Below are 56389 nucleotides of genomic sequence, written 5' to 3'. Positions count from 1 at the left end.
GCGCGGCGACCGTGGGGTTCACCGCGGAGACGACCGCGCGGTAGGCCTCCTGCGCGGTCTTGATCAGGGTGCCGGAGACACCGAGGAGCTCGGCACCCTTCTGGACGACGTCGATGATCTTCGTCAGCTGGCCGAGGGAGTCGTTGATCTTCTTCAGCGCCGACTCGCTCGCCGCCCCCGACCAGATCTTGCCGAGCTGGTCGGCGGCCTTGGTCAGCTCGTTGTACATGCTGAGGAACTGCTCGGCCTTGCGGACCAGGTCCACCACGTGCTTCGCGATCTGCTCGGGCTGACCGGTGACGATCTGCGGCAGGATGGTGATCGGCCCGCCCGAAGACGCGGTCGCGTCCATCGCGCTGGAGTTCGGGAAAGTCAGCATCGATCCTCACATCAAGTTCGAGGGGCGGACGATCAGACGACGGAGGCGGGCCGGTAGACGCTGACCCTGGCCAGCCCACCGGTGCGGGCGTCGAGCAGCCCGTGGTTGTAGAGGCGGCCGCCGTCGCCGGCGACGCCGATGACCGGATGGCGGTCGGAGAACAGCAGCGGCTCCACGACCACGACATCGCCGCTGTGCACCCCGCCGGGCACGTCGGAGAACGTGCGCGCGGTGCCCGCGTAGACCTCGATCAGCCCGACCCGCGCCTGGTTGTCGGCGTCGCCGGCCAGCCAGTCGTTGAAGTCGGCGACACCGTGGAAGCGCGTGTCGGTGATCGGGTGGTCGCCGAGCCGGCCGAGCCGCGCGTCCCCCAGGTAGCGCAGCACGTTCCCGACCGACGACGGCTCGCCGTGGGCGCCCGCGCTGTCGTTGATGGCCAGGGTCGCGAGCTCGGAAGCGTGGGAACTGCCCCAGATCGAGGACGCGCCGCCCGCCGGCGCGTGCCCGCCGCCGTAGCCGGAGGCGACGTCCTGGTCGGCCGCCTGGTAGGCGTCGGCGCTGGCCTTGACGAGCCCGTTGACCTGCTGCAGCAGCTGCAGCAGGGTGCGGACGGCGGTGATCTGGCCGGAGTGCAGGGCCGCGTTCGCGGCGGCGACCGCGCTGCCGAACGTCGCGAACGACATCGGCTGCACGACGAGCCGCTCGAGGTCGGCCACGGCGTTGATGCCGTGGGCGATGATGCCCCCGACGTTGCCCACGGCGGAGCGCATCGCCTCGGGCTCAGCCCGGTACTCGCCGGCCATGGGTCTCCTTCCGGGTGGCTTGCTCGGCTGAGCGTAAGTTCGGCCCCGGAAGCGGGCGGACGGCAAAAGTACCCACCGCGACGGGGCGGCGAGTGGCCAAAATACCGGTCAGACCGCCCCCGGACTGGAGCAACCTGTTCAGATGAGCCTGCCGCCCGACCGACCGAGCGAAATCGTGCTGCAGTCCCCGCCGATGCTCCCGAAGAGCTCGTCCGGCGGCATGGTGCAGCTGATGATGTTCCTGCCGATGATGCTCGGCATGGGCGCGATGTCGTTCGTCTACATCGGACGCGACGGCGGCGTGATGACCTGGATCTTCGGTGCGTTGTTCGTCTGCGCCATGGGCGGCATGGTCGTGATGTCGCTGGGCCGCGGCGGAATGGCGAAGAAGGCGCAGATCAACGACGAGCGCCGGGACTACCAGCGCTACCTCTCCGGGCTGCGCGCCCAGGTCCGCGACATCGCCGACGGCCAGCGCGCGGCCATGATCGCCGTCCAGCCCGACCCGGCCGACCTGTGGGCCTACGTCGAAACCGGGAAGCTGTGGGACCGGCGGCGCGGCGACCCCCAGTTCGCGCAGGTGCGCGCGGGCACCGGGCCGCAGCGGCTCGCGACGCCGTTGAAGGCACCGCAGACCGTGCCGCTGGAAGACCTGGACCCGGTGTCCTCCACCAGCCTCAAGCACTTCATCCGCACCTACTCGACGGTGGACGGCCTGCCGGTCGCGCTGTCGCTGCGGTCGTTCGCCGCGGTCACCGTGGCCGGGCGGCGGCCCGACGTGCTCGGCCTGGTGCGGGCGCTGGTGTGCCAGCTCGTCACCTTCCACTCCCCCGCGGAGCTGCGGGTCGCGGTCTGCGTCTCGCCGGACCGGCAGCACGACTGGGAATGGGCGAAGTGGCTGCCGCACGCGACGGCGGCCGGCGCGGCCGACGCCGTCGGCTCCCGGCGCCTGGCCGCCGACACCGCGGCCGGGCTGGCCGGGCTCCTGGGCGCCGACCTGGGCGAACGTCCCGCGTTCAGCCGGGGCGCGGCCGCCGGGCTCGACCTGCCCCACCTCGTGGTCGTCGTCGACGGCGGCACCGCGCAGGGCGAGCCCCGGCTGATCGGCGAGGACGGCAGGCTCGGCGTCACGGTGCTCGAGGTGGGGCAGGAGCACCCGCGGGCGTCCTCGACCGAGAAGCTGCTGAGCCTGCACACCGCACCGGGGTCACTCGGCATGGTCGTCGGCGAAGGCGGCGAGCAGCGGCTCGGCTTCCTCGGCCGCCCGGACGTCCTCGACCGCGGCGCCGCGGAGGCGCTGGCCAGGATGCTGACGCCGCTGCACACGCCGGCCGCGGTCGTCGGCGAGAAACCGATGTCCACGACGTTCGGGCTGGCCGGGCTGCTCGGCATCGGCGACCCGCGCGACACCGACACCGCCGTCACCTGGGCCCCGCGGGCGGCGCGCGACCGGCTGCGGATCCCGCTGGGCGTCAACCCCGAAGGCCGTCCGGTCGAGCTGGACCTCAAGGAGTCGGCCGAAGGCGGGATGGGCCCGCACGGCCTCGTCATCGGTGCGACCGGGTCCGGTAAGAGCGAACTGCTGCGGACGCTGGTGACGGCGCTGGCCGTGATGCACAGCTCGGAGACGCTCAACCTGGCGCTCATCGACTTCAAGGGCGGCGCGACCTTCGCCGGGATGACCGGGCTGCCGCACACGTGCGCCGTCATCACCAACCTCTCCGACGACCTCGCGCTGGTCGACCGCATGGCCGACGCGCTCAACGGCGAACTGCTGCGGCGGCAGGAACTGCTGCACGCGGCCGGGAACTACGCGTCGGTGCGGGACTACGAGAAGGCCCGCGCGGACGGCGCGCCGCTGGACCCGCTGCCGTCGCTGCTGGTGATCATCGACGAGTTCAGCGAGCTGCTGTCCTCCCGCCCGGAGTTCATCGACCTGTTCGTCGCGATCGGCAGGCTCGGGCGCTCGCTGGGTATTCATTTGCTGCTGGCCTCGCAGCGGCTGGAAGAGGGCCGGCTGCGCGGCCTCGACTCGCACCTGTCGTACCGGATCGGGCTGCGGACGTTCTCCGCGGCGGAAAGCCGCGCGGTGCTGGGGGTCGCCGACGCCTACCACCTGCCGCCGGTGCCGGGCTCGGCGTACCTGAAGTCCGACACCGAGACCCTGATCCGGCTCAAGGCCGCCTACGTCTCCGGAGAGCTTCCGCCGCGGAGCACCGTCGTGCGCGAGGACGGCCAGGAACTGGGCGTACTGCCGTTTTCCCTGGCCCCGGTGGAAATCCCGGTGACGACGGAGGTCTCGCCGGCGTCGTCGGAGGAGGGTACCGGCGAGACGATCATCGGGGCGATGCTGGCGCGCCTGGAGGGCCGCGGGCCGGCCGCGCACCAGATCTGGCTGCCGCCGCTGACCGAACCGCCGACCCTGGACCAGCTGCTGCCGCCGCTCGGCGAGGACGCGGCCCGCGGCCTGTGCCCGCTCGGCTGGGGTGGCAACGGGAAGCTCACGATCCCGGTGGCGCTGGTGGACAAGCCGTTCGAGCAGCGCCGCGACCTGCTGTGGGCCGACTTCTCCGGCGCGGCCGGGCACGCGCTGATCGTCGGCGCGCCGCAGAGCGGGAAGTCGACGCTCATGAAGGACATCGCGGGCATGCTGGCGCTGACCCACACGCCGGCCGAGGTCCAGCTGTTCGTGCTGGACATGGGCGGTGGCGCGCTGGCACCGATCGCCGGGCTGCCGCACGTGTCGGGGTATGCGACCCGGCGTGACGCGCAGCGCTGCCGCCGGGTCGTCGCCGAGCTGACGACGTTGCTGGAGCAGCGCGAGGAGTTCTTCGCCGCGCAGGGGATCGAGTCGATGGCGGCGTTCCGCGCCCGCCGCGCGGAGTTCACCGAAAGCACGGACGACCGCGAATTCGGCGACGTGTTCCTCCTGGTGGACAACTGGACGACCATCCGCCAGGAGTACGAGCAGCTGGAGGAGCAGATCACCGGCCTGGCGGCGCGCGGCCTCGGTTTCGGCATCCACGTGATCGTCTCCCTCAACCAGTGGATCGGCGTCCGCGCCCAGCTGCGCGACGCGATCGGCACGCGTTTCGAGCTCCGCCTGGGCGACCCGATGGACTCGTCGATCGACCGCAAGGTGGCGGCCAACGTCCCGGCCGACCGCCCGGGCCGCGGCATCACGGCGGAGAAACTCCACTTCCTGGCGGCGCTCCCCCGCATCGACAGCGACCAGCGCCCGGAAACGGTGGGAACGGGCGGCGTCGACCTGGTGCGCCGCATTTCGGAGGCGTGGAAGGGCCCGCGCGCCCCGCAGGTCCGCCTCCTGCCGCCGGAGGTACCGCTGGACACGCTGCCTGCTGCTCCCTCGCGGCAAGTCACGTTGGGCATCGCGGAATCGACGTTGCGCCCGGTGTACCTGGACTTCGCGGCGGACCCGCACTTCGTGGCCTTCGGCGATGTGGAGTCGGGCAAGAGTTCGCTGCTGCGGGCCATCGCTTCGGGCATCACGTCGGCTTACACCCCGGAGGAAGCAGCGATCATCGTGGCGGACTACCGGCGCGGTCTGCTCGGCGCGGTCCCGGAGCCGCACTTGCTGGGGTACGCGGGCGCCGAGGGCAAGCTCACGGACTTGATCGCGGAGTGCGCGCAGGCGATGCGCAACCGCCTGCCGGGCCCATCGGTGACGCCGGAGCAGCTGCGCAACCGGTCGTGGTGGCGCGGTCCGGAGCTGTTCGTCCTGGTGGACGACTACGAGCTGGTGGCAACGGTGGGACGCAACCCGTTGCAGCCGTTGCTGGAGTTCCTCCCGCAGGCCCGGGACATCGGCCTCCACGTGATCATCGTCCGCGGCTCCGGAGGCGCCGGCCGGGCGTTGTTCGAGCCGGTCCTGCAGCGGCTGCGGGAGCTGGGCTCGCCGGGGTTGATCATGTCGGGGACGAAGGACGAAGGGGCGTTGCTGGCGGACGTGAAGCCGTCACAGCAACCGCCGGGCCGGGGAACGCTGGTGTCGCGGCGGCATGGGACTGGGCTGGTCCAGGTGGCGTGGACGAAACCGGCGGAGTCGTAAGCCCAGGACGCGCAGTTCTCCGAAGCTCACCCAAGAACTCGCGGACACCTCGGCCGTCTACGGCAGCGGCGGGTACCGGGCCGCGATCGTCAGGGGCACACCGCCGACCTTCTTCGCGTAGCGCCCGAAACGGGTCCGGGCATCGTCGACACCGCCGTTGACCGCTCCCCGGACGAAAGCCGGGGAGCCGCCGAGCTGCGCATAGCCGTCGGTCGTGACCAGCAGCGCCGCCGAGAAGTCCGGCAGCGCCACTGCGAAATCCACCTCTCGCCAGGTGGCCCACCGCCATCCTCACATCGACCGCGTCGGCACCGACGCGGAGCACCGCGGCGAGTGTGCGGGCGAGGCGAGAGAAACCACGATCCCGTCGAGCAGGACGGCGGACAGCTCGCCGGCGGTGCCCGGCACGACTCGATCCGTCACCAGAGCACACCCTTGTTCACGATCTCCAGGAACTGGTCGACCGTCCTCGAGGAGGAAGAACACCTCATTCGACCCCCGTGCCAGCAGGTATCCGCACCCGCTCGCGCAGAACGCCTAGGCCCGGAATTCACCGAGCCAGGACCAGTCCCCGGGCCGTGCCGCCAGCCGTTCGAGGACCTCCGTCAGACCCGAACCCAAGTCAGCCAACTCGGCACGGATTCCGCCCTGATCGCCCAGTCCCACGCCGGACAGGAGCACGGTCCAGGTCTCACCCTGTTCGGCCATCCGTTCGTCATCGGCTTTGACGAGCGTCGTGACACCAGCTCGCGCGAGCCTGGTCATCAGGGCTTCGATGTCCACAGAGGTCCTCTCGGCATTCACGTAGGGCAGCCGGCATGAGCAGGTCGGTGGGGAACCCTTTCCGGCGAAATGCTCGGCCGACGGGCACGGGACCCGGCCGGTTCACTCGCCTCACCCTCGGGCGAGGACAGTCCACTCCTGCTCTGAAGTGACGTACGCGTCGTCCGACAAGGCCCGTGGGTGCGACCGGACGGTGTAGCTCATACAACCCACCAGCCCATCTGATCCGCTCGACCTGAGCACCAACGCGACGATCTCCGGTGCGCGTTCCACGTCGAGCCCCGCCACCTCGAGGATCTCCCGCACCTGGTCGCCGTACGCATGGGCGATCTCCAACCGCGGGTACACCGTCTTCAGCTTCAGCCCCAGCACTCCGTAGAAGGTGATCTGGATGAAATCGTCGGCCGAGGCGGGACCGAAGCTGCGGAGGCTGAGCTCCGAATGACTCAGCTGGTATCGCCACGGCCGGAACTTCCGGTCGAAGGCCATGGGGAGTTGATCAGTCGGCGACATGTCCACATCATTCGAGGGGGGCAGGAGCACCGTCGTTGTACCACTCGGCCCGCGGCCACGGCTCCGGGTGCTCACGAACGAAGTTCGGTTCCCACCCGGTCACGTGACCGTCCTCGGTCGGCCGACCACGGGGTATTCCGCCTCGATCGCGGACAGGGCGTCGAGGATTTCGGGCAGGTCGGATTGGTCGAAGTCACCGACGCGGAAGGACAGCTTGTTCCCCGCCCCGTGCCCGTCAATGGTCAGGCCATCGACTTTCACCTCCCCGGATCCGGTCACCGTGACGATCAGGTCGAGCCAGTCCTCCATGGAGTTCAGCCGCGCGACGCCACCGAACTCGTCGTGGGCCTTCGCCAGCTCCTCCCGGAAGGCGCGCAGTTCCTCGGCCCGCAAGCCGGCGGGCACCCGGGCGGTGAACCCGCCCGCCGCGACCTCGAGCGGGCTGAACAGCCAGTTACCCGGTCACCCGTCTTCGACCCGATGGTCACCGATGACTTCTCTGCATCGTCGTCGAACTCACTCATTGCAAGATCACCACCACCACATCAACCCTGTCGTCGACGATGACCTCAACGACGCCGCGGCACCGAGGTGGGCGATTTCGCCTCGACGACGTTACCGACTTCGGTAGGTTCCGAAAATCCTTCACGGCTCTTACGTTGAGCTGGTCGTCCCGTTCGGGACGGATATCCGGATCACCTGGGCCGAAGGGCATTTTCATGCGAATGTCGAGGGCTGTAGCCGCGGTGGGAGCTGCCGCCGCGGCGCTGAGTCTGGTCTCAGCGGGGGTTGCGGACGCCCAGCAGGACATCATCGGCGGGAGCACGGTCTCCTCCGCGCCGTGGGGCGCCCAGATCTACTGGAACAACGTGACGACGTACGGCGGTTTCGAGTGCTCGGGGACGATCATCGCCCCGCAGTGGGTGCTCACCGCCCGGCACTGCCTGAACTCGCCGGGCATGCACGTCAAGGTCGGCAACGTGACGCTCCAGCAGGGCACGAACGCGAACGTCGACCAGCAGAAGGCGTCCCCGAACGGGGACATCGCGCTGCTGCACCTGACGACCGCGGTCACCACGACGTACATGAAGCTCGGCACGGGCAACCCGCCGACCGGGTCGACCAACCAGATCTACGGCTGGGGCCGCACGCAGGGCAGCAGCCCGCCGTCGAGCACCCTCAAGACCGCCAACGTGCGCGTGACCGGCCTGAGCTCGGACGCCTACGGCGGCACGGCGATCGCCAGCCAGGGCATCAACGGCTCGGCGTGGCACGGCGACTCGGGCGGCCCGCAGCTCTACAACGGCGCCCAGGTCGGGGTGTGCTCCACGGGCAGCAACTCCGGTTCGAACCCGCAGGGCACGCAGAACTACGCGAGCATCGCTTCGAGCCGCAGCTGGATCCGCACCACCGCCGGCGTCTGAGCGGTCGTGTGCCGCGTGCCGGCTTCCCTGCGCGGGGAGCCGGCACGCGGCATACTCGCGGCATGGAGTTCCGCACCCGGGTCCTGCTCGGCGGCAAGACCGCGACCGGCCTGCCGGTGCCCGCCGACGTCGTCGAGGCGCTCGGCGCCGGCAAGAAGCCGGCGGTCACCGTGACGCTCGGCGGCCACACCTACCGCACGACGGTCGCGAGCCGCGGCGGGCAGTTCCTGGTCCCGCTCAGCGCGGAGAACCGGGCGCGGGCCGGGGTCGCCGCCGGCGACGACGTCGAGGTCGGGATCGCTCTCGACACCGCGCCCCGCGAACTCGAGATCCCCGCCGACCTCGCGGAAGCGCTGGCCGCCGACGACACCGCCCGGGCGCGGTTCGAGACGCTTTCCTACAGCGCGAAGCAGCGGTTCGTGCTGCCGATCGGCCAGGCGAAAACCGCGGAGACGCGGCAACGGCGCGTCGCCAAGGTGATCACCGACCTCCGCGCCGGGAAGTAGCTAGTCCACAACAGACGCCCGCAGCGCCGCCTTGTCCGGCTTTCCCGAGGAGGCGACCGGGACCGACGAGACGAGGCTGAACCGCGCCGGCACCGCCGCCTCCCCCAGCTCGGCCGCCACCGCCTTGCGCACCTCGTCGAGGTCCGGCGACCGTCCCGGTACCGGAACCACGAACGCGTGCGCCGCCTCGCCGGTTCGCTCGTCGGGCACCGCCACGACGTACGCCTGGTCGACGTCCGGGCACGAGGCGATCGCCCGCTCGATCGGGCCGGTGTAGTGGATGATGGCGTTCACGATCACCACGTCGCGGGCGCGGCCGGACAGGTGCAGGTAGCCTTCGGCGTCCACGGAACCGAGGTCCTGCGTGCGCACCCAGCCGTCGTGCAGCACCTCGGCGGACGCGGCGGGATCACGCCAGTAGCCCGCGAACGCCGACGGCGTGCGCACCCAGACCTCGCCGTGCCGCACCGAAATTTCCACCGTGTCGCACGCCTTTCCGACCGAGCCGGCGCCTTCGCCGGCCCGGCAGATCGTCAGCATCCCCGTCTCGGTCTGGCCGTACGCGTGATGCATCGCCGGCCCGATCCGCTCGGCCGCCTCGGCGAGCGTGTGCGGCGGCACCGGCGACCCGGCCACGATCAGCCTCCGCAACGAGCTCAGGTCGACGTCCGAGCCGCGCAGGACGTCCAGCATCCGGTGCAGCCGCGGAACCGTCGTCAGCGCCGCCGTGATCCCGAGCCGCGGCAGCACCCCCGGGAAGTCCGGCGGCTCCTCGGGGATCACCGCCGTGCCGCCCGCGAACAGGCACACACCCAGCTGCTCGACCATCACCGCGCTGGCCAGCGTCCCGAACAGCAGGTACCGCCCGAAGCCCGCGCCCAGCCGCTCGTGGGCCGAGCCCGGCACCGGCGGCCGCCACACCCGGCCTTCGGTCAGCCCGCGGTAGCTGTAGGCCACGCCCTTCGGGACGCCGGTGCTGCCGCTGGTGAACACGACCGTCGCGATGTCGTCGAGGCTTCCCTGCGGCACCGGCTCGGCGTACGGCGCCGACAGCAGCCGCTCCACCGGGAGCACCGGCACCGGGGATTCCCCCGGCTCGTCGGCGATCAGCGCCGCGACGTCGCCGAGGATGTGCCGCAGCTGGGCGTCCGGCAGCCCGGGCCGCACCGCGACCGCGCGGGCGCCGAGCACGTGCACCGCGATCAGCGCGGCGAACCCCTCCGGCGTGACGGCGGTGGCGAGCCCGACGCCGTCGCCCGGTCCCAGCCCGGCCGCCCGCAGGCCGGCGGTGCACCGGCCGATCAGGTCCCGCAGCTCGCCGCGGGTGGTGACCCGCGAGCCGTGTTCGAAGGCGGGGACCTCCGGCGTGCGCTCCAGCTCGTCCAGCAGTGCCTGCGGGTGGACCATTTCGACGCACCTTTCGCCCGGGACGTCCCGGTCTACCGGGCGGATCTCAGAATTTCGGCAGAAACGACCCGCTCCCGGGGCAGCGACCGGAGCGACCGCAGTGACAGCGTGGCGGCGACGGCGACCGCGGCGGCCAGCCCGGCGGCGGCGAAGAGGGTCCAGAAGTCCGGGTGCACGATGGACTGACCGCGTTCGGCCTGCCAGGTCAGCAGCGCGATGAGCCCCGCGTAACCGGCGCCCGCGGTCCGGACCAGCCGGCGGCGGACGACGTCGGACCCGAGCAGCGGGTACCGGCGGGCCAGCAGGAGCAGCCCGAACGCCACCAGCGGCAACGCCTGCAAGCCGTGGATGCCCACGAAGTGCGGGATCCGCAGGTCCCCGCCGACCGTGCTCCAGCCGACCACCGGCAGCCCGGGGCCGCCGTCCTCGACGCCGACGGAGTGCGCGCCGAACGTCGAGAGCTTGCCGCCGGAGTCCAGGACCGCCTGCTGAGCGGGCGACGGCGAGAACATCATCGTCGCGACGTACATCCCGGCGACCGCCAGGGCGCCGCCCCAGCGCAGCGCCGAGTTCAGGGCGCGGTCCGGCAGGCGCTGGAACAGCAGCAGGACGACGACGGCGGCGGTCGTCAGCCACGCCGTGTACGCCCCGCCGGCGACCAGGTTGTTGATCGTGTCGTCGGCCGGGGTCGCTTGGTTGAAGTGCAGGGTGCGGCCGCGCACGATCAGCTGCCACAGGAGCAGGGCGAAGTCCATCCCGATCCCCGCGGCGAAGGCCGTGCCGAACCACCAGCCGGCGCGCCGGCCGCGGCGCACGTGCGTCAGCAGCCACGCCAGCGTCAGCGCGTACATCCCGAACGAAACCGAGAACTTGAACGGCTTGAGCCAGATCGGCGCGTTGACCAGCGTGCGATCATCGGTGAGGAGCCCGAGCAGCGAGACCGCGCACAGCACCCCCATCGCCCCGGCGAGCACCACCAGTGGACGGTGCCACGTGCGGACCGTGACCAGCGGATTTCCCTTGTCTGCCATGCTTTGAAGCCTGGCGTGGCGGCCGGGCGGGGTCACTGGAGCGCGCCGCCGTCCCGGGGTGGGGTGCGCCCTACCGCCACCGGCGTGGGTAATAGTGCCGTCAGTGCGACCGGCAGTTGTGCCGTTTGACCACACTGGCCTCTTTCCTAGCGTGACTTTCACACCGCGCGGACCACCCGCGCCAGGGGAATTCGCTTCAGGAAGGAGGTGGCCCGTCGATGTCCAGTCCGGGATTCCAGGCAGATTCCGCTGCTATGACGCGCGCCGTCCAGGGTTTCGAGGAAACCGCCACGAACGCCAAGTCCACGATGGCCAGCTTGGAGTCCGAGCTGACCGAGGCCCTGCGCAACTACAAGGGTGACCAGGCCGTGGCCTTCTGGGACCTCCAGCGGCGGCTGCAGGAGAAGATGACCGCGGCGGTGAAGGAGCTCGACACGATGTCGCAGCTCGTGCACACCAGCCACGCGAACTACGGCCGCGGCGACGCCGACGTCCACCAGAGCTTCCAGGGGGTCGGCAACACCCTCGAGGGCTCGGGCGTGCTCCCCCGCCTCAACCCCTGACCCGAGAGGACGCCCACCATGGCCGACGTCGTCGAAATCAACTTCGCCGCGCTCCAGCACAGCTCCGCATCCCTGGCCGCCAAGGCCAAGGCGCTCACCTCGCAGCTGGAGCAGCTGCACCAGAACCTGCAGCCGATCACCGCGACCTGGTACGCCTCCGGCAGCTCCGCCGGTGACGCCGCCCGCCAGGCCGAGACGCGCCTGCGCCAGGCCACCGCGGACATCGTCGCGATCATCGCGCAGTTCGGCGGCAAGGTCGGCGAGGCGCACGACCTCCAGCAGTCGCTGGAGAACCGCAACCAGGGACTGTTCGCGGGCTGACCCGCCCCCCAGACGTCGGTCGGCCGGTGCGGGAAACCCCCCGCTCGCACCGGCCGACCGGCTTTCCCCTTCCGCGTCCGTGCGACAAGAGAGCCGGGACCCGATGCACGACCAGTCGTACTACGTCCACCTGGAATCGCTGAAGGACTTCGTGCGGGAGCTGGAGACCCAGATCCACGCGATGGCCAAACCGAACGACTTCCTGCTGACCCTGGGCGAAGAGCCGCTGCTGTTCGGCGAGTTCGGCGAGGCCGGGTCGCTGGCCGACGCCCACCGCGCCGCCGTCTCGGAAATGCAGGGCCTGCTCGACCAGGTCCGCAGCGCGATCGGGTTCGCCCAGGACGTCACCACCACGGTCGCCGACGGCTACTCCAGCGCCGACCAGTCGGTGGCCGGGGACCTGCACGCTTCGGGGGCCGTCACCGGCCTGCTCGACCCGGTGCTGGGGCTGCTGGGCGGCGGGAACACGGACGGGAGCCGCAAGGGATGACGAACACCGCGCACACGAACTTCGCCGCGTACAGCCACCAGCAGCTGTACGCGATGCTGCAGGCCGGCGACCCGAACAGCGCGCGGCACGCCGCCGACAAGTGGAAGTCCGCCGCGCTGCACCTGCACGAGCAGGCCCACAACCTCGACTCCGAGCTCACCGAATTCAAGGACCAGTGGACCGGTGGCGCGGCCGAGCAGTACCAGCGGATGATCATCGACCTCGCGAACGGCATCTCGAAGGTGGCGCAGACCGCGGAGGCGATGAACGTGATGCTCGGCGACGCCGCCGACGCGCTGGTGAAGGCCAAGAAGGAGATGCCGCCGCCGGTCGCGGTGCCGGACGTCGCCCCCGCCGACGTCGCACTCGCGGTGAACCCACCGCTGCTGCCGCCGGACGCCTCGCCCGCCGTCGTGCAGGCCGCGGCGCAGCAGCGGCAGCAGGCCATCGCGAACGTCGAAGCGCAGCAGGCCGCCGCGAACGCCGCCGGGTCCGCGCACGGCCGCGCGATCGTCGTCATGACGCAGCTCGCCGGGGAGTACACCGCCGCCGAAGAGTCGATCCCCGCCTCGCCGAACGCGGTTCAGACGCCGCCCACCCCGCCGCCGGGCGGGGGTGCGGGCAGCGCCGGTTCGCCCGGGCTGGTCGGCAACGGCGTGAGCGGCCCCGGCGTCGTCGTCACCCCCACCGACGGGCACCCGCTGCCCGGTGGCGGGACGACGCCGCAGCCGGGGACGACCGTGCCGACGTCGAACCCGCTGTTCGGCGACATGTTCACCGCCGGGCTCGCCGCGGCCTCGGCCGCCGCGTTCGGCCGCTTCGGCTCGATCATGCCGAAGGTGCCGTCGTGGGCGACGGGCAAGGATCCCAAGGACAAGAAGGACGAAGCGCCGGGGACGAAACTCGGCGGCGGTGGCGCCGGTGTCGAGGGCGGGTCCGGGGGCGGCATCCCGATCGGCGGGGGTGACGCGCCGTCGCTGGGTGGCGGCGGGGGTGTCCCGGTCGGCGGCGGGCTGACCGGGCCCGGCGAAATCCCGGCGGCGCATTCCGGGCTGGCCGGCGACGGCGGCGCGGGCAACGCGCTCAGCGGGCTCGCCGGCGGCGCGGCCGGAGCGGCGGGCGCGGCGGCGGCCAAGGGCGCGATGCCGATGATGCCCATGATGCCGATGGGCATGGGCGGGGGCGGCGACATGGGGTCCGGACGGCGGATCCCGGCGTGGCTGGTGGAGACGGAGAACGTCTGGGGCCAGTCGGCCCCGGTCGCGCCGCCGGTCATCGGCGAAGACGGCTCCTGAGAGGGGTGACCCGGTGACCGCAGCCGGCTATCGCGTGGCCCCGGCCCGCCTCGACGCGGTGGCCGGCGAGTCCGGCTCCCGGGCCGGGGCTCTGGCCACGGCGCAGTCCGCGGTGGCGGGCGAGAAGGTGCCCGCCGCCGCGTTCGGGCAGGTGAGCGAGTCCGCCGCCGCGGCGAAGACGTTCGAGAAGACCATGACGGAGCTGGGCGGGAAGCTCGGCTCGCACGTGACCCGGCTGCGGACGATCCAAAATGGACTCACTGCGTCGGCCGCCGGGTACCGGCGGGCGGACGCCCAGGTCGCGGCGATGTACCGGGCGCTGCTGCCCGAGGATCCGTTGCCCCGCGCGGGAAATCCCGCCGGCATCGGCGGCTCGGCCGACACCGGTGCGTGGGCGCACGCGATCGCGGGCAACCGCGTGAAGGTCGCCGACGCGTTGACGGCCGAGCGTTCGCGGCTGGCCGCGTTGACCGACACCGGCGAGATCGCGCGGGCGCAGGCGCGGATCAAGCTGTACGAGGACATCCTGGCGAACGACCGGCAGATCCTCCGGTTCGACCCCTCGGGCCACGGCCGGATCGCCGAGCTCGTCGGGCACATCGAGCCGGGGACGCGGAACGTCGGGTTGTTCGTCCCCGGCGTCAACACGCAGATGTCGAACTTCGACGCCTACGCCGGCCTCGGGCGCAGCCTGGTGGCCGCGGACCCGGCCGGGCGCACGGCGGTCGTCGTCTGGGCCGACGGGGTGTTCCCGCAGGGCCCGGTGGCGCAGGGGCCGGACGCGGGCTACGCGCAGGTGATGGCGCCGGACCTCAAGCACTTCGCCGACGACCTGCGCGGCGAGATCGCGAGCCACGCGGGCTCCGACGTCACGCTGACGGCGATCGGGCACAGCTACGGCGGGGCGACGGTCGGGCTGGCCGAGGCGCACGGCCTCGACGTCGACCGCGTCCTGCACGTCGAGTCGGCCGGCATGGGCCACGGCGTGTGGTCGCCGGCCGACCTGCCGCCGAGCCAGGCGGGCGTCCAGCGGTTCTCGATGACGGCCCCGCTGGACCCGATCGTGCTCGCGCAGGGCAACGCGTGGGGCCTGGAGTGGACCGGCATCGGGCACGGCGCGGACCCGGACGTCTTCCCCGGTGTCACGGAGCTGGCGACCGGGAACGACGCCGCCGGTTCGGCGTTGTGGGGCGTTTCGTCGCACAATGACGTGCTGAAGCCGGGTTCGGATTCGTGGACGAACATGTACCGCGTCCTCACCGGCGACGGGAGCGTGCGGCCGTGACCCCGGAACTGACCCGCTTGGCGGGCGAGCTGACCACGGTGATCAACGACGTCGCGGCGGCCTTCGGCGTCCCGGCGGACCCGACGGTCGAGGGCGAACTGGACTGCGACCCCACCCGGCCGGGACAGCTGCTGTGCTGGCAGTACGGGGTCCGCCTGGAGCACCCGGCCGAGCCGGAACGCCGTCTGGCGGCGCTCCTCCCGGCGTTGCACCGAGCCGGCTGGCAGTCCCAGGACCGGAGCACCCCGCGCGAGCTGATCACCCGCTTCACCCGCGAAGGCGCGGACTTCACGGTCCACGTCGCCTGGGCAGTGACGATCATCGGCTCAACCCGCCCCGTCCCCGCCTGAAGCCCCTCCAATCACACGTGATGCCCCTCCAATCACACGTGATGCCCCTCCAATCACACGTGATGCCCCTCCAATCACACGAGTTCCGGCCCGAATCACGCGAACCGACCGGCCGGGTACGCGAGTTCGCCGGTCCGGTAGACCGAACTCGCGTGATTGAGCCCGGAACTCGCGTGATTGGAGGCGGATCTCATGTGCTGGAAGGGGCATCTCGCGTGATTGGGCGGGCATCTCGCGTGATTGGAGGGGCATCACGTGAGAGGGGCGACACCAGCTAAGGGGTGAAGCGGGTGGGGCGCCAGCCTCGGCGGCGGGCGCGGCGGACCGACGCCGCCGTCAGCCCGGCGGCCGCGGCCAAGGCGACTCCGGCCAGCGCGATCGTGCCGGCTGTGACGTCCGGCGGGCGGGGTGCGGGTGCCGCGGCCGGGAGCACCGCCGGTGCCGGAGGCGCGGGGGCAACCGAGCCGGGAGCGGGGACGTCGGCCGGCAGGGTCGAGGACACCGCCGCGTAGGCGTCCAGGACTCCCCAGCCGAGACGCGGGTCGTGGGCACCGGACGGCGGGCGGTGGGCCGTCAGCGTCAAGCGCGTGACGACCTGGTCCCCGGACAGCGACGGGTGGTACGCCCGCACCAGCGCCGCGACGCCGGCGACGTACGCCGCCGCGAGGCCCGGGTCGGTCACCGGCCAGCGGTGCGCGACCGCGCCGCCCGCCCCGGCCGACGTGCTGACCAGCTCCGCGCCGGGCGCCGCGATGCCGACGTGGTCCCCCGCTTCCGGCTGCACCGGCTCGCCCGCGGGGTTCACCGAGCCGACGGCGAGGACCCCGGACGTCGCCGTCGGGTACGTCCGCGCGCCCTGCTGGGTCGCCGACGCCGCCGAGACGACCACCGCGCCTTCCGAACGCGCCCGTGCCACCGCCGACGACAACGCCGGGCTGTCGAACGCCACGGGGACGGCCACCAGGATGACGCCCGCACGCCGGTCCACGGCCGTGCCGATCGCCTCGGCCAGCGCGCCCGGATCACCACCGTCGGACGAGGTGTACCGGATCGGCAGCAGGTGCGCGCCGGGCGCGATGCCGGCGAACGTCGTCGACGGATCCGGCTGCGCGCCGACGATCCCGGCCGCGATCGTGCCGCGGCCGTCGCAGTCCGTCCGCTCGGTGCCCGCGCCGCCTTCGAGCTGACCGGGCGCGAACTGCGCGTTCTGCCCGTCGACGCCGGTGCCGAGCACGGCCACCAGCTGGCCTTCGCCGCGCGTCAGCGGCCACAGCCGGGCGGGATCCACCAGGCGCTGGCCCCACGGGACTTCGCCGGCGTAGGTGCCGGACGGGTTCGCGCACCCCTGCGCCGAAGCGGCCGGAACGCCGAACACGCCCGAGACACCCGAGGCCGCCACAAGACCCGCGACCGCCAGCACCGCCGGTAACCGCACCCGCACCCCCGAAGACGAAAGACGGTGGCGGAAAAGAACTTCCGCCACCGCCAGTCTAGCCCGGATCGGCCACTCAGCGAAGGTCCATGCCGAGATCCAACGCCGGTGAAGAATGGGTCAGCCCGCCCACCGACAGATAGTCCACACCGGACTCTGCGTAGGCCTTACCACGGTCGAGGGTGAGCCCACCAGAGGATTCCAGCCGCGTCTTCGGGGAAACCTCGTCGCGGCGGAGGACGGCCCGCCGGCACTCCTCCGGCGTGAAGTTGTCCAGCAGCACCTCGTCCGCGGACGCCGCCAGCGCTTCCTCCAGCTGTGCCAGCGAGTCGACCTCGACCTCGCACGGCAGTTCCGGCGCGTGCGCCCGGGCCGCGGCCAGCGCCGCGGTCACCGACCCCGCGGCGACGACGTGGTTGTCCTTGATCAGCACCGCGTCGCCGAGACCCAGCCGGTGGTTGACGCCGCCACCGCAGCGGACGGCGTACTTCTGCAGCAGCCGCAGCCCCGGCAACGTTTTGCGGGAGTCCCGGATCGCGCACCCGGTACCGTCTACTTCGGACACCCACGCGGCGGTCGCGGTGGCGACGCCGGAGAGGTGGCACAGCAGGTTCAGCGCCGTGCGCTCGGCGGTGAGCAGCCCGCGAACCGGGCCGGCCAGCACCAGCGCCGGCTCCCCCGCGACCAGCCGGTCGCCGTCTTCGCGCCGGGCCAGCACCTCGTAGCCGTCACCCAGGACCATGTCGAACACCGCGAGCGCCACGGGCAGGCCGGCGACCACGCCGTCGACGCGCGGGGTCAGCTCGGCGACCGCGACCGCCGAAGCGGGCACGGTCGACGCCGTCGTCGCGTCCGGCCCGTACCGCAGGTCTTCGCCGAGCGCCGTGGTGACCACGCGCGTGACGTCGTCGACGTCGAGGCCGGCCGCCGCGATCAGGCGCCGGACCGGTTCGGAGATCGGGAACGTCATGCCACGCCCTCCAGGGGGATCGGGTCGGCCAGCACCGGCTGGCCGGACGGGCTGAGCCGGATGTGCTGGCTGCGCCGCCAGCCGTCGTCGCGCGACGGGAAGTCGGTCCGCACGTGGCAGCCGCGCGACTCGGTGCGCCGGACGGCCGCGGCGAGCAACGCCTGCGCGACCACGGTCAGCGCCGCGTCTTCGACCGCCGCGTGCGTCCACAGCGGACTGTCCGAAATCGACAGGTCCAGCACCGAACCGGCCGCCGCCAGCCCGTCGGCGTCCCGGCCGATGGCCGCGTACCGGCTCATCACGCGCTGCAGGGAATCGCGGTCCGCCGCCGGGGCGGTGGTCCACGACGGCAGGCGGCCCCGCGAAGGATCGGCCAGCAGCCCGGCCGCGAGGTCCGCCGCGACGGCCTCCGCGACGCGCTGCCCGACGACCAGGCCTTCGAGCAAGCTGTTGGAGGCCAGGCGGTTTGCACCGTGCAGCCCGGTCCGGGCGACCTCGCCGGCCGCGTAGAGCCCGGCCACCGACGAGCGTCCGTCCACGGTGGTCACCACGCCGCCGCACGAGAAGTGCGCCGCCGGCGTCACCGGGATCGCGTCGACAGCGGGGTCGAGGCCCAGCGCCGCGCACGCCGCGAACACGGTCGGGAACCGCTGCGCGAAGCCCGCGATCCCGGTCGCGTCGAGGAAGACGTGGTCGTCGACGCCGCCCGGCGCCTCCGCCATCCGCCGCGTGATCGCCGCCGAGACGACGTCGCGCGGCGCCAGGTCACCGAGCGGGTGGACGCCCCGCATCACCGGCAGCCCCGCACCGTCGACCAGCGTCGCGCCCTCGCCGCGCACCGCTTCGGTGACCAGCGGGCAGCGGCCGCGCGCGCCCGGGGTGTAGAGCACGGTGGGGTGGAACTGGACGAACTCGACGTCCGCCACGGTCGCGCCGGCCCGCAGCGCGAGCGCGAGCCCGTCACCGGTGGCGATCTCCGGGTTCGACGTCGCCTGGTAGAGCTGCCCGATGCCGCCGCTGGCCACCAGCACGGCCGAGGCGCGGACGACGCCGGGCACCCCGTGGCGGTCCAGCACCGTCACGCCGGTCACCCGCCCGCCCGGCGTGCGCAGCGCGTCGACGGCGATGTGGTGCTCCAGCACCGGCACCCCCGTCTGCCCGGCCTGCGCGACCAGGGCGCGTTCCACCTCGGCGCCCGTCGCGTCACCGCCCGCGTGGATCACGCGGAACGCGCTGTGCCCGCCCTCGCGGGCCCGCGCCAGCAGGCCGTTGCCGGAGGAGTCGAACCGCGCGCCGTCCGCCCGCAGCCGGGCGACCGCGGCCGGCCCGCCGTCGAGGATCGAGCGCACCGCCGGCTCGTCGCAGAGCCCGGCGCCCGCGGTGAAGGTGTCCTCCGCGTGCTTGGCGACCGAGTCGTCGAGGTCGTGCTCGTTTTCCAGGACCACGGCGACGCCGCCCTGGGCCCACCGCGTGTTGCCGTCCGCGACGGCGGCCTTGGTGACCACCAGGACGTGCAGCCCGAGGGCCTGTGCGCGCAGCGCCGCGGTCAGCCCCGCGACGCCGCTGCCGATCACGACCAGGTCGGCGCGGGCTTCCCAGACCGGGGTTTTCGCCCGTGGGTCACTAACCGGCGGCGTCATTCGCCACCGCCGGGCTGCCCGATTTTGATCATCCGCTGCACCGAGGTCCGCGCGCGGGCGGCCGTTTCGACGTCGACGTGGACCTCGTCGAGGCCGTCACGCAGGCAGCGCAGCAGGGCGGCGGGCGTGATCATCTTCATGTACCGGCAGGACGCACGGTCGTTCACCGCGCGGAAGTCGATGCCCGGCGCGGCCTTGCGCAGCTGGTGGATCATGCCGATCTCGGTGGCCACCAGGACGGTCTTGGCCTTGGTGTCGCGGGCCTCGTGGACCATGTCGCCGGTCGAAAGGATCTTGACCCGCTCCGGCGCCACGGCGCCCTCCCCGGCCAGGTAGAGCGCCGAGGTCGCGCAGCCGCACTCCGGGTGGATGAACAGGTCGGCGTCCGGGTCCTCGGCCGCGCGCTCAGCCAGCTCGGCGCCGTTGATGCCGGCGTGGACGTGGCACTCGCCGGCCCAGACGTGCATGTTCTCCCGGCCGGTCACGCGCTTGACGTGCGCACCGAGGAACTGGTCGGGCAGGAAGAGAACCTCCTGGTCAGCGGGGATGGACGCCACGACGTCGACCGCGTTGGACGACGTGCAGCAGATGTCGGTCTCGGCCTTCACCTCGGCCGTGGTGTTGACGTAGGAGACGACCACCGCACCCGGGTGCTCGGCCTTCCAGGCGCGCAGCTGCTCGCCGGTGATGGAGTCGGCGAGCGAGCAGCCGGCCCGCGCGTCGGGGATCAGGACCGTCTTCTCCGGGGAGAGGATCTTCGCCGTCTCGGCCATGAAGTGCACACCGCAGAAGACGATGGTGGACGCGTCGCTGGCGGCCGCGATGCGGCTGAGCGCGAGGGAGTCGCCGGTGTGGTCGGCGATGTCCTGGATCTCCGGGACCTGGTAGTTGTGCGCGAGCAGGACCGCGTCACGCTGCTTCGCCAGGCGCCGCACCTCCTCGGCCCAGGCCGCGTTCGCCTCGACCCCGCCGAACGGGGTGAGACCTTCCGGAACCAACGTGCTGGTCATCGGGCCCTCCTGGACCTGTCTCCGGTTTTCGCCTTATAATCGAAAACCGTGCGAAGTCATCTTAACACCCAGACCCCCTTGGTCCACGAGGTTTTGGGAGCGGTCCTGCAAGTGCGCTCGGACACACTGCGGGTGCTGCTGTGGCGGCGCGCCCTCGACCCGCACCTCGGCCGCTGGTCGCTGCCGGGCGGGCGGCTGCGGGCCGACGAGGACGTCGAGACGTCGATCCGGCGCCAGCTCGCCGAGAAGGTCGACGTCCGCCAGCTCAAGCACGTCGAGCAGCTCGCGGTGTTCAGCGACCCGGACCGCGTCCCGGGGCCGCGCGTGGTGGCGACGGCGTTCCTCGGCCTGGTCCCGTCCGATGTCGACCCCGAGGTCCCCGAGGACACCGAGTGGCACGACGTCGCGAAGCTGCCGCGCACGGCGTTCGACCACGAGGCGATCGTGCTGCGCGCCCGCGACCGGCTGCGCTCGAAGCTCTCCTACACCAACCTCGGGTTCGCGCTGGCACCCGACGAGTTCACGATTTCCGCGCTGCGCGGCCTGTATTCGGCGGCGCTCGGCTACCGCGTCTCGGCGACCAACCTGCAGCGCGTGCTTTCGCGGCGCGGCCTGCTGGTCCCCACCGGCCACACCGCGGCGCCGGGCCGGGCGGGCGGCCGCCCCGCGGCGCTGTTCTCGTTCGCCGGCAAGGGCATGCAGATCACCGATCCGTTCGCCGTGTTCAAGCCGCCGAACCGGTGACCATCCTGCGGGCGCTGCGTTCTCCCCTTACGGTGGACGCGTGACCGAGCCGGATTCGGAAAGTGACGCGACGACGACGATCCTGCCGTTGTTCCCGCTTCAGACCGTGCTGCTGCCCGGCACCAAGCTCCCGCTGCACATCTTCGAGCCGCGGTACCGGCAGCTGACGGCGGACCTGGTGAGCGGCACGGTGCCGGGCCGCGAGTTCGGCGTGGTCGCGCTGCGGTCGTCGCTGACCCGCGAGGTTCGTGGTCTGGACCAGTTGTACGAGATCGGCTGCAGCACGGTGCTGCGGGAGGCGAAGCGCCTGCCGGACGGCCGCTTCGACGTCGTGTCGCAGGCCAAGCGCCGCTTCCGCCTGCGTGAGCTGGACTGCGTTTCGGCGCCGTACCTCATCGCGTCGGTGGAGTGGGTCGACGACGACCCGGTGGCCCCGGCCGGCGGCATGGCCGAGCGCCTGGCCACGGTCGCCCGCGCGGCGCACCAGCGGTACTGCGAAACGGCGTGGCGCAGCGACGACTGGCAAGCCCCGGAGCCGGACACGACGGTCGCCGAGCTGGCCTACGCGCTGGCCGCGGACTGCCTCCTCCCGCTCGAAGACCGCCAGCGGCTCCTGGAGGAACGCCACCCCCTGCGCCGGCTCCGCATCGCCTGCCGCCTGCTGACGCGCGAAGCCGGCTTCCTGAACACGCTGGGCGCGGTGCCGCTGCCGCCGGGCGAGCTGACCGACCTGAGCCGGCCCTCCAGCATGAACTGACTCAGTCCGCGGCGCCGTTGCCGTTGCCGTTGCCGAACTTGTTCCACACCTTGCCCGCCGCGCCGGAGACCGTTCGCCGACGTCGCTGAACACCTTCGTCAGCGGGTCCGCGGACGCGCTCCACGAGTCCTTGTACGACTGGGCCGCCGACTTCAGGTCGTCCTTCCAGTCCGCCGACGGCCGGTCCCCGTCGCGGCGCGGGTAGTCGCCCGCCAGGATCGCGCGGTACTCCGCCGACGCCGCCCACTTCTGCAGCTGCGCCGCGCGGACCACCGCGAACGGGTGCGACTCCGTTTCGACGGACTTGAGCTTGAGGAAGCTGTCGCGGACGTCCTCGACCGACTCGTACTCGGCGGCCTGCTGCAGGAAGGACGGGACGTCGATGCGTGCCGGGTCGATGCCGCCCGCGACCTGGATCTGGGCGCGCAGCGCCGCCGTCGGGTCCTGGCTGCACAGCAGCCCGGCCCGGTCGCACGACAGCTCGGCCTTGCGGAACCACTCGCGCAGCGCCGCGATGATCGCCCGGATGCCGAGCGCGCTGACCGGCGTCCACGACATCGACAGCTGCAGGCCGATCAGGCGCACCATGATCGTGCGGTACACCGCGTGCCCGGACAGCACGTGCGCCATCTCGTGCCCGAGCACGAACCGCAGGGATTCGTGGTTCATCAGCTCGACGAGCCCGGTGCTGATCGCGATGAACGGCTCGTCCATGCCGACCGTCTGCGCCTGGATCTGCGCGTTCTGGAAGACGAACAGGTTCGGCACCGACGGCAGGTCCAGCGTCTCGGCGCATTCGTGGCGCAGCCGGTCGAGCTCCGGGTACTGCTTCGGGCCGACGCGGATCGACGACGCCAGCGCCATCAGCCGCTCGCCGCGTTCGTTGTAGAAGCCCGATACGGCCTTGACGACCTGGGCGAAGCCGGGCACCGCGCGCAGCGTGGCGAGCGCGCCGCGGTCCACCGGGTGCTCGTACGCGCGCGGGCTGATGCCGGGAAAGCGGACGGCGTTGTGCCGCGAAACCTCGATGTCCTCGGTCACTGCTGGAACCCCCCTGTAGTCGAGGTCACCAGCGTAGGGGGAACCGCTCAGCCGAGGCGGCGGCCCAGGTCGTCGCGGCCGTTCCAGGTGACGAGCAGGCTGTAGGCCACCGACACGCCGAGCGGGCCGGTCAGCAGCACCCACCACGACTCCAGGCGCGGCGCCAGCTCGATCACCGTGCCGAGCGCGGGCGGGCTGGAGATGGCGTAGTGGCTGTTCGCCCAGCCGACGCCGAGCAGCATGGCGAGCGCACCGGCGAGCGCGACGCCGAGCACCGCGGCGAGGAACACCACCGGCCCGCGGCGTTCGCGCAGCAGCCAGACGACCACGCCGACGACGATCCCCAGCCCCAGGGTGAGGAACCCGAAGACGGCCAGGTCGTCGAAGCGGTGCCAGCTCTCCAGCTCCAGGGCGCCTTGGGTGCCGTCGGCGGAGACGATGCGCACGCGCTCCGGGGGCGCGAGCCGCGACCACGCGAAGGCGAGCGGGAAGCTCAGCAGGCTGAGGGTGCCGAGCACGCTGATGGCGGGCAGCAGGTCGGCCTTGACGACGACGCGGGGCCGCCGCTCCCGGAACAGCACGGGCACCGACCACGGGCCGGCCACGGCCGACGGCCGGTGTGCGGGCCCCGACGACTCACTCACCCGGACTCCCTCCTGCTGCGCGTTGCCACCGAGGGTAACCGGTCGGTGCGGGGCCGCGGTGAGCCGCTCGCCGTGTCGCCCGGGCGGGCCGTGGTGAACGATCCGGTTAGTTATACCTTCGCGGTCGGCGCGAGCTTCTGCGACTGTGGGTGACGTTCGCCGCTGAGGTCGGATGGTTGCGGTGATGACACGCCGAAATGTTGTGGTGCAACGCACCGGCCAGCCCGTTGGCGAGGTAATCGGCCCGCAGCGTGATGAGCCCGGCGTCGGCGAGGCGGCGAGCACGCCCATGCACATAGACCGCGTCACCCGGGACCACCGCTGCCCGCAGGTGCTGCTTGAATCCGATGCGCAGATCGCCCGGGTTTTGGGCGACGATCAGTCCTCAGAACGGAAACACGGATGGCCGTTGCCGTCGCCGACGCACCACCGGATGGACACCTCAGCGGTCGGTGTGAGCAGACCGTCGAGGGGATAGATCTCCAGATCCGTCGGGATACCGGCGACCCGATCAGGATCGACACCGAACGACGTGGCGAGATCGACATACAGAGAGTTCACGAATCCCCCAGACGAAGTCGGGACCGGACAACACCGAGCGTATCGACGATCCCCGTTTTGAGCCAGCACCGATTCCGGACCTAGGGGATTTCCGACCTCCAGCGCAGGCACGCCGAGTTCATCCCGGTGAGCATTCCGCGTACCGGTCTGTGACGGTGTTTGACCGTGGCCGTGATACGCCGAAGGTGTTGAGGCGCGGGCAAAACACGCAGAGCCCCGGTAAGAAAGTGGTCCGACCAAAGATCAACTTCATCGGGGCTCTGCGCTTGATGAGTGTGACATCCACGGCCACGCTGCCCGCACGCGAACGCACGGTGGCGGCGCCGACCTACTCGCCGTCAGCCACCGGCCGTCTCGCCGTGGCGGCTGCAGCGGGCCGTCCAGCCGAGCGGGCTCACCTGGACCACCAGCCGCCGCGCGCAGAACGTGCAGTACCGCGGGGGCTCCAGCGTCGTCCGCGGGTTGTGGCACGCCGGGTGGTCCACCCCACCCGGCGACGGCTGTCCACAGTGGACACAAAAGCCCGGTGCGTCAGAGGCTGTCACTGAGGGCCTTGATGGGCATCTTGAGCTCGTCGAGCATCTCCAGGTCCGCCGAAGCCGGCCGGCCCAGGTTGGTCAGGTAGTTGCCGACGATGATCGCGTTGATCCCGCCGAGCATGCCCTGCTCCGCACCGAGGTCGCCGAGCGTCAGCTCGCGGCCGCCGGCGAAGCGCAGCATCGTGCGCGGCATCGCGAGCCGGAACGCCGCGACCGTCCGCAGCGCGTCGCGGCCCTCGACGATCTCGTAGTGCTCGTACGGCGTGCCCGGCTGCGGGATGAGGAAGTTCATCGGCACCTCGTGCGGGTTCAGCTCGGCCAGCTGCACGGCGAACTCCGCGCGCTGCTCGACCGTCTCCCCCATGCCGATGATGCCGCCGCAGCAGACCTCCATGCCCGCGTCGGCGACCATCCGCAGCGTGTCCCAGCGCTCTTTCCAGGTGTGCGTGGTGACCACCGATGGGAAGTGCGACCGCGCCGTCTCGAGGTTGTGGTTGTAGCGGTGGACGCCCATGTCGACGAGCTCGTCGACCTGCTCCTGCGTCAGCATGCCCAGCGAGCAGGCGATCTGGATGTCGTTGCCGTCCTCGCGGATCGCCTTCACGCCTTCGCGGACCTGCGAGAGCAGCCGCTTGTCCGGGCCGCGGACGGCGGCGACGATGCAGAACTCCGTCGCGCCGGTTTCGGCGGTCTGCCGGGCGGCCTTGACCAGGTTCGGGATGTCGAGCCACGCCGAGCGCACCGGCGTCGGGAAGCGGCCGGACTGGGAGCAGAAGTGGCAGTCCTCGGGGCAGCCGCCGGTCTTGAGGCTGATGATGCCCTCGACCTCGACCTCGGGGCCGCACCAGCGCATCCGCACCTCGTGCGCCAGTGCGAGGAGGTCGGGCAGCCGGTCGTCGGGCAGCCGGAGCACGTCGAGGACCTGCTGTTCGCCCAGGCCGACGCCGTTTTCGAGGACGCCCTCGCGCGCGAGGGCCAGGACGCTTTCCGGGGGCTCCGGGTGGCGGAGCCCCCGGCCCGGGACGGAGTCCCGGCTGTCACTGACATCGGTGTCCGGGACTGCGGTCACGGCGGCTCCTTGATCGAGGTGGTGCGGAAAGCGTCCCTCATCGTGCACGAAGGCGCCTCGAGGGGACAGCGATGCAGGTCACTTCCCGGCGGAAGCGCACCCCGCAAAAAGTTCCGGGTCGAATTCGCCGCCGAACCACGGCGAGAGCCCGGCCCGCGCCGCGGCCAGGAACTCCTCGCGGGAGGCCTGGCCGATCCCGGCCGGGAGCACACCGAGCAGGGGCGCACCGGCCGCGACCGGCAGGTCTTCGAGGTTGGACAGCGCGGCGAGGTCCGGTTCGGCCGGCCAGGCACCGATGATGACGCCGGCGACGGTCAGCCCGCGCTTGCCGGCGACCTCGGCGGTGAGCGCGGTCGCGTTCAGCGTCCCGAGGCCGGCCTCGGCGACGATGATGACGAGCGAGCCGAGCGACCAGGCGACGTCGGCGAGGCTCGCGCCGGCGGCGTCGAAGCGCACCAGCAGCCCGCCCGCGCCCTCGACGAGGGTGAGGTCGTGCGCGGTGTCGAGGTCCGACGCGGCCTGCGCGATCTCCCCGGGATCCAGCGTCGGCAGGCCACTGCGGCGGGCGGCGGCCTCCGGCGACAGCGGATCCGGGTAGCGCCGCAGCTCGCGCGTCGTGACGTCCGGCCCGGCCAGGCGGACGACGTCTTGGAGGTCACCGGGCTCATCGGGCCGCACCCCGGTCTGGGCCGGTTTGAGCACGGCCACCCGCTGTCCCCCGGCCACCGCCAGGGCCGCGATCGCCGCCGTGGTGATCGTCTTGCCGACCCCGGTCCCGGTCCCCGTCATCACCAGCATGGTCACGGGCCATCAACATAGTGACTCCGGGCCCGGCCGTGCACGCGGGCCGTGATCAGAGCACGTGGGAGGACGCTCACCGGGCACTCTCGCGCAGCTGTGGCACCCCCGGCCGGGCCAACACGCCGGCGGGCCGTCCCCAGCGCTGCCTCACGGCCCGGGCCAGGCGGGGACCCCTGCCGGGCCGAGGCTGCCGCAGCCGGTCGTGAGTGGTAACGCGGGTTCTAACCCGCGTTACCACTCACGAGCCACCCACCGAGCGGGCCGGATCACCGCGGCCCGGCGGGTCAGGTGCCCGGCACCACCACCGGGGCCCCGGCCGGGCGGAACGTGCGCTCCGCGGCGTCGAACATGTACACCTGGGCGTCGCCGACGTGGAAGTACATGCCCGTCAGCTGCAGCTTGCCCGCCGATTCCGCTGCCGCCACCGCGGGGTACTCGCGCAGGTGGTCCAGTTGCTGGAGCACGTTGTGCAGCGCGAGCCGGTCGCCTTCGCGGGCCGGGACCGCGCCGTCCAGCGTGGCCGAGCCCAGGCGGTGGGCGCTCGGCTCCGCGTGGCGGAGCCACGTCGACAGCGGGCCCGGGGGTGGGCCGTCGGCGAGGGCCGCCATCGCGCCGCAGCTCGAGTGGCCGCACACCACGATCTCCTCGACCCCGAGGACGCCCACCGCGTACTCGACGGACGCGTTCATCGACGGGTCGGCCTGGCCGGGCGGGACCAGGTTGCCGATGTTGCGGATGGTGAACAGGTCGCCCGGGCCGCTGGTGGTGATCAGGTTCGGCACGATCCGGGAGTCGCCGCAGGTGATGAACAGCGTGCGCGGGCGCTGGCCGTCGGCCAGGCCGGACAGCGTGTCGCGCAGCAGCGGTGCGGCCCGGCGGTGGAACTCGGTGGCGCCGCGGCGGGTCTGCTGGGCCGGGATGTCGACCGCTTCGGCCGCCTGCCACTCCGACCACGGCGCGAGCCAGCGCGGGACCGCCTGGCTCGCGGCAATCCGGGACCGCGTCGGGCGGCCCGCCTTGCCTTCGCCGAACCAGGGGTGCCCGACCTCGTCGACCTCCACCGTGCCGCCGGCGCGTTCGTGCGCCTGCTGCCACGTGTGCAGGCTTTCGAACGCGGCGTGGTCGAGGTAGTCGACGACCAGTTCCAGCCGCACCGTGGCCCCGTCCGGGACGGTCCCGAGCACCTTCGACAGCCGCGGCACCGACAGGAACGTCAGGACGCCTTCGACGACGACGCGCCAGTCGTCACCCTCCCTTTCGATGTGGATGCCCGACCAAGCCGTGCGGCGCAGCATCAGCACCACCGCCAGCCCGATGCCGGCGAGCACGCCGGTGAGCAGGTCGAACACGACGACCCCGGTCAGGGTGAGCAGGTACACGGGCAGGTCGCCGTGGGCGAGCACGGTCTTCATGTGCCCGGGGTTGACCAGTTTCGCGCCGACGTGCACCAGCAGACCGGCCAGCGCCGCCAGGGGGATGCTCTGGATCAGCCCGGCGAGCAGGACGACGAACAGCAGCACCCAGACGCCGTGCAGCACCGCCGACACGCGGGACTTCGCCCCGGCGGTGACGTTGGTGGAGCTGCGGACGATGACGCCGGTGACGGGCAGGCCGCCCAGCGCTCCGGAGAGCATGTTGGCCGTGCCCTGCCCGACCAGCTCGCGGTCGAGGTTGGCGCGCGGCCCGGTGTGCATGCGGTCGACCGCGACCGCCGAGAGCAGGCTCTCCACGCTGGCGATCAGCGCGATCGTGACGACGGCGAGCGCGAACCCGCCCCAGCCGCCGTCCGGCAGCTGCGGGACGAGGTGGATGTTCAGCAGGTCACCGGGCAGTTCGACGCGCGGCAGCGTCATCCCGGACACGACCGACACCACCGTGGCCAGCGCGATCGCGGCGAGCGGCCCCGGCACCTTGCGGACGGCCTGCGGCAGTCTCGGCCAGAGCAGCAGGAGCGCGATGGTGATCAGGCCGACGATGGTGGCGGAGTCGTGGTGGGCGACGATCTGGGCGGGCAGCTCGGCGACGTTCTCCACGGCCGAGCTCTGGGCCTTGCCGCCGAGGATGACGTGCAGCTGGCCGAGCACGATCGTGACACCGATGCCGGCCAGCATGCCGTGCACGATGGCCGGCGAGATGGCCAGCGCGGCGCGGGCGATGCGGCTCAGCCCCAGCAGGATCTGGCACGCACCGGCGAGGACGGTGATCGCGCAGGTGACGGCCCACCCGAAGGTCTGGATGGTTTCGTACATGACCACGGTCAGGCCCGCGGCGGGCCCGCTGACTTGCAGCGCGGAGCCGCCGAGCGCGCCGGCGACGACGCCGCCGACGACGGCGGCGACGAGCCCGGCGGCGACCGGGGCGCCCGAAGCGAGGGCGATGCCGAGGGACAGGGGGACGGCTACGAGGAAGACGACCAGTGAGGCCGGCAGGTCGTGGCGGAGCACGGCGAGGGGTCTCATGATCACCATGCAACCGGAAATCGGGTGAAATGTCCGCTATGAGCCACCCATTCGAGTGAACAACTGGCCATATTTCACCCTTTTGTCACAAATCGGACATCGAGTTAACACGCCAGTAACACAAGAATTTCTGTCACCCGACAGATAAATCCGGGGCTATATAAGGGTTTCCGACGCGTTCCCCGAGCGCTCCGAGGTGGCCTTCGGTGCGTCCAACGCACCGAAGGCCACCTTGAGGCGCTTCCGGGTCAGTGCTCCAGTGCACCCGCGGGGACGAACCCGCGCGCGGCAGCGTCCAAAAGGGACACTTGCGCGGCGCCGACGTCGAAGTACATCCCGGTGAGCCGCAGCGCGCCGCGGTCCAGGGCCGCGGCGACCACGGGGTAGCCGCGCAGGGTCTCCAGCTGCTGCACCACGTTCTGCAGCGCGAGCTGGTCGGCCTCCGCGGCCGGACGCTCGCCGCCGAGCAGCAGCGGTGCCTCGCGGCTGCGGCGCCGGAGCGTCGCGTCGCCGTGGCGCAGCCAGCTGCCGAGCTGGTCGAGCCCGGCCGGGGCCCGGCCGAGCAGCGCCTTCATCGCGCCGCAGCCGGAGTGCCCGCACACGACGATCTCGGCGACTTCCAGCACGCCGACGGCGTACTCGATCGCCGCGCCGACCGACGAGTCGGTGCCGCCGGCCGGCGGCACGAGGTTGCCGATGTTCCGCACGGTGAACAGGTCGCCCGGGCCGCTGGTGGTGATCAGGTTCGGCACGATCCGCGCGTCGCCGCAGGTGATGAACAGCGTGTGCGGCTGCTGGCCGTGCGCCAGCCCGCTCCACGTGTCGCGCAGCAGTGGCGCGGTGCGGCGCTGGAACTCCGAAGCACCGCGGCACAGCAGCGAGCTGGCGGTGCGCTGGGCGGGCAGCACGACGTGCTCGGCCTGCCATTGCGACCACGGCGCGAGCCACCGCGGCACGACGCGCGCGGCGACGCTGCGGCGCACGGTCGGCTTGCCCGAGCGGCCGCGGCCGAACCACGGGTGCCCGATCTCGTCGACCGTGACGCACCCGGCGTGCGCCTGCTGCCAGCCGCGCAAGCAGTCGAACGCGGCGTGGTCGAGGAAGTCGACGTGCAGCTCGAGGGTGACCTCGGCGTGCAGCGGCACTTCGGCGAGCACCCGCGTCAGCCGCGGCACGGACAGGAACGTCAGCGCGCCTTCGATGACGACGCGGTGGCGCTCGCCGTCCCGTTCGACGTGGATGCCGGAGAAGATCATCCGCCGCAGCATCAGCGCGAGCGCGAACAGCACCCCCGCCGCGACGCCGGTGAGCAGGTTGACGGCCACGGCGCCGGCCAGGGTGACCACGTACACCGGCAGGTCGCCGTGGCGTCGGACCTCCTTGAGCCCGTTGAGGTTCACCAGTTTCGTGCCGACGTACACCAGCAGCGCGGCCAGCGCCGCCAGCGGGATCAGCCGCAGCACGCCGGTGAACAGCAGGCAGGCGGCGAGGATCCACCCGCAGTGCAGGACCGCCGACGCCCGGGTGCGCGCGCCGGCCTCGTAGTTGGTCATGCTGCGCACGATGACGCCGGTGACGGGGAACCCGCCGAGCGCGCCGGCGGCGACGTTCGCCGCGCCCTGCCCGATGAGTTCGCGGTCGAGGTCGGTGCGCCGGCCGCCGCGGAGCTTGTCCACCGAGACCGCGGACAGCAGGCTCTCGAGGCCGGCGATGAGCGCGATGGTCACCGCGGCGACGGCGAAGCTCCCCCAGCCGCCGTCCGGCAGCCGCGGCACGATGTGCAGCGGGGGCAGCCCGGCCGGGAGGTCGACGCGCGCCAGGGTCATGCCGGTCACGACGGACAGGCCGGTGGCCAGCGCGACGGCGGCCAGCGGCGCGGGCACGCGGCGGACGGCGGCCGGGAGCCGCGGCCAGGCCAGCAGGACGCCGAGGGTGACAACGCCGATCAGCACGGCTTTGTCGTGGTGCCCGGCGACCTGCCCCGGCAGCGCCAGGACGTTGGCGAGCGCGGAACCCTGCGCCGAGCCGCCGAGGACGACGTGCAGCTGGCCGAGCACGAGCGTGACGCCGATGCCGGCGAGCAGGCCGTGCACGATCGCCGGCGACACGGCGAGCGCGGCGCGGGCGGCCCTGGTGAGGCCGAAGAAGATCTGGAGCAGGCCCGCGGCGACGGTGATCGCGCACGTGACGGGCCAGCCGTGGGTGGCGATCGTGTCGGCCAGCACCACGGTGAGGGCGGCGGACGGACCGCTGACCTGCAGCGGTGATCCGCCGAAGAGGCTCGCGACCAGCCCGCCGACGACGGCGGAGATCAGGCCGGAGAGCAGCGGCGCCCCGGCGGCGAAAGCCACGCCGAGGGACAGGGGGACGGCGACGAGGAAAACGACGATCGACGCGAGGAAGTCGTGCTTGAGGTCCTTGAGGTGCTCGGAGTGCTTCGGGGGTCCGGTGTCGTGTTCGCCACGAACGATCTCGATCATGGGGGCAGGATCGCCGAAACCGCGCAAAATGTCTGCTACGCAAGGATTTCTCGCGTTCGTCCGGGTACAGGATGGACCGGGCGGAGCGGGCTTTTCACACTTACCCCCTCCGCCGTTCGCGTGGTTTCGATCTTGCTCTTGCACGCTGCGCGACGGTGAGGGACCTTCGGGTCTCGGTGTGCCCGTGGTCACACCCGATGTGCTGAATTCAGGCCTTTCCGGCGACCGCAAGCATCGCGCGGGTGATCACGGCGAGGTCGGCGTCAGTCGAAACGTACGGCGGCATGGCGTAAACGAGGTCCCGGAACGGCCGCAGCCAAGCGCCGTGCGCGGTGACGACGTCCGTCGCCACGGCCATGTCGACGGGGTGGTCGAGCTGCAGCACGCCGATCCCGCCCAGCACCCGCACGTCGGTGACCGCGGGCAGGTCGCGCGCCGGGGCCAGGCCGTCGAGCAGGGCTTTTTCGACGCGGGCGACGTCACCTCGCCAGCTGCCGCCGGCGAGCAGGCCGAGGGAGGCGTTGGCGACGGCGGAGGCGAGCGGATTGCCCATGAAGGTCGGGCCGTGCGCGAGCACCGGGAGCTCGCCGCGCGCGATGCCATCGGCGACTTCCGGCGTGCACAGCGTGGCCGCCATGCTGAGGTAGCCACCGGTCAGCGCCTTGCCGACGCACATGACGTCGGGCGTGACACCGGCGTGCCCGGCGGCGAACAGCGCACCGGTGCGGCCGAAGCCGGTGGCGATCTCGTCGAAGATCAGCAGGACGTCGTGCGCCTCGGTCAGCTCCCGCAGGGCGCGCAGGTAGCCGGGGTGGTGGAACCGCATCCCGCCGGCGCCCTGCACCACCGGTTCGACGATCACCGCGGCCAGTTCGTCTTGGTGCTGCTCGATTCCCGCGGCCAACGTGTCCAGATAGGACTGATCGGGCGGGGTGTCGAAACCGGACGGCGGGGCGGGCACGAAGACCTGCTCGGGGAGCACGCCGCGCCACAGCGAGTGCATGCCGCCCTCGGGGTCGCAGACGCTCATCGGCGTGAAGGTGTCCCCGTGGTAGCCGCCGCGCCAGGTGAGCAGCCGCCGTTTGCCGGTCCGCCCGCGAGATCGCTGGTACTGCAGGCACATCTTGACGGCGACTTCGACCGAGACCGAGCCGGAGTCGCAGAGGAAGACGTGCTCGAGGCCGTCGGGGCTGAGGTCGGCCAGGGTCTTGGCGAGGGTGATGGCGGGTTCGTGGGTGAGGCCGCCGAACATGACGTGGCTCATCCGCCCGGCCTGAGCGGCGAGGGCGGCGTCAAGCACGGGGTGCCGGTAGCCGTGGATGGCCGACCACCACGAGGACATGCCGTCGACGAGCTCCCGCCCGTCGGCCAGCTTCAGCCGGACGCCGCTCGCCTCGGTGACCAGCAACGAAGGCACCTTCGCGGGCATGGGCGCGTAGGGATGCCAGACGTGCTGGGCGTCCAAGGCGAGCAGGTCGGCGGAGTCCATCCGCCGACCCTACGACACGAGCTCGGGCCGGGTGCCGAGCCTCCGCCGCCCGGCCGAGCCGCACCCCTCACAACCGGACCGGCAGCACCTCCAACCCGTGCACCAGCGAGCTCGTCCGGTACACCAGCTCATCCGGCTTGGCGTCCAACACGATGTCCGGGAACCGCGCCAGCAAGCCCCCGAGCGCGATCTCCGCCTCCAGCCGCGCCAGCGGGGCCCCCACGCAGTAGTGGATCCCGTGCCCGAACGCCAGGTGACCCCCGGCCGCCCGCGTGATGTCCAAGCGGTCCGGCTCCGGGTACCGCTCCGCGTCGCGGTTGGCGCCCAGCAGCGACACCAGCACGAACTCGCCCTCCGGGATCGTCACGCCCGCCACCTCCACCGGCTCGGCCGTGAACCGCAGCGTGGCCAGGTGGATCGGGCCGTCGAAGCGCAGGAACTCCTCGACCGCGCCCGGCATCAGTTCCGGCTCCGCGCGCAGGCGGGCCAGCTGCTCCGGCTCGCGCAGCAGCGCCAGCACGCCGTTGGCGATCAGGTTGACCGTGGTCTCGTGGCCGGCGACCAGCAGCAGGAACGCCATCGACACCAGCTCGGGCTCGGACAGCGAGTCCCCGTCGTCGGTCGCGTGCACCAGGTCCGACAGCAGGTCTTCGGCCGGCTCGGCGCGCTTCTGGGCGATCAGGCCGGTCAGGTAGGCGAACATGCTCGCCGCCGCGGCCTGGACCTCCTCCGGCCGCACCGCCGCGCTCAGCAACGTCCGGGACCAGCCCGAAAAGTCCGTGCGGTCCTCCTCGCGCACCCCGAGCAGCTCGCAGATCACCGTGATCGGCAGCGGAGCGGCGAACGATGCCACCAGGTCGGCCCGCTCCCGCCCGGCCAGCGCGTCGAGCAGCTCCGCGGTGATCTCCTCGACCCGCGGCCGCAACCGGGCCACCGTCCGCCCGGTGAAGGCCTTGTTCACCAGCTTCCGCAGCCGCGTGTGGTCCGGCGGGTCCGAGTTGAGCATGTGCCAGCTCAGGTCCTGGCCCAGACCGTTCTGCAGGGCCTCCGGCGGCAGCTTCGCTTCGAACACTTCGCGGATGCCCTGGCTGTTCTTCCGCAGCCGCGGATCGGCCAGCAGCGACCGCGCCTCCGCGAACCCCGTCACCACGTAACACGGCAGCCCGCGCGGTGGCAGCCGCACCCGCCGCACCGGGCCGCCCCCGCGCAGCATCTCGGAAAACAGGTGCGCGTCCTGGGCGAAGTCTTCCGCCGCCTCGACGATTTCGCCGGTCGTCATGCCAGCCCCCACACTTCCCGCGTCAGCGTCCGGCGAGTGCCGCCACGACGCGCTCGGTCACGTCCTGCCAGTATGCCCGCTGTTGTTCGCGCTCTTCCGCGCCCGCAAGCCATTCCTGGTGAAACCTCAGGGTCGTCTTGGTCCCCGAGCCGCTCAACCGCACCTGCACCGTCGAGTCGTGGTCCCAGCCGCTCGGCCGCCACGTGAGCCGCACCCGGTCGCCGTCGGCGAAGCTGCGGATCTCGCCCACCGTGCCGTTGGCCGTTTTGTACTCCGCGCCCGCTTCCCTGGGCAGCTCGACGCCCGGACCGAGCCAGATCGCGACGCCCTCGCGGCTGACCAGGAAGTCCCACACCACCGCCGCCGGGTACGGCAAGGTGCGCGAAACCCCGATGTTCCAGCCCGCATCGGCCGTCTTCCCCACTGAAGAAGTCATGTCCGCATCCTCGCAGCGGGGTACGACAAAAACGCCGGACAGCCCGGGTGGAGGATGGGAACCCGTGCGCTACCGCCCGATCTCCCCCGCCGTCCTGGCCGAAGAACTGGCCGATCGCGTCGACGCGCTCACCACGCGGCGGATCGCGGTGGCCGTCGACGGCGCCGCGGGCGCGACGGAAACCGCGGAACTCGCGGACGCCCTGGTCGATCCCCTGCGGCTGCGCGGCCGCGCGACCCTGCGCGTGTCCGCGCGCGACTTCCTGCGGCCCGCGTCGCTGCGCTTCGAGCACGGCCGCACCAACCCCGACGTCCGCTACACCGACTGGCTCGACCTCGGCGCCCTCCGCCGCGAAGTCCTGGAACCGCTGAAGGGTTCCGGCGAGGTGCTGCCGTCGCTGTGGGACGCCGAGCGCGATCGCGCGACCCGTGCCGCGCGCGTGCCGCTGCCCGAGGGCGGGGTCGTGCTCGTCGACGGCGAACTGCTGCTCGGCGCCGGGCTGGCCTTCGATCTGGCCGTGCACCTGTGGCTCTCTCCCGCGGCCCTGCGGCGCCGCGTGCCGGACGCCTGGGCGGTCCCGGCCTACGAGCGGTACGAAGAAGAGGTGGACCCGGGCACGCTGGCCGACGTCGTCGTGCGCGTCGACGATCCCCGGCACCCGGCGCTCTACCTGCCTTAGCGGACGACGGCCACCGGATCGCCGTCCAGCAGGCCGGACAGCCGCCGCGCCAGGCCGTCCCAGCGCCAGTGCTCGGTCACCCACGCCCGCCCGGCCTCGCCCATCCGGCGCGCGCGCACCGGGTCCGCGAGCAGCGCGGCCAGGGTCTCCCCCAGCTGGACGACGTCCCGGCCGTCGACGACGTGCCCGGTGACCTCGTCGAGCACCGCTTCGGGCGCCCCGCCGGAGTTGCCGGCGACCACCGGCAGCCCGGTCGCCGAGGCCTCCAGGTAGACGATGCCGAGCCCTTCGACGTCGAGGCCCTTGCCCCGGGTGCGCGCGGGCATCGCGAAGACGTCGCCAGCGGCGTAGTGCGCCGGCAGCTCGGCCCACGGGACCGACCCGGTGAGCACGACGTCGCGTTCCAGGCCGAGCTCGGCGACCAGCCCGGTGAGCTTCTTGCGGTACGGGCCGCCGCCGACGATCAGCAGCGCCGCGTCCGGCACGCGCTCGCGGATCGACGGCAGCGCGCGGATCAGCTGGTCCTGGCCCTTGCGCGGGACCAGCCGGGACACGCAGACGACGGTCGGCCGGTCACCGAGGCCGTGCCGGGCGCGGATCTCCGCGCGCGCGGCCGGATCCGGCCGGAACACCTCGGTGTCGACCCCGGAGGGCAGCAGCTCCAGCCCGGCCATCGGGCCGAAGGCGGCGGCGAAGCGGCCGCGCGTGTACCGGCTGACGTAGGTGACGACGTCGACGGTGTCGCCGATCCGCCGCAGCGCCTGCCGGGACGCCGGCAGCATGGACCAGCCGACCTCGTGGCCGTGCGTCGACGCCACGACGCGGCGCGCCCCGGCCCGGCGCAGGGGGTGCCCCAGCAGCGCGAGCGGCGCCGCCGCCCCGAACCAGACGGCTTCGCACTCCCGCGCCCGCATGATCTGCTTCGCCCGGCGGAGCACGTCCGGCGTCGGCAGCATCAGCGACGTGGGGTGCCGGACGACCTCGAACGGCGCCTCGGCGTCGAACTCCTCGTGCGACCCCGTCCGCGACTCCCACGACGGCGCGTAGACGACCAGGTCGTCGGACGGCAGCCGGGTGGCCAGGGAGTTCAGATAGTTCTGGATCCCCCCGGGCCGCGGCGGGAAGTCGTTGGTCACGAGCAGGGTCTTGAGCACGCCCCAGAGGCTAGCGGGGGCCCCACCTGTTCGTTCGGGGGTCCGGGTGGCGAAGCCCCCGGCCCGAGGCGGAGCCTCGGATGACACAGCGAAGGGGCGGCACCGCGTGTGCGGTACCGCCCCTTCGCCGGCCGAAGTGCGGCCGGGTCACGCCGTCGGGCGGCGCGCTCCCGAGTACTGGCTCTGCAGCGGCGAGATCTTCACGACGTCACCGGTGTCGGGCGCGTGCACCATCTTGCCGTCGCCGATGTACATGCCGACGTGCGAAACGGGCGAGTAGAAGAACACGAGATCACCCGGCTGGAGCTGGTCCCGCGGCACCGCGGTGCCGAAGGTCGACTGCTCGCGGCTGGTCCGCGGCAGGGTGATCCCGGCCTGCTTGTACGCCCACGACGTCAGGCCCGAGCAGTCGAAGTTGGTCGGGCCGGTGGCGCCGTACACGTACGCGCTGCCGAGCTTGCTCAGCGCGGCGTTGACCGCCGCCTGCGCGGACCCGGTCGGAGCCTTGATGTTGGTGGGCGCGGACCCGCCACGGTCCTTCTGAGCGGCCTTGTCCGACGTGCTGAGGTTCTTGTTGGCCGCCTCGAGCTGGTCGATCTGGTCCTGCAGCGTCTTCTGCTTGGCCTGGATGTCCTCGGCCAGCTTGGCCGCGGCGTCCCGCGCGTCTTGCGCGCGCTTCGCGGCGTCGCTGGCCTTGGCGGCCGCGTCGGTGGCCTGCTGGACGGCGCCGGTGAGGTTGCCCATCGCGGCGTTCTTGCCGGTCGCGATGACCTCGAGCGCCGAGGACCGGTCGAGGAAGTCCTGGGTGGACGTGCCCGCCAGCAGCGCCGACAGCTTGTTCAGCTGGACACCGCTGGTGAAGGACGCACCGGCGAACTTGTCGACCTCGGTCTGGTACTTCTTCTGGCTCTCGGACGCCGTGGTGGCCTGTTCCTTGGCCGCGTTGACGTCGCCGGTGGCCTTGTCGAGCTCACCCTGCTTCTTCTTCAGGTCGTCCTTGGCCGAAAGCAGGTCTTCGTTGAGCTTCTCGGCCTGGGCCGCGAGGTCGCGGTACTTGGCGAGGGCGTCGGAGCCGGTGGGCGGGGTCTGGAGAACGGGGACGGGGGCGGCGATGGCCGTCGGCTGGGCCAAGGTGACGAGGGTGATCACCGAGACCGCTGCGAGGGCGCCTGACACCACGCGTCTGACTGGATGCGACTGCACGGTCGCGCGGGTCTCCTTTGCGTCTCGGCCGCCGTCGGGGACCGGAGCGCGAAGAGGCCGGGGAGTCCTCTTCGCCGTTGTCCCCCACCCGCGCGCGTGCTGCTCTTGGACAACAGGAGCCGCAACAGGGATTGCCCGCGGTGGTGGTTCCGGTTCCCAGCTTCCCGACAAAGCTGCGTCCGGCGGCGATCTCGCGTCGCCGCCTTCATCGACGGCCGGGGGCCACGAGATCTCGGACAGGTTACGAAAAGAGCGCCACGACGTCCACCACCCGTCGGCCAAAAACTGTGCGTGACGCCGTTGCACACCATCGGACCAGCACCGGAGAAAACATGTGATGGGCGTTACACGCTGGCGATTCTCCGGAGGGCTTTTCGGCTACTGACCGTTCACCGATCCAATCGACCATTCGGCGCGCCGCCACGAAACGGGCGAGTTCAGGCGGTCCGCCGGATCGGTTCTTCGACCAAGCGGAGCCGCGGCACCATTCCGGCTTCGGCCAGCGCGTCCACCGCGCGGCGCTCGTCGGCGTCCCACACCACGGCGGGTGGCGCGCCGAGCAGCACGCTCACCACGCAGTCGTGGCACGAGATGCCGCGGACCACGCAGCGGTCGCAATCGACCACCACGTTCTCGATGTCGGAAACGGCGATGTGCGAGACGTCCACTTCGGACAGCTCGGGGGTGCCGGTCACGTAGTCCTCCTCACGTCGGGACTGACTGAGGAGGACGGTAGGCGCCACCACCGACAATTTTCGGCGGTCAGACCCTCGACAGGCGGCTGACCAGCACCGATGACGGAGCCGGGTGGGCGCCACCGCGCCGCACGGAGTCCGCGACCGCGCGGTCGGAGGTCGCGACGACCATGGGCCGCCCCGCGGGCTCGGCCGCGACGAGGTTGCGGATCACGTCGTCGGCCAGCACCCCGCGGTCGGAGAACAGCACCCGCACCCCGCGGGGCACCGACGCCGGGACGGAGAGCACGCCGGCGCCGTCGAACACGACCGTGACCTCGGCGGAGGTCCGGGCGGCCAGCGCGGACAGCTGGTGGACCAGCCGGTCGCGCTGGTCGGCGAGGGCGAGTTCGGGGTAGCCGGTCTTGGTGACGTTGTAGCCGTCGACGATCAGGTGCACGTTGGGCAGCGCCAGGTAGCGGTCCAAGGCGGACACGTCGGCGATCTTGCCGCCTTGGCCGGTGCCGGAGCTGGCGCCGCGGACCATGTCCGCCGGGCGGGCGCCGCGCGCGCCGAGGGCGAGCTCGCGGCGCAGGCCGGTGACGGCGCCGTCGATGGTGTCGATGAGCAGGGCGAGCCGCACCTCGTCGGCCTGCCGGGCTTCGCGGGCGGACTGGCGGGCGATCTCGGCGTCGGCGGCGGCGCGTTCGGCGCGGGCGCGTTCACCGGCGACCCGCTGGCGCTCGCGCTCGAGCTGGGTGGTGAGGGCGGCGATCTCGTCGTGGCGCGCGGCGGAACCGCGTTCGGCTTCGGCGGACGCCGCTTCGGCCGCGTCCCGGGCCTGGCGCAGCTGGACACCTTGTTCGCGAAGCCGCTTCAGGAGCTTCTCGACTTCGCCTTCGCGCTCGCCTCGTGCGTTCTCGGCGGCTTGTTTCGCCTCCGCGAGTTCGGCGCGGACCTGGGCGAGCTCGGCTTCGAGCCGCTGGGTGCGGGCGAGCGCGGCGTCGCGTTCGGCGCGCAGGGCGTTTTCCTCGGCGTTCCTGGCCACCAGCCGGACGCGCCCGATGGCCCCGGACTCGCCGAGGAGGACGGCGGCCGCGGCCGCGGCGACGGAGTCGGTGGCGTTGGGGTCGAGGGCGTCGGTGCGGTGTTCGCGGAGCCATTCGATGACGGCGGTCCGGAACTGGGAGGAGTCGCCGAGGGCCGCGAGCAGGGCACCGCCGCCCAGCTTGGCCCGCTTGGCCGGGGCGAACTTGGCGACGGGCCGCAGCTGGCGCGGCACGTCGGTGGCGGGCAGCTTGGCGACGGCCGCCGCGGCGAGCTCGGCGATGCGGTCGCGGACCGGTTCGGGGAGGGTCGGCCAGGTGGCCGGTTCGGGATGTCCGGCCTGGTCAGCGGCCTCCTCGGCCGGCTCGGAGCGCGACGCGACACCCGAGGGACCGACGGGGTCCCCGGGCGGCTCCGGCACGAGCGGCTGCGGGTGCATTGGTCCAGGGTAGGCCCCGCCCCCGCATCCCGCCCCGCGCACCACACGGACCGGCGGCGCGCGGAAACTGTCGGTGGTCACCCCTACAGTTCCGCCCATGCGTCCGGTCCAGGCTCAGCTCGCCTTCGACGAGCTCGGAACCCCGTTGCGGGACACCACCTTCGTCGTCTTCGACCTCGAGACCACCGGGGCACCGCCGGGGCCGTCGGGGATCACCGAGATCGGCGCGGTGAAGGTGCGCGCGGGCGAGGTGCTGGGCGAGTTCGCGACGCTGATCAACCCGGGGATGGTGATCCCGCCGCAGATCGTCTCGCTGACGGGGATCACGCAGGCGATGGTCTACGACGCGCCGCCGATCCAGGAGGTGCTGCCGGCGTTCCTCGAGTTCATCGGCGGCTCGGTGCTGGTGGCGCACAATTCGGGCTTCGACACGTCGCACATGCGGGCGGCGTGCGAGGGGCACGGGTACGTGTGGCCGAAGCCGGCCGTGGTGTGCACGGTCCGGCTGGCCCGGCGGGTGGTGCCGCGGGACGAGGTCGGGCGGTACAACCTGACGGCGCTGGCGTTGCTGTTCGGGGCGAGGACGCGCCCGACGCACCGGGCGCTCGACGACGCGCGGGCGACGGTGGACGTCCTGCACGGCCTGCTCGAGCGGGTCGGGAACCTGGGCGTGCACTCGCTCGAGGAGCTGATGGGGTACCTGCCGGAGGTGACCGTCGCCCAGCGGGCGAAGCGGCACCTGGCGGCGGACCTGCCGTCGGCCCCGGGCGTCTACCTGTTCAAGGGTCCGAAGGACGAGGTGCTGTACGTCGGCACGGCGAAGGACCTGCGCCGGCGCGTGCGGACGTACTTCACGGGTTCGGAGGGGCGGAGCCGGATCCGGGAAATGGTGGCGCTCGCCGAGCGCGTCGACCACGTGGTGTGCGCGCACGCGCTGGAGGCGGAGGTGCGGGAGCTGCGGCTGATCGCGGCGCACCGGCCCGCGTACAACCGGCGGTCGAAGAACCGGCACCAGGGCTGGTGGATCGGTTTGACGGACGAGGCGTTCCCGCGGTTGTCGGTGGTCCGGCTGCCGCGGCCGGGGGTGCTGGGCCCGTTCCGCAACCAGGCGGACGCGCGCACGACGGCGGACACCCTGGCCGGGGCGTCGGGGCTGCGGACGTGCACCCAGCGGATCTCGCCGCGCTCGGCGAACGGGACCCCGTGCGTGCTGGCGGAGCTGGGACGCTGCGGGGCGCCGTGCGCGGGACGGCAGAGCGTGGAGGCCTACAGCCCGGCGGTCGAGTCGGTGTCGGGCCTGATCGCGGGCCTGGACGGCCGTCCCCTGCACACGGCGGCGGCGCACGTGGAGCGGCTCGCGGAGGGACGGCACTACGAGCAGGCGGCCCGCCACCGCGACGAGCTGGCGGGGCTGATCCGCGCACTGGGCCGGGCGCACCGCCAGGCGTCCCTGGCGTCGATCGGCGAGCTGATCGCGGCCGGCCCGGACGGCGCGGGCGGCTGGGAGCTGGCGGTGATCCGCTACGGCAGGCTGGCGTCGGCGGGCGTGGCCCGCCGCGGGGTGCCGCCGATGCCGGTGGTGGAGGCGCTGGTGGCGTCGGCGGAGACGGTGCTCCCGGAGCCGGGCCCGCTCCACGGAGCACCCCCGGAGGAGGTGGGGGTGCTGCTGCGCTGGCTGACCCGCCCCGGAGTCCGCCTGGTCCGCACCACGCGCCCCTGGGCCGAGCCGGCGGCAGTGGCGGGCTGGCAGGGCTGGCTGAGCCTGGTAGCGGACGCCCACTCCCTCGAACACATCGGCTAAGACGTCACTTTCGTAGGGAAAGTGACGTGTCGCGGGCCTCGAGGCGTCACTTTCGTAGGGAAAGTGCCGCTCTCGGCTCACGTGAGCCGGAGGGGCGGCTGGTCTGGGCGCGGGGGAGCTGGGGCTCAGGTGAGTGAAGTGTTCAAGGCGTCCAGGAGCCAGGTGTGGGCGACGCCCATGGGAGCCGCCTCGCCCGTGATCTCGCCCGCCAGGTGCCAGTAGCGCCGGAGGTGGGGCCGGCGGTCCGGGGCCGTCCGGTGGTTCAGCGCCCGGCGGAACGGCAGGCTGTCGGACCGGCCCAGCGCCGCCGCGTGGGCCGCCACAAAACGGTCCAGTGCCCGTCCCGGGGACGGCCGCTCCCCCGCCGCCACCCGCGGGGCCGCCAGTGCGCACGCCTCCCCCACCTCCGCGTGGAGCACACCGAGGTCGGCGATGCGGTCGTGGCCGGCCAGCGTGCTCGCCTTCACGTCGAACGCCAGCCGGGAGTCCGCGGCGAGCAGCACCAGCTCGGCGTACGCCACCACCTGGGCCGCCGTCGGCCGGTCCGGAGGCTCGGGCGCGCTGATGCCGAGGAACATGCGGGCCGTGTCCGGTGGGATCGGGCCCGTCGTCATCGGGTGCCAGAGGCGGACCAGCGTTTCGTGCGCCGAATACCCGTCCTGGACCGCGGACAGCAGTTCGAGGCGGTCCGCGCGGTCGGCCGGCGCCGCCTCCGAGACGGCGCGGAGCATCGAACGCCGCCAGGCCAGCGTGGCCAGCTCGCGGTCGAGGGCGGCCCGCTCGGCCGCGACGGCGTCGTCGAGGGAACAGCGGCCGGCGAGGACGTCGGTGATCGGCCGCAGGCCCAGCCCGAGCCCGCGCAGCCGGCGCACCAGGTTCAGCCGGTCGATCGCCGCGCGGTCGAACCGCCGGTGCCCGCCTGCGCTGCGCACGGGCTCCAGGACGCCCTCGTCGCAGTAGAACCGGATCGTGCGGACCGGCACGCCGGTCCGGTGCGCCAGCTCGCCGATGCCGAGTGTGTCTCCGGTCACCTTCGGTCGAACCTCCAGCCGGGTGGAGTTCCTACGGTACGGCCATGGACAACGCAAGACTCGCCGAAGGACTCCACGACCACACCGCCGGGTTCGCCGCCGCGGTGGACGGCGCCGACCCGGAAACCCCGGTCCCCACCTGCCCGGAGTGGCCGCTGCGGGTGCTCGTGGGCCACCTCGGCCAGGCCCACCGCTGGGCCGCGGGCATCGTCCGGTCGGGACCGTCGCCGGTCCCGGAGCCGTTCGACGCCGACCCCGGCTCCCCCGGAAAGTGGTCCGGCTGGCTCCTCGAAGGCGCCGCGGACCTCGAAGACGCCGTGAAAACCGCCGGCGACACCCCGGTCTGGACGTTCTTCGGCCCGCAGCCGGCGACGTTCTGGCTGCGCCGGATGCTCCACGACACCACCGTCCACCACGCCGACGCGGCCCTGACCACCGGCACGGCGTTCACCGTGGCACCGGACCTCGCGGCCGACGCGATCAGCGAGTGGCTGGAACTGCTCGCCGACCCGGTCACGGCGAGCCTCAAACCGGGCTTCGCCGAGCTGCGCGGCACCGGCCAGACCCTGCAGCTGAAACCGGACGACGGCCCGGGCTGGCTGATCACCCGCACCCGCGGCGGCGTCCGGTGGACCCGCGCAACGGAACCCGCGGACGTCACGCTGACCGGCCCCGTGCAGGACCTCCTGCTCGTGCTGACCCGGCGCCTGCCCGCGGACCGCGTCACCACCACCGGCGACCCCGCGCTCGCCGCCCACTGGCTGGCACACACCGCGGCTTGAGGCTCACTAGGATCGCGGGCGAACCCCGCAGACGAGTCTTGGAGGACCCAGGTGATCACCGCGATCGTGTTGATCCAGGTAGAGGCGGACGCGATCCCGGACGCCGCGCAGGCGATCGCCGACATCGAGGGTGTCGGCGAGGTCTACTCGTGCGCCGGGGACGTCGACCTCATCGCCACGGTGCAGGTGTCCACGCACGAAGGCCTGGCCGACCTGATCCCCGGCAAGATCGGGAAGGTGGCGGGCGTGCTGAACACCGTCACGCACATCGCGTTCCGGTCGTACTCCCGCGCCGACACGGAATCGGCCTTCTCGATCGGCGTGGAGGACTGACCGCCCGGCCAGACCCGCAGAAACGCCGAAGGCCACCTCCCGGAAGAGGTGGCCTTCGACGTTGAGCGCCTGGAGCTAGTGGTCCGCCTGCTTGGCGGCCGACGCCGTTTCCGCGGAGTCGAACTCACCGTGCTGGCCGTGCTGGCCGTTCTCGCCGCCGGAGTGACCGTTGCCGTTGGCCCGCTCCAGCGCGGCGGTCTCCTCGGCCGGGTCCGGGGTCCAGAACGTGCCCGGCACGGCGTGCCCGGCCGAACCCAGCTTGTTCATCTTCTTCGGCACCGACGCGCCCTGGTACTCGAGCGGGATCGCGTGGCCGTGGCTGTCGAGGCCGGCCAGCGGCTGGTGGATTTCGATGAACTCACCGTGCGGCAGCCGCTTGATGATGCCCGTCTCGACGCCGTGCTCCAGCACCTCGCGGTCCGCCCGCTGCAGGCCCAGGCAGATGCGGTAGGTGAAGTAGTAGGCCAGCGGCGGCACGATCAGCACGCCGATGCGGCCCGCCCACGTCGTCGCGTTCAGCGAGATGTCGAAGCTGTCGGCGATGATGTCGTTGAAGCCCGACAGCTCGATGACCATGAAGAAGCCCAGCGCCATCGCGCCCAGCGCCGTGCGGACCGGGGCGTCCCGGGGCCGCTGGAGCAGGTTGTGGTGCGCGGTGTCCTTGGACAGCCTCCGCTCGAGGAACGGGTAGGCCAGCAGCAGCCCGATCAGGATCGGCATGCCGACCGCGCCGGGGAAGAACACCGCCGGGATCGTGTAGTTCCCGAGGTAGACCTCCCACGCCGGCCAGATCCGGAGCATGCCGTCGGCCCAGGCCATGTACCAGTCGGGCTGCGAGCCCGCCGACACCTGCGCCGGGTTGTACGGGCCGAAGTTCCACACCGGGTTGATCTGGAACAGGCCCGACATCAGCGCCAGCACGCCGATGACCAGCGTGAAGAACGCCCCGCCCTTGAGCGCGAAGTACGGCATGATCCGGACGCCGACGACGTTGGTCTCCTTGCGGCGCACGCCGGGGAACTGCGTGTGCTTCTGGTACCAGACCAGGGCCAGGTGCACCCCGACCAGCGCGAGCATGATGCCCGGCAGCAGCAGGATGTGCAGCGTGTACAGGCGCGGGATGATCTGGTCGCCGGGGAACTCCCCGCCGAACAGCGCCCAGTGGATCCACGTGCCGGCCACCGGCACCGAGAGCACGATGCCCGACAGCGTCGCGCGGATACCGGTGCCCGAGAGCAGGTCGTCCGGCAGCGAGTAGCCGAAGAAGCCTTCGAAGCAACCCAGGACCAGCAGCAGGCCACCGATCACCCAGTTGGCCTCACGCGGGCGCCGGAACGCGCCGGTGAAGAAGATGCGCAGCATGTGCACGGCCATGGACGCGACGAAGATCAGCGCGGCCCAGTGGTGCAGCTGCCGCATGAACAGGCCGCCGCGGACGTCGAACGAGATGTCCAGCGTCGTGCGGAAGGCCTGCGACATCTCCAGGCCCTGCATGTTCTTGAAGCTGCCGTGGTAGACGACCTCCTGCATGGAGGGGTCGAAGAACAGCGTCAGGTACACCCCGGTGAGCAGCAGGATGATGAAGCTGTAGAGCGCGATCTCGCCCAGCAGGAACGACCAGTGGGTCGGGAACACCTTGTTCATCTGGTGCCGCAGGCCCTTGGCCAGGTGGTACCGCTGGTCAGCGTTGTTCGCGGCCTCGCCCAGGTGCCGCTCGACAGCGCTCGAGCCCTTGGTCGGCGTGGTGAGTGAACTCATGACTTACGCTCCCAAAAGGCCGGACCGATGGCCTCGTTGAAATCGCCTCGCGCGATCAAGTATCCCTCTTCGTCCACCGTGATCGGTAGCTGGGCCAGCGGACGGGTCGCCGGGCCGAAGATCGGCTTGGCGTAGTGGAGCGCGTCGAACTGCGACTGGTGGCACGGGCACAGGATGCGGTTGGTCCGCTGCTCGTACAGGGAGGTCGGGCAGCCGACGTGGCTGCAGATCTTCGTGTACGCGTAGTAGTCGCCGAAGTTGTAGTCCTCCTGGCCGGCCCGCTTGACCACCTTGGCGGCGTCGGTCGGGCGCAGGCGGATCAGCATGACCGGGTTGTCGACCCGGGTCAGCGCCGCGGCGAGGGCCTCCGCGTTGTTCCGCTCGGACTCGCGGAACGGGAACACCGTCTCCATCGCGCCCGCGTCGAGGTCTTCGGCCTTGACCAGCGAAATCTCGGTCTCCTTGCCGTGCTCCACCTCGACCGGCTTGCCGGTGTTGCGGCGCAGGTAGACCTTCTCGCCGGGGAAGTTCGGCTGCCAGCCGGTGTGCCACAGCGAATCGCGGGTCTCGGTGTCCTTCCACGGGTTCTTGATGAAGGACGCGATGGGCAGCGCCGCGGCCGCGAGGCCGAGCGCACCCGCACCGGCGATCGCCGAGCGCTTGATCAGCGAGCGGCGGGCGATGGTGCTGCGGCTCCCGGCGTCGGCCAGGTGCGCGAGGATCGTCGCGCGGTCGACCTCGGGCGACCCGGCGCCGCTGGAGTCGCTCCGCTGCTGCACCGCGACCTCGGCGGGCACGAACTTCTTCGTGTACAGGATCACGCCGATGCCCAGGCCGAGGATGGCCAGGCCGAGCGTGAGGCCGAGCATCGGGGTGTAGAGGCTGTACCAGAAGTGGCCGCTCTCGTTGTCCGGCGCCTCGTACTGCCACGGCCACCAGATGAGCGCGACGACGAACCCGATCCCGGCCAGCGCGGACAGCGCGAACCAGAACGCGACCAGGCGCTCGGCCCGCTTCTCCGCGCGGGTGCCCTCCACGGGCCACGGCGTGGGGTACTCGACGAGCTCGACCCCGTCGAGCTGCCCACCCAGCTTGACCAGCTGGTCCCGGTCCATCTCAGCCAGCTCCGCCTCCGTCGGCGGCTTCGGCCCCTCGGCACTCATGCCTTCGATCCAATCCACAACGTCACGCCGATCAGCGCGGCGATCCCGACGATGAAGGCGATGACGCCCTCCGAAGCGGGGCCGACCCCGCCGAGGCCGTTACCACCCGGGTCATTGTTGCCGTCCGACACCGACTTCACGTAGGCGACGATGTCCTTCTTCTCCTCCGGCGACAGCTGCCGGTCGGAGAACTTCGGCATGTTCTGCGGGCCGGTGAGCATGGCCGTGTAGATCTGCTCTTCGCTCGCCGGGTCCAGGTTCGGCGCGTACTTGCCGGCGGACAGCGCGCCACCGCGGCCGGTGAAGTTGTGGCACGACGCGCAGTTGAGGCGGAACAGCTCGCCACCGCGGGCCGGGTCGTCGCCGCGCAGGGCCTCGCCCTTCTCGGCGGGGCGCTGGACGCCGCCGCCGTGCGCCTGGATGTAGGCGCCGACCGCGTCGATCTCGGCCTCGGTCAGCTTCGGCGGCTTCCGCTCGATCTGCGCCTCCTGGCGCGCGGCGGGCATGCGGCCGGAAGAAGTCTGGAAGTACACCGCGGCGTCGCCGATGCCGATCAGGCTCGGGCCGCGGTCCTGCACGCCCTCGAGGTTCGCGCCGTGGCAGGCGATGCAGGTGTTGTTGTAGACCTGCTCGCCGAGGCGCAGCTGCGCCGGCGTGCCCTGGGCCTGCGCGGTCTGCGGCTCCGGGGCGAACACGGCGTACAGCGCGCCGGCGCCCACCAGCGCGATACCGAGCGCGAGCAGGCCGGCGAACCGCCTCCGCAGCTTCGACCGCGCGCGGTAGCGGCGCTCCGACGTTTTCGTGCTGGTGGTCATCTTGCGGCAACCCTTGCTGTCAGTTCAGGCCGATGGTGAAGGTGGTGGCGGCTGGGGGTGAGCCCCTCACGGCAGGAGGTAGATCACACCGAACAGGCCGACCCACACGATGTCGACGAAGTGCCAGTAGTAGGACACGACGATCGCCGACGTGGCCTGGGCGGGCGTGAACTTGCTCAGTTTCGTGCGGATGAGCAGGTACACGAAGGCGACGAGCCCGCCGATGACGTGCAGGCCGTGGAACCCCGTGGCGAGGTAGAAGACCGTGCCGAACGGGCCGGACGGGATCGTCATCCCCTCTTCCACCAGGTTGTGGTACTCGTTGGCCTGGCCGCCGACGAAGATCGCGCCCATGATCAACGTGATGATGTACCAGCGGCGCAGCCCGTAGACGTCGCCGCGCTCGGCCGCGAACACGCCGAACTGGCAGGTCAGCGAGGACAGCACGAGGATGATCGTGAACGGGACCGCGTAGAGCACGTTGAGTTCGAACTTCTCGCCGTGCAGCGGCGGCGGCCACTGGCCGGTCGCGTTCTGCGCCTTGACGGTGAAGAACATCGCGAACAGTCCGGCGAAGAACATCAGCTCGCTGGAAAGCCACACGATGGTGCCGACACTGACCATGTTCGGCCGGTTCAGCGAGTGGACCCGCTGACTGATGGTGGGAGCTGCCGTTGTCACGCGTCGCATTATGTCCTCTCGCACCACCGCTCCGCCGGGTGGGTCCACGGCGAGCCGTCTGCGTAACCGATCACACCGGATGCCCGGGAAGGTGAGAGCTACTCATGGGTTTACTCGACCGCCTGCTTGACCTGGTCAAGAAGCGGGAAACGCCCGGTCTGACGCTTGAGACACCGGGGCTGGTGATCGTCGTCGAGGCCTTCGACCCGGTCGTCGCGGACTCCGCCGTCCTGGCCGGTTCACCCGCCTGGGTCAGCACGGCACCGGCCGTGCTGCGGCACCACCTCCTGCTGCCGCCGGACCGGCTCGCCGAGGCCGCGTCGATCCTCGCCCAGGACGGCTATGACCTGCGGGAACAGTCCCCTTCCGGGGAGTTGACGCGGGTCCACGCGGTGCGCGTCCAGGTGCTCGACGCCCTGCACTGCGCCCAGGAACGGTCCCGGATGGCGGGTCTCGCGCAGCGCCTGGGCGGTGACGCGCTGGGCTGGGACGCGCTCCAGCCGGAGCCGACCGCGTGATGTCGGTCTCGGCCGATACGATCGCCTCCAGACGTGCGTGACGAGATGGAGGCGTGTCCAACATGGGCGAGCGGTCGATGCGGGTCCTGGTGTTCAGCCACAAGGCGGAGGTGCGCGAGGCGATCGTGAACGCGGTCGGCCGGCGGCCCGCCGCCGACCTCGCGCGCGTGGACTACGTCGAGGCGGCCGGCATCGCCGACGTGCTGTCCGAGGTGGACGCGGGGAACGTCGACCTGGCGATCCTCGACGGCGAGGCGCAGCCGACCGGCGGCATCGGCCTCTGCCGGCAGCTGAAGAGTGAAATCACCGACTGCCCCCCGATCGTGGTCGCCGTCCGGCGCAAGGACGACCGGTGGCTGGCGACGTGGTCGCAGGCGGACGCCGTGCTGGTGCACCCGCTGGACCCGCTGACCGCCGCGGAGACCGTCGCCGACGTGCTGCGCACGCGACGGGTCCCCGTCGTGAACGGCTGAGCCCGGTGACCACCCCGGTCCCCCGCACCTGGCCACCCCTGCTCAAGCAGCTCATCGCGGGCGTCGACCTCTCCGCGGAGGACACGGCGTGGGCGATGGACCAGATCATGAGCGGCGCGGCGAGCCCGGCCCGGATCGCCGGGTTCGCGGTGGCGCTGCGCGCCAAGGGCGAGACGCCCGAGGAGATCGCCGGCATGGCGGCCACGATGCTGGCGCACGCGAAGCGGGTCGAACTCGACCGCCCGGCGGTCGACATCGTCGGCACCGGCGGCGACGGCTCGAACTCGGTGAACATCTCGACGATGGCCACGATCGTCACGGCGGCGGCGGGTGCGCCGGTGGCCAAGCACGGCAACCGCAGCGCGTCCTCGAAGTCCGGCGCGGCCGACGTCCTCGAAGCGCTCGGCGTCCGGATCAGCCTGCCGCCGGAGGACGTCCAGCGCAGCCTCGGCGAGGTCGGCATCGGGTTCTTCCTGGCGTCGGCGTTCCACCCGGCGCTGCGGCACGCCGGCCCGGTGCGCAGCGAGCTCGGCATCCCGACGACGTTCAACCTGCTCGGCCCGCTGACCAACCCGGCCCAGCCGGGCGCCGCGCTGATCGGCTGCGCGTACGCCGACAAGACGCGGGTGCTGGCGGAGACGTTCGCCCGCCGCGGCACGCGCGCCCTGGTGGTCCGCGGCGACGACGGCCTCGACGAGATCACCACGACGACGACGTCGACCGTCTGGGTGGTCTCGGACGGCACGGTCACCGAGCGCACCCTCGACCCGGCTTCGGTCGGCATCGCCCGCGCCACGGCCGAGGATCTGCGCGGCGGCGACGCGGCGGCGAACGCGGAGGTGGTCCGCGACCTGGTGGGTGGCAAGCCGGGCCCGGTCCGCGACGCGGTCCTGATCAACGCGGCGGCCGCGTTGACGGCGTTCACGGGCTTCTCGGAGTCCCTGGAAGACGATCTGCGAGCCGGCCTGGTCCGCGCGGCCCAGGCGATCGATTCGGGCGCCGCGGCAACCCTCCTGGACCGCTGGATCGCCTTCACCTGACCCCGTCCCGCGTGAGCCAACCCGGAACTCGCGTGATCCAAGCCGGAACTCGCGTGATTGGGGCCGGAACTCGCGTGATTGGGGCCGGAACTCGCGAGTTCCGGCTTCGATCACGCGGGTTACGTTTCCGATCACGCGAGTTCCGGGTCTGATCACGACCGGCAGGCCGCCCCGTGGGTTTCCGGGGCCGGGCGGTGTTCCGGGGCCGGGCGACGGCGTTGCGGGGCCAAGGCCGCCGCCAGGACCGCGAGCATGCCCAGCGCCTCCGGCCAGGTCGGGCGGTGGCCGTAGAACGCGATGTCCACCAGCACCGCCACCACCGGGTACAGGTACGACAGCAGCGCGACCGTCGTGGTCGGCAGCTTGCCGATGCTCGCGTACATCAGCACGTACATCAGTGCCGTGTGGACCGTCCCCAGCAGGACCAGCCAGAGCAGTCCCGACGTCGTCGACGGCAGCGGGGTCACCAGCAGCAGCGGCGCCAGCACCAGCGCACCCACCGTCGTCTGCACGGCGGCCAGCAGGTGCGGCCGGATGTGCTTCAGCTGCTTCGCGACAAAAGACGCACCCGCGTACAACACCGCCGCCCCGAGCGCCAAGGCGATGCCCGCCGGCTGCACCGGTTTGCCGTCCTCGCCGTGGGCGGACAGCGAGATCAAGGCCACACCGCCGAACGCGATGCCGGCCCGGATCAGGTGGCTCTTGGCGAACTTCTCCCCGAGGAACGCCGCCGCCAGGCCGACCAGGATCAGCGGCTGGGTGTGGTAGACGACCGTGCTCACCGAAATCGACGACAGCGCGTACGACGCGAACAGCAGCACCCAGTTGCCGACCAGGAACAGCCCGCCCAGCACGGCCAGCCCGAGGTCGCGCCGCGACGGCCGCCAGGACTGCAGCCAGCCGCGGGAAACGCACCACAGCACCAGCAGCGCGCCGCCGACCAAGCAGCGGGCGAAGGCGACAGCCGGGGCGGCGGCGCCGCTCTCGAGGACGACCGCGCCGATCGTGCCGGACATCGCCATCGCCGCGGACCACTGGAGCAGCGGGCGGGTTTCGGAGTTCGTCATGCCGACCAGGTTCGTCGCCCGGACGCCGGCCGACCAGTGTCAGAGATGACAACGGCCGCAAAACTTGTGACACACTGGCCGCCATGGACGTCAACCGGGTCGCGGTGGTGCTCGCCGACCGCGTTTCGCCGTTCGAGCTGGGCGTGGCGTGCGAGGTGTTCGGCACCGACCGCAGCGCCGACGGCATCGCGGGCTGGGACTTCGCCGTCTGTTCCCCGGCCGGGGCCGCGGTCGAGAGCTGGTCCGGGTTCGGCCTGTCCGGGCTGCGGGACCTGGACTTCGCGGCGACGGCGGACCTGCTCATCGTCCCGACGTGCGCACCGCGGACCGCGCCACCGCCGTCGCCGGTGCTGGACGTCCTGCGCGACGCCGCCGGGCGCGGCGCGTGGGTGGCGGGGTTGTGCGCGGGCGTGTTCACCCTCGGTTATGCGGGCCTGCTCGACGGCCGCCGCTGCACGGTCCACTGGGTGTACGAAGCGGAGTTCCGGCGGCGGTTCCCCACCGCCGAGGTGGATCCGCAGGCGCTCTACGCCGACGACGGCGGCGTCCTGACCAGCGCGGGCACCGTCGCGGCGGTCGACCTGTGCCTGCACCTGGTCCGCCGGCTGCGCGGGGTCGCGGCGGCCACGACGCTGGCCCGGCGGATGGTGGCGGCCCCGCACCGCGCGGGCGGGCAGGCCCAGTTCGTCCAGGCCCCCGTCCCGGCCACGGCGGCGGGCGACGACGCCGTGGTCGCGGAGGCCCTGGAGTGGGTGGAGCGGCGGCTGGACCAGCCGTTCACGGTGGCGGAGCTGGCCCGCCGCAGCGGCCTGGGCGAGCGGACGTTCCTGCGCCGCTTCTCGGCCGCGACCGGGACGACACCGCACCGCTGGCTGACCGAACGGCGGCTGGACCGGGCCCAGGCCCTGCTGGAGGAGGGCGGGCTGTCGGTGGAGGACATCGCGACGGCGTGCGGGTACGCGTCGGCGGCGGCGCTGCGGCACCAGTTCAGCCGCTTGCGGGGGACGAGCCCGTCGTCGTACCGGACGGCGTTCCGCGGCTGAGTGCCCTGCCGCACCGGGTCGTGAGTGGTAAGGCGGGTTCGAACCCGCCTTACCACTCACGACCACGGCGGCGAGCTCGGCCGGGCGGGACACGTGCGGGCAGTGCCCGGCGTCGATCCGGACCGGCTCCACTCCGGCCGGTCCCGTGCGGCCCGGACCAGCCACTCCGGCCGGAGCGTGCGGTCGGCGGTCGGCACCCCGACCGTCGACGGCATCGACGGCGCCGAACCCGCCGGTGCCGCAGCTCCGGCACCTGGCTGCGCACCAGCGCGGGGAAGTCCGGCCCCGCACCGGCGAGCAGGTCGGCCGGATGCGTCCGGTGCCCCGCCGGCTCCCGCTCCGGCAGTGCCCAGCCGTCCGGGCCCTGCGTCGTCCCGTGCACCAGCACGACGTCCACGCCGACCACCCCCGAAAAGCGTCGAGGCCACCCTGCGGACGCGGGGTGGCCTCGACGGGGCAGTTCGCTCAGAGCTTGACCGGGTACACCGGCTCCGGGATCTCGGGCTTGATCCGGTGCTCGACGAAGATGCCGTGCCAGAGCATGAACACGATCAGCGCCCACAGCTGGCGGCTGCGGTCCAGCTGGCCCGCCTTGTGCTCCTCCAGCAGCGCCAGGATCGCCTTCTTGTCCAGCAGCTCCTCGGTCTTCGAGTCGCTGATGATCCCCTTCGCCCAGTCGTACATCTCGTTGCGCAGCCACAGCCGGATCGGGACCGGGAAGCCGAGCTTGCGCCGGTTCAGCACGTGCGCCGGGATGATCTTCGCCAGTGCCTGGCGCAGCGCGTACTTCGTCGTGCCGTGCGCGAGCTTCTGGTCCAGCGGGATCGACGCCGCGACCTTGAACACCTCGGCGTCCAGGAACGGCACCCGCAGCTCCAGCGAGTTCGCCATCGTCACCTTGTCGGCCTTGACCAGGATGTCGCCGCGCAGCCACGTGTACAGGTCGACGTGCTGCATGCGGGCGACCGGGTCCCAGCCGCGCGAGACGTCGTACCAGGGCGCCGTGACGTCCTTGAAGCCCACGCCTTCCTGGTACGTGCGCAGGACGTTGCGCAGCTGGTCGTCGCGGAAGTTGCGGGCGTTGCCGTAGTAGCGGTCCTCCAGCGGCAGCGCGCCGCGGCGCAGCAGGTCCTTGCCGCGGGTGCCCTCGGGGATCTTCGTCGACACCTTGCCGATCAGCTTCCGCATGCCGCCGGGGATCTTCTCGAACGGCGCCAGCGAAATCGGCTCGTTGTAGATCGTGTAGCCGCCGAACAGCTCGTCCGCGCCTTCGCCGGACAGCACCGCCTTGACGTGCTTGCGGGCCTCGCGCGCGATGAACCACAGCGGGACCAGCGCCGGGTCGGCCACCGGGTCGTCGAGGTACCAGACGATGAGCGGCAGCACCTCCATCATCTCGTCCGCCGACACCGTGCGGACCACGTGCTTCACGCCGATCGCGGCGGCCGACTCGGCGGCGACGTCGACCTCGGAGTAGCCCTCGCGCTCGAACCCGGTGGTGAACGCGATCAGGTTCGGGTTGTGCTCCTTGGCCAGCGTGGCGGTGGCCGTGGAGTCGATGCCGCCCGAGAGGAACGCGCCGACGGTGACGTCCGGGTCGGAGATCATGTGCTTGCCGACCGAGTCGCGCATCACATCGGCGATGCGCTCGTACAGCCGCTCGGCCTCGGCGGGCCCGTTGACCGGCTTCGCGGAGAACTGCGGGTGGAAGTACCGGGTGAACTTCACCTCACCGCCGGGGACCACCTCGAACGAGGTGCCGGACTCCACGCGCCGGATCGCCGTGTGCAGCGACTCGGGCTCGGGCACGTACTGCAGCACCAGGTAGTGCTGCAGCGCCTTCCGGTCCAGCTCCTGCGCGACGCCGAGGACGTCCGACAGCTCCAGCAGGCTCTTCTTCTCGCTGGAGAACGCCACCCCGCCGGGCCCGGCCGAATAGAAGAGCGGCTTGATGCCGAACGGGTCGCGCGCGCCGAAGACCCGCTTCTCCTGGGAGTCCCAGATCATGAAGGCGAACATGCCGCGCAGGCGCTTCACCCAGTCCGCGCCGAGGTAGTGGAAGCCGGCGACGATGGCCTCGCCGTCACCCTCGGTCTCGAACTTCGCGCCGTGCTGCTCGGCGAGCTCCGCCCGCAGCTCCTGGTAGTTGTAGATCTCGCCGTTGAAGTTCATCGTGTACCGGCCCGGCGCCTCCGGCGGCCCCCACACCAGCGGCTGGTGCGCGTGCTCGACGTCGATGAAGGCGAGCCGGTTGAAGCCGTAGACGACCTCGGCTTCGGCCCAGGTGTCCTGCTCGTCGGGGCCGCGGTGGCGCTGGCAGCGCATGGCCGCGCCGACGGCGTCACGCGCGTTCGCCGCGCCGGTCTCGGTCGCGCAGATCAGTCCAAGCAGGCCGCACACGGGTACTCACACACCTTCGGGGTCTTCACCGGGCTGGGGGAAGGCCCCAGTATGCCGGGACCCCGTGGCGAGTACCACGCGCGTCGTGGGTTACCCCTTGGTCAGCGGACCCCGCCAACTCGGCTAGGCTCCGCACCTGTCACAAAGATCTGTCGTAGGAGGCTCTGGGTGAAAGGGCGAGGCGCAGTGGGACAACCCGAGCGCACCCTGGGGAAGCGGACCTTGCGCGTAACCGCGCTGGCCGTGCTGGTCGCGCTGACCGCGACGGGCTGCTCCGGCGACGAGATCCTGCGGTTCGGCTGGCCGGTCGGCGTCACGCAGCAGGCCACCGAGATGCGGAACCTCTGGACCTGGACCGTGGTCGCGGCGCTGGTCGTCGGGGCGATCGTGTGGGCCCTGATCTTCTGGACCGCGACGTTCCACCGCAAGAAGAAGACGGTCGACGGCGAGCCGGAGGAGCTGCCCCGGCAGTTCCAGTACAACATCCCGCTCGAGCTGTTCACGGTCGTCGTTCCGACGATCATGGTCTGCGTCCTGTTCTTCTTCACCGCGACGACGGAGTCGAAGGTCCTGGACAAGGTGCCCAACCCGGACGTCAAGGTCCAGGTCGTCGCCTTCCAGTGGAACTGGGAGTTCAAGTACGAGGACGCCAACGCGGCGAAGCCCGACGGCAGCGGCCAGGTCAGCACGGTCGGCTCGTCCGGCGAGATCCCGCTGCTGGTGCTCCCGGTCGGCAAGGTGATCCAGTACGACCTGGTCTCCACCGACGTCATCCACTCGTTCTGGGTGCCGGAGTTCCACTTCAAGCGGGACGTCATGCCGAACCCGGAGAAGAACAACCAGGACAGCTCCTTCCAGAACAAGATCGACCGCGAAGGCTCCTTCGTCGGCCGGTGCGCGGAGCTGTGCGGCACCTACCACTCGGTGATGAACTTCGAGGTCCGTGCGCTGTCGGCGGACAAGTACGACCAGTACATCGCGCTCCGCAAGCAGGTGAACCCGGCGACGGGCCAGACGTTCACCGCGTCCGAAGCGCTGGCGAAGATGAACTGCGGCGAGCTGTGCACCCCGCACGCGGTGACCACCCAGCCGTTCAACACCGACCGCACGGCGCGGACCGCGTCCAACTGACGCTGCCGTCACACAAGGAGTAGGAAAGACCCATGAAGGTCGAAGCCCGCATCTTCTTCATCGTGGCGATCTTCGCCGTGTTCATGGCGGCGGTCTACTGGGTGTGGACCGCGCTGGCCGCGACCCACGGCGCCGAGCCCGTCGGCATCGTCGCGCTCTTCCTCACCGGTGGACTCGCGTTCCTGGCCGGCAGCTACATGCAGTTCGTCGCCCGCCGCATCGAGCCGCGCCCGGAAGACCGCGAGGACGCCGAGATCAGCGACGGCGCGGGTGAGCTGGGCTTCTTCAGCCCGGGCAGCTACTGGCCGATCGGCATGGCGGCCACCGCGGCGCTCGCTGCCGTGGCGCTGGCGTTCTTCCACATCTGGCTGCTGGTGATCGCGCTGGTCGCGCTGCTGATCACCATCGGCGGGTTGGTGTTCGAGTACCACACGGGCCCGTCGCACGACTGACCCGCACGTGTTCCGGACCGGCCGTCACGCACCCGCGTGGCGGCCGGTTCCGTGTCTGCCGCGGCTCGTCGCGGCAAACCGCCGGGCGCGGTGGCTTCGGAGTGGACGAAGTTCTGGTCGGTCCGCGCGACCTGG

The 56389-nt window shown here is 71.9% G+C and carries 55 protein-coding genes and 1 pseudogene (1 of these 56 cut by a window edge); 21 read left to right on the top strand and 35 right to left on the bottom strand.

Going from position 1 to position 56389, the window contains the following annotated elements; all coding sequences use genetic code 11:
- Together Q5425_RS27105 and Q5425_RS27100 are read right to left on the bottom strand one after the other, a co-directional pair.
- Positions 1 to 379 carry the 5' end (the start) of a hypothetical protein gene (locus tag Q5425_RS27105; protein WP_308675134.1) on the bottom strand. The gene continues 650 nt to the left of window position 1, outside the view, so only the first 379 of its 1029 coding nucleotides appear in the window; the start codon lies at positions 377 to 379; the stop codon falls past the left edge of the window.
- Positions 380 to 411: 32 nt separating this feature from the next.
- Positions 412 to 1182, bottom strand: a complete 771-nt coding sequence (locus Q5425_RS27100) for a WXG100 family type VII secretion target (protein WP_308675133.1) — start codon at positions 1180 to 1182, stop codon at positions 412 to 414.
- A 142-nt stretch (positions 1183 to 1324) separates the two neighbouring features.
- On the opposite strand from Q5425_RS27100, the gene eccCa reads away from it, so the two are divergent.
- On the top strand, positions 1325 to 5251 hold the full coding sequence (gene eccCa / locus Q5425_RS27095; protein WP_308675132.1) for a type VII secretion protein EccCa: 3927 nt from the start codon (positions 1325 to 1327) through the stop codon (positions 5249 to 5251).
- A 57-nt stretch (positions 5252 to 5308) separates the two neighbouring features.
- Here the strand turns inward: eccCa and Q5425_RS27090 are convergent, their stop codons facing one another.
- The 5 genes from Q5425_RS27090 to Q5425_RS27070 form a co-directional block, all read right to left on the bottom strand.
- Positions 5309 to 5515 carry a hypothetical protein gene (locus Q5425_RS27090; RefSeq protein WP_308675131.1) on the bottom strand — a complete coding sequence of 69 codons (207 nt, stop codon included), beginning with the start codon at positions 5513 to 5515 and terminating at the stop codon, positions 5309 to 5311.
- Between the two features lie 27 nt (positions 5516 to 5542).
- On the bottom strand, positions 5543 to 5674 hold the full coding sequence (locus Q5425_RS27085) for a hypothetical protein (protein WP_308675130.1): 132 nt from the start codon (positions 5672 to 5674) through the stop codon (positions 5543 to 5545).
- A 114-nt stretch (positions 5675 to 5788) separates the two neighbouring features.
- Positions 5789 to 6034, bottom strand: coding sequence for a hypothetical protein (locus tag Q5425_RS27080; RefSeq protein WP_308675129.1), 246 nt, complete (start codon positions 6032 to 6034; stop codon positions 5789 to 5791).
- Positions 6035 to 6145: 111 nt separating this feature from the next.
- A complete protein-coding gene (locus Q5425_RS27075; RefSeq protein WP_308675128.1) occupies positions 6146 to 6523 on the bottom strand; it encodes a hypothetical protein in 378 nt (125 codons plus the stop codon).
- A gap of 123 nt (positions 6524 to 6646) precedes the next feature.
- The gene (locus Q5425_RS27070) at positions 6647 to 6952 is read right to left on the bottom strand and encodes a hypothetical protein (protein ID WP_308675127.1); all 306 of its coding nucleotides are present in this window, start codon (positions 6950 to 6952) and stop codon (positions 6647 to 6649) included.
- A 314-nt stretch (positions 6953 to 7266) separates the two neighbouring features.
- Here Q5425_RS27070 and Q5425_RS27065 point away from each other — a divergent pair, with 314 nt between their 5' ends.
- Both Q5425_RS27065 and Q5425_RS27060 read left to right on the top strand, forming a co-directional pair.
- Entirely contained in the window at positions 7267 to 7971 is a 705-nt protein-coding gene (locus tag Q5425_RS27065; protein ID WP_396135252.1) for a S1 family peptidase, read from the top strand.
- A gap of 62 nt (positions 7972 to 8033) precedes the next feature.
- Positions 8034 to 8477: a YdeI/OmpD-associated family protein gene (locus tag Q5425_RS27060; protein ID WP_308675125.1), complete on the top strand. Its 444-nt coding sequence runs from the start codon at positions 8034 to 8036 to the stop codon at positions 8475 to 8477.
- Here Q5425_RS27060 and Q5425_RS27055 read toward each other — a convergent pair whose 3' ends face one another.
- Entirely contained in the window at positions 8478 to 9884 is a 1407-nt protein-coding gene (locus tag Q5425_RS27055; RefSeq protein ID WP_308675124.1) for an AMP-binding protein, read from the bottom strand.
- Positions 9885 to 9916: 32 nt separating this feature from the next.
- Complete coding sequence (locus tag Q5425_RS27050; RefSeq protein WP_308675123.1) at positions 9917 to 10915, bottom strand: hypothetical protein; 999 nt, start codon at positions 10913 to 10915, stop codon at positions 9917 to 9919.
- A gap of 218 nt (positions 10916 to 11133) precedes the next feature.
- On the opposite strand from Q5425_RS27050, the gene Q5425_RS27045 reads away from it, so the two are divergent.
- The 6 genes from Q5425_RS27045 (at position 11134) to Q5425_RS27020 (ending at position 15219) form a co-directional block, all read left to right on the top strand.
- The gene (locus Q5425_RS27045; protein WP_143264192.1) at positions 11134 to 11478 is read left to right on the top strand and encodes a WXG100 family type VII secretion target; all 345 of its coding nucleotides are present in this window, start codon (positions 11134 to 11136) and stop codon (positions 11476 to 11478) included.
- Positions 11479 to 11496: 18 nt separating this feature from the next.
- The gene (locus Q5425_RS27040) at positions 11497 to 11799 is read left to right on the top strand and encodes a hypothetical protein (protein WP_003057455.1); all 303 of its coding nucleotides are present in this window, start codon (positions 11497 to 11499) and stop codon (positions 11797 to 11799) included.
- A 103-nt stretch (positions 11800 to 11902) separates the two neighbouring features.
- Positions 11903 to 12289, top strand: a complete 387-nt coding sequence (locus Q5425_RS27035; protein WP_308675122.1) for a hypothetical protein — start codon at positions 11903 to 11905, stop codon at positions 12287 to 12289.
- Positions 12286 to 13584, top strand: coding sequence for a WXG100 family type VII secretion target (locus Q5425_RS27030; protein WP_308675121.1), 1299 nt, complete (start codon positions 12286 to 12288; stop codon positions 13582 to 13584). Before Q5425_RS27035 ends, Q5425_RS27030 begins: the two co-directional genes overlap by 4 nt.
- A gap of 13 nt (positions 13585 to 13597) precedes the next feature.
- Positions 13598 to 14869, top strand: coding sequence for an alpha/beta hydrolase (locus tag Q5425_RS27025; RefSeq protein WP_308675120.1), 1272 nt, complete (start codon positions 13598 to 13600; stop codon positions 14867 to 14869).
- On the top strand, positions 14866 to 15219 hold the full coding sequence (locus Q5425_RS27020; protein ID WP_308675119.1) for a hypothetical protein: 354 nt from the start codon (positions 14866 to 14868) through the stop codon (positions 15217 to 15219). Before Q5425_RS27025 ends, Q5425_RS27020 begins: the two co-directional genes overlap by 4 nt.
- Before the next feature lie 274 nt (positions 15220 to 15493).
- On the opposite strand, the gene Q5425_RS27015 is transcribed toward Q5425_RS27020, so the two are convergent.
- From Q5425_RS27015 to nadA, 4 genes are all read right to left on the bottom strand, one after another.
- The gene (locus Q5425_RS27015; RefSeq protein WP_308675156.1) at positions 15494 to 16639 is read right to left on the bottom strand and encodes a S8 family serine peptidase; all 1146 of its coding nucleotides are present in this window, start codon (positions 16637 to 16639) and stop codon (positions 15494 to 15496) included.
- An 88-nt stretch (positions 16640 to 16727) separates the two neighbouring features.
- Positions 16728 to 17621 carry a carboxylating nicotinate-nucleotide diphosphorylase gene (gene nadC / locus Q5425_RS27010; protein WP_308675118.1) on the bottom strand — a complete coding sequence of 298 codons (894 nt, stop codon included), beginning with the start codon at positions 17619 to 17621 and terminating at the stop codon, positions 16728 to 16730.
- Positions 17618 to 19261: an L-aspartate oxidase gene (locus Q5425_RS27005; protein WP_308675117.1), complete on the bottom strand. Its 1644-nt coding sequence runs from the start codon at positions 19259 to 19261 to the stop codon at positions 17618 to 17620. Before Q5425_RS27005 ends, nadC begins: the two co-directional genes overlap by 4 nt.
- Positions 19258 to 20271 carry a quinolinate synthase NadA gene (gene nadA / locus Q5425_RS27000; protein ID WP_308675116.1) on the bottom strand — a complete coding sequence of 338 codons (1014 nt, stop codon included), beginning with the start codon at positions 20269 to 20271 and terminating at the stop codon, positions 19258 to 19260. The genes Q5425_RS27005 and nadA overlap by 4 nt, the downstream gene beginning before the upstream one ends.
- A 111-nt stretch (positions 20272 to 20382) precedes the next feature.
- Here nadA and Q5425_RS26995 point away from each other — a divergent pair, with 111 nt between their 5' ends.
- A complete protein-coding gene (locus tag Q5425_RS26995) occupies positions 20383 to 21015 on the top strand; it encodes an NUDIX domain-containing protein (RefSeq protein ID WP_308675115.1) in 633 nt (210 codons plus the stop codon).
- A gap of 40 nt (positions 21016 to 21055) precedes the next feature.
- Positions 21056 to 21772, top strand: coding sequence for an LON peptidase substrate-binding domain-containing protein (locus tag Q5425_RS26990; protein ID WP_308675114.1), 717 nt, complete (start codon positions 21056 to 21058; stop codon positions 21770 to 21772).
- A gap of 1 nt (position 21773) precedes the next feature.
- Here the strand turns inward: Q5425_RS26990 and Q5425_RS26985 are convergent.
- The 11 genes and pseudogenes from Q5425_RS26985 to Q5425_RS26935 form a co-directional block, all read right to left on the bottom strand.
- A pseudogene (locus Q5425_RS26985) lies at positions 21774 to 22813 on the bottom strand (M48 family metallopeptidase).
- A gap of 47 nt (positions 22814 to 22860) precedes the next feature.
- Positions 22861 to 23457 carry a DUF2567 domain-containing protein gene (locus tag Q5425_RS26980; protein ID WP_308675113.1) on the bottom strand — a complete coding sequence of 199 codons (597 nt, stop codon included), beginning with the start codon at positions 23455 to 23457 and terminating at the stop codon, positions 22861 to 22863.
- Between the two features lie 378 nt (positions 23458 to 23835).
- Entirely contained in the window at positions 23836 to 24018 is a 183-nt protein-coding gene (locus tag Q5425_RS26975; RefSeq protein WP_308675112.1) for a hypothetical protein, read from the bottom strand.
- Between the two features lie 338 nt (positions 24019 to 24356).
- Positions 24357 to 24563, bottom strand: coding sequence for a hypothetical protein (locus tag Q5425_RS26970; RefSeq protein ID WP_396135251.1), 207 nt, complete (start codon positions 24561 to 24563; stop codon positions 24357 to 24359).
- The gene (gene bioB, locus Q5425_RS26965) at positions 24550 to 25536 is read right to left on the bottom strand and encodes a biotin synthase BioB (protein WP_308675155.1); all 987 of its coding nucleotides are present in this window, start codon (positions 25534 to 25536) and stop codon (positions 24550 to 24552) included. Before bioB ends, Q5425_RS26970 begins: the two co-directional genes overlap by 14 nt.
- A 168-nt stretch (positions 25537 to 25704) precedes the next feature.
- Positions 25705 to 26424, bottom strand: coding sequence for a dethiobiotin synthase (gene bioD, locus Q5425_RS26960; RefSeq protein WP_308675154.1), 720 nt, complete (start codon positions 26422 to 26424; stop codon positions 25705 to 25707).
- A gap of 287 nt (positions 26425 to 26711) precedes the next feature.
- Complete coding sequence (locus tag Q5425_RS26955) at positions 26712 to 28895, bottom strand: bifunctional SulP family inorganic anion transporter/carbonic anhydrase (protein WP_308675110.1); 2184 nt, start codon at positions 28893 to 28895, stop codon at positions 26712 to 26714.
- Positions 28896 to 29134: 239 nt separating this feature from the next.
- The gene (locus tag Q5425_RS26950) at positions 29135 to 31366 is read right to left on the bottom strand and encodes a SulP family inorganic anion transporter (RefSeq protein ID WP_308675109.1); all 2232 of its coding nucleotides are present in this window, start codon (positions 31364 to 31366) and stop codon (positions 29135 to 29137) included.
- A gap of 208 nt (positions 31367 to 31574) precedes the next feature.
- Positions 31575 to 32855 (bottom strand): adenosylmethionine--8-amino-7-oxononanoate transaminase, encoded by a 1281-nt coding sequence (locus Q5425_RS26945; protein WP_308675108.1) that lies wholly within the window; start codon positions 32853 to 32855, stop codon positions 31575 to 31577.
- A gap of 67 nt (positions 32856 to 32922) precedes the next feature.
- Positions 32923 to 34134: a cytochrome P450 gene (locus Q5425_RS26940; RefSeq protein WP_308675107.1), complete on the bottom strand. Its 1212-nt coding sequence runs from the start codon at positions 34132 to 34134 to the stop codon at positions 32923 to 32925.
- Between the two features lie 22 nt (positions 34135 to 34156).
- Positions 34157 to 34570, bottom strand: a complete 414-nt coding sequence (locus Q5425_RS26935; RefSeq protein ID WP_308675106.1) for an SRPBCC domain-containing protein — start codon at positions 34568 to 34570, stop codon at positions 34157 to 34159.
- A 64-nt stretch (positions 34571 to 34634) separates the two neighbouring features.
- On the opposite strand from Q5425_RS26935, the gene Q5425_RS26930 reads away from it, so the two are divergent.
- Positions 34635 to 35249: a uridine kinase gene (locus Q5425_RS26930; protein WP_308675105.1), complete on the top strand. Its 615-nt coding sequence runs from the start codon at positions 34635 to 34637 to the stop codon at positions 35247 to 35249.
- Here the strand turns inward: Q5425_RS26930 and Q5425_RS26925 are convergent.
- The 4 genes from Q5425_RS26925 to Q5425_RS26910 form a co-directional block, all read right to left on the bottom strand.
- The gene (locus Q5425_RS26925; protein ID WP_308675104.1) at positions 35246 to 36403 is read right to left on the bottom strand and encodes a glycosyltransferase family 4 protein; all 1158 of its coding nucleotides are present in this window, start codon (positions 36401 to 36403) and stop codon (positions 35246 to 35248) included. The two genes, Q5425_RS26930 and Q5425_RS26925, sit on opposite strands and share 4 nt — an antisense overlap.
- 147 nt (positions 36404 to 36550) lie before the next feature.
- A complete protein-coding gene (locus Q5425_RS26920) occupies positions 36551 to 37606 on the bottom strand; it encodes an NlpC/P60 family protein (RefSeq protein WP_308675103.1) in 1056 nt (351 codons plus the stop codon).
- 437 nt (positions 37607 to 38043) lie between these two features.
- Positions 38044 to 38301 (bottom strand): hypothetical protein, encoded by a 258-nt coding sequence (locus tag Q5425_RS26915; protein WP_308675102.1) that lies wholly within the window; start codon positions 38299 to 38301, stop codon positions 38044 to 38046.
- 67 nt (positions 38302 to 38368) lie between these two features.
- Positions 38369 to 39766 (bottom strand): NYN domain-containing protein, encoded by a 1398-nt coding sequence (locus Q5425_RS26910; RefSeq protein WP_308675101.1) that lies wholly within the window; start codon positions 39764 to 39766, stop codon positions 38369 to 38371.
- A 97-nt stretch (positions 39767 to 39863) separates the two neighbouring features.
- Between Q5425_RS26910 and Q5425_RS26905 the strand changes: the two genes are divergently transcribed.
- Positions 39864 to 41567: a DEDD exonuclease domain-containing protein gene (locus tag Q5425_RS26905; protein WP_308675100.1), complete on the top strand. Its 1704-nt coding sequence runs from the start codon at positions 39864 to 39866 to the stop codon at positions 41565 to 41567.
- A 125-nt stretch (positions 41568 to 41692) separates the two neighbouring features.
- Here Q5425_RS26905 and Q5425_RS26900 read toward each other — a convergent pair whose 3' ends face one another.
- Positions 41693 to 42598, bottom strand: coding sequence for a MerR family transcriptional regulator (locus tag Q5425_RS26900; protein ID WP_308675099.1), 906 nt, complete (start codon positions 42596 to 42598; stop codon positions 41693 to 41695).
- A gap of 44 nt (positions 42599 to 42642) precedes the next feature.
- Between Q5425_RS26900 and Q5425_RS26895 the strand changes: the two genes are divergently transcribed.
- Together Q5425_RS26895 and Q5425_RS26890 are read left to right on the top strand one after the other, a co-directional pair.
- On the top strand, positions 42643 to 43380 hold the full coding sequence (locus tag Q5425_RS26895) for a maleylpyruvate isomerase family mycothiol-dependent enzyme (protein ID WP_308675098.1): 738 nt from the start codon (positions 42643 to 42645) through the stop codon (positions 43378 to 43380).
- Positions 43381 to 43431: 51 nt separating this feature from the next.
- Complete coding sequence (locus Q5425_RS26890; protein ID WP_308675097.1) at positions 43432 to 43713, top strand: Lrp/AsnC ligand binding domain-containing protein; 282 nt, start codon at positions 43432 to 43434, stop codon at positions 43711 to 43713.
- A 75-nt stretch (positions 43714 to 43788) separates the two neighbouring features.
- On the opposite strand, the gene Q5425_RS26885 is transcribed toward Q5425_RS26890, so the two are convergent.
- The 4 genes from Q5425_RS26885 to Q5425_RS26870 form a co-directional block, all read right to left on the bottom strand.
- Complete coding sequence (locus tag Q5425_RS26885) at positions 43789 to 45471, bottom strand: cytochrome bc complex cytochrome b subunit (RefSeq protein ID WP_308675096.1); 1683 nt, start codon at positions 45469 to 45471, stop codon at positions 43789 to 43791.
- Positions 45468 to 46634: a ubiquinol-cytochrome c reductase iron-sulfur subunit gene (locus Q5425_RS26880; protein WP_308675095.1), complete on the bottom strand. Its 1167-nt coding sequence runs from the start codon at positions 46632 to 46634 to the stop codon at positions 45468 to 45470. The genes Q5425_RS26885 and Q5425_RS26880 overlap by 4 nt, the downstream gene beginning before the upstream one ends.
- Entirely contained in the window at positions 46631 to 47449 is an 819-nt protein-coding gene (locus tag Q5425_RS26875; RefSeq protein ID WP_037374396.1) for a c-type cytochrome, read from the bottom strand. Before Q5425_RS26875 ends, Q5425_RS26880 begins: the two co-directional genes overlap by 4 nt.
- A 66-nt stretch (positions 47450 to 47515) precedes the next feature.
- Positions 47516 to 48139: a heme-copper oxidase subunit III gene (locus Q5425_RS26870; protein WP_308675094.1), complete on the bottom strand. Its 624-nt coding sequence runs from the start codon at positions 48137 to 48139 to the stop codon at positions 47516 to 47518.
- Positions 48140 to 48234: 95 nt separating this feature from the next.
- On the opposite strand from Q5425_RS26870, the gene Q5425_RS26865 reads away from it, so the two are divergent.
- The 3 genes from Q5425_RS26865 (at position 48235) to trpD (ending at position 50161) form a co-directional block, all read left to right on the top strand.
- Positions 48235 to 48648 carry a hypothetical protein gene (locus tag Q5425_RS26865; RefSeq protein WP_308675093.1) on the top strand — a complete coding sequence of 138 codons (414 nt, stop codon included), beginning with the start codon at positions 48235 to 48237 and terminating at the stop codon, positions 48646 to 48648.
- 62 nt (positions 48649 to 48710) lie between these two features.
- The gene (locus Q5425_RS26860) at positions 48711 to 49121 is read left to right on the top strand and encodes a hypothetical protein (RefSeq protein ID WP_308675153.1); all 411 of its coding nucleotides are present in this window, start codon (positions 48711 to 48713) and stop codon (positions 49119 to 49121) included.
- Between the two features lie 5 nt (positions 49122 to 49126).
- On the top strand, positions 49127 to 50161 hold the full coding sequence (gene trpD / locus Q5425_RS26855) for an anthranilate phosphoribosyltransferase (RefSeq protein ID WP_308675092.1): 1035 nt from the start codon (positions 49127 to 49129) through the stop codon (positions 50159 to 50161).
- A 152-nt stretch (positions 50162 to 50313) separates the two neighbouring features.
- Here the strand turns inward: trpD and Q5425_RS26850 are convergent, their stop codons facing one another.
- Positions 50314 to 51228: a DMT family transporter gene (locus Q5425_RS26850; RefSeq protein WP_308675091.1), complete on the bottom strand. Its 915-nt coding sequence runs from the start codon at positions 51226 to 51228 to the stop codon at positions 50314 to 50316.
- Between the two features lie 83 nt (positions 51229 to 51311).
- Here Q5425_RS26850 and Q5425_RS26845 point away from each other — a divergent pair, with 83 nt between their 5' ends.
- Positions 51312 to 52271, top strand: coding sequence for a helix-turn-helix domain-containing protein (locus Q5425_RS26845; RefSeq protein ID WP_308675090.1), 960 nt, complete (start codon positions 51312 to 51314; stop codon positions 52269 to 52271).
- A gap of 465 nt (positions 52272 to 52736) precedes the next feature.
- Here the strand turns inward: Q5425_RS26845 and asnB are convergent, their stop codons facing one another.
- Complete coding sequence (asnB, locus tag Q5425_RS26840) at positions 52737 to 54671, bottom strand: asparagine synthase (glutamine-hydrolyzing) (RefSeq protein ID WP_308675089.1); 1935 nt, start codon at positions 54669 to 54671, stop codon at positions 52737 to 52739.
- A gap of 186 nt (positions 54672 to 54857) precedes the next feature.
- Between asnB and Q5425_RS26835 the strand changes: the two genes are divergently transcribed.
- A complete protein-coding gene (locus Q5425_RS26835) occupies positions 54858 to 55802 on the top strand; it encodes a cytochrome c oxidase subunit II (protein ID WP_396135250.1) in 945 nt (314 codons plus the stop codon).
- A gap of 32 nt (positions 55803 to 55834) precedes the next feature.
- Positions 55835 to 56254 carry a cytochrome c oxidase subunit 4 gene (locus Q5425_RS26830; RefSeq protein WP_043781541.1) on the top strand — a complete coding sequence of 140 codons (420 nt, stop codon included), beginning with the start codon at positions 55835 to 55837 and terminating at the stop codon, positions 56252 to 56254.
- The last annotated feature ends 135 nt before the right edge of the window (positions 56255 to 56389 follow it).

Source organism: Amycolatopsis sp. A133, from assembly GCF_031082405.1.
Lineage (GTDB): Bacteria > Actinomycetota > Actinomycetes > Mycobacteriales > Pseudonocardiaceae > Amycolatopsis.
Note: the sequence above shows the minus strand (reverse complement) of the source record. Positions and strands in the feature narration are given on the sequence as shown.

Excerpts from the sequence above, each read along its gene's own strand:
- Q5425_RS27100 (WP_308675133.1), bottom strand. The coding sequence starts at position 1,182 with ATGGCCGGCGAGTACCGGGCTGAGCCCGAGGCGATGCGCTCCGCCGTG.
- eccCa (WP_308675132.1), top strand. The coding sequence starts at position 1,325 with ATGAGCCTGCCGCCCGACCGACCGAGCGAAATCGTGCTGCAGTCCCCG.
- Q5425_RS27075 (WP_308675128.1), bottom strand. The coding sequence starts at position 6,523 with ATGGCCTTCGACCGGAAGTTCCGGCCGTGGCGATACCAGCTGAGTCAT.
- Q5425_RS27065 (WP_396135252.1), top strand. The coding sequence starts at position 7,267 with ATGCGAATGTCGAGGGCTGTAGCCGCGGTGGGAGCTGCCGCCGCGGCG.
- Q5425_RS27060 (WP_308675125.1), top strand. The coding sequence starts at position 8,034 with ATGGAGTTCCGCACCCGGGTCCTGCTCGGCGGCAAGACCGCGACCGGC.
- Q5425_RS27055 (WP_308675124.1), bottom strand. The coding sequence starts at position 9,884 with ATGGTCCACCCGCAGGCACTGCTGGACGAGCTGGAGCGCACGCCGGAG.
- Q5425_RS27050 (WP_308675123.1), bottom strand. The coding sequence starts at position 10,915 with ATGGCAGACAAGGGAAATCCGCTGGTCACGGTCCGCACGTGGCACCGT.
- Q5425_RS27045 (WP_143264192.1), top strand. The coding sequence starts at position 11,134 with ATGTCCAGTCCGGGATTCCAGGCAGATTCCGCTGCTATGACGCGCGCC.
- Q5425_RS27040 (WP_003057455.1), top strand. The coding sequence starts at position 11,497 with ATGGCCGACGTCGTCGAAATCAACTTCGCCGCGCTCCAGCACAGCTCC.
- Q5425_RS27035 (WP_308675122.1), top strand. The coding sequence starts at position 11,903 with ATGCACGACCAGTCGTACTACGTCCACCTGGAATCGCTGAAGGACTTC.
- Q5425_RS27030 (WP_308675121.1), top strand. The coding sequence starts at position 12,286 with ATGACGAACACCGCGCACACGAACTTCGCCGCGTACAGCCACCAGCAG.
- nadC (WP_308675118.1), bottom strand. The coding sequence starts at position 17,621 with ATGACGTTCCCGATCTCCGAACCGGTCCGGCGCCTGATCGCGGCGGCC.
- Q5425_RS27005 (WP_308675117.1), bottom strand. The coding sequence starts at position 19,261 with ATGACGCCGCCGGTTAGTGACCCACGGGCGAAAACCCCGGTCTGGGAA.
- nadA (WP_308675116.1), bottom strand. The coding sequence starts at position 20,271 with ATGACCAGCACGTTGGTTCCGGAAGGTCTCACCCCGTTCGGCGGGGTC.
- bioD (WP_308675154.1), bottom strand. The coding sequence starts at position 26,424 with ATGCTGGTGATGACGGGGACCGGGACCGGGGTCGGCAAGACGATCACC.
- Q5425_RS26955 (WP_308675110.1), bottom strand. The coding sequence starts at position 28,895 with ATGGTGATCATGAGACCCCTCGCCGTGCTCCGCCACGACCTGCCGGCC.
- Q5425_RS26950 (WP_308675109.1), bottom strand. The coding sequence starts at position 31,366 with ATGATCGAGATCGTTCGTGGCGAACACGACACCGGACCCCCGAAGCAC.
- Q5425_RS26945 (WP_308675108.1), bottom strand. The coding sequence starts at position 32,855 with ATGGACTCCGCCGACCTGCTCGCCTTGGACGCCCAGCACGTCTGGCAT.
- Q5425_RS26940 (WP_308675107.1), bottom strand. The coding sequence starts at position 34,134 with ATGACGACCGGCGAAATCGTCGAGGCGGCGGAAGACTTCGCCCAGGAC.
- Q5425_RS26935 (WP_308675106.1), bottom strand. The coding sequence starts at position 34,570 with ATGACTTCTTCAGTGGGGAAGACGGCCGATGCGGGCTGGAACATCGGG.
- Q5425_RS26910 (WP_308675101.1), bottom strand. The coding sequence starts at position 39,766 with ATGCACCCGCAGCCGCTCGTGCCGGAGCCGCCCGGGGACCCCGTCGGT.
- Q5425_RS26905 (WP_308675100.1), top strand. The coding sequence starts at position 39,864 with ATGCGTCCGGTCCAGGCTCAGCTCGCCTTCGACGAGCTCGGAACCCCG.
- Q5425_RS26895 (WP_308675098.1), top strand. The coding sequence starts at position 42,643 with ATGGACAACGCAAGACTCGCCGAAGGACTCCACGACCACACCGCCGGG.
- Q5425_RS26885 (WP_308675096.1), bottom strand. The coding sequence starts at position 45,471 with ATGAGTTCACTCACCACGCCGACCAAGGGCTCGAGCGCTGTCGAGCGG.
- Q5425_RS26880 (WP_308675095.1), bottom strand. The coding sequence starts at position 46,634 with ATGAGTGCCGAGGGGCCGAAGCCGCCGACGGAGGCGGAGCTGGCTGAG.
- Q5425_RS26875 (WP_037374396.1), bottom strand. The coding sequence starts at position 47,449 with ATGACCACCAGCACGAAAACGTCGGAGCGCCGCTACCGCGCGCGGTCG.
- Q5425_RS26870 (WP_308675094.1), bottom strand. The coding sequence starts at position 48,139 with ATGCGACGCGTGACAACGGCAGCTCCCACCATCAGTCAGCGGGTCCAC.
- Q5425_RS26865 (WP_308675093.1), top strand. The coding sequence starts at position 48,235 with ATGGGTTTACTCGACCGCCTGCTTGACCTGGTCAAGAAGCGGGAAACG.
- Q5425_RS26860 (WP_308675153.1), top strand. The coding sequence starts at position 48,711 with ATGGGCGAGCGGTCGATGCGGGTCCTGGTGTTCAGCCACAAGGCGGAG.
- Q5425_RS26850 (WP_308675091.1), bottom strand. The coding sequence starts at position 51,228 with ATGACGAACTCCGAAACCCGCCCGCTGCTCCAGTGGTCCGCGGCGATG.
- Q5425_RS26845 (WP_308675090.1), top strand. The coding sequence starts at position 51,312 with ATGGACGTCAACCGGGTCGCGGTGGTGCTCGCCGACCGCGTTTCGCCG.
- Q5425_RS26830 (WP_043781541.1), top strand. The coding sequence starts at position 55,835 with ATGAAGGTCGAAGCCCGCATCTTCTTCATCGTGGCGATCTTCGCCGTG.